This window comes from Bacillus sp. MUM 13, from assembly GCF_001866725.1.
Lineage (GTDB): Bacteria > Bacillota > Bacilli > Bacillales > DSM-1321 > Peribacillus.
The window spans coordinates 1-57671 of the sequence record NZ_MLYQ01000016.1 but is presented as its reverse complement, the minus strand read 5'-3'; the positions used below and the strand labels follow the sequence as shown (position 1 = coordinate 57671).

General features: G+C 40.2%; 43 protein-coding genes, 2 pseudogenes and 2 riboswitches (1 of these 47 running past the window's edge). Of the genes and pseudogenes, 37 read left to right on the top strand and 8 right to left on the bottom strand.

What is annotated here, in order from left to right; genetic code table 11:
• Together BIV59_RS05595 and BIV59_RS05590 are read left to right on the top strand one after the other, a co-directional pair.
• A protein-coding gene (locus BIV59_RS05595; RefSeq protein ID WP_071350474.1) for a PTS transporter subunit EIIC crosses the window boundary here: on the top strand, positions 1-946 show its 3' portion. It extends 482 nt beyond the left edge of the window; 946 of the gene's 1428 nt are visible here — the last part of the coding sequence; its start codon lies beyond the left edge, outside the window; it ends in the stop codon at positions 944-946.
• Positions 947-1182: 236 nt separating this feature from the next.
• Positions 1183-1923, top strand: a complete 741-nt coding sequence (locus tag BIV59_RS05590; RefSeq protein ID WP_071350473.1) for a UTRA domain-containing protein — start codon at positions 1183-1185, stop codon at positions 1921-1923.
• Positions 1924-2021: 98 nt separating this feature from the next.
• On the opposite strand, the pseudogene BIV59_RS24365 reads toward BIV59_RS05590, so the two are convergent.
• The 3 genes and pseudogenes from BIV59_RS24365 to BIV59_RS05575 all read right to left on the bottom strand — a co-directional run.
• Positions 2022-2237, bottom strand: a pseudogene (locus BIV59_RS24365) (site-specific integrase); the annotation flags it as partial.
• Positions 2238-2557: 320 nt separating this feature from the next.
• On the bottom strand, positions 2558-3304 hold the full coding sequence (locus BIV59_RS05580; RefSeq protein WP_071350472.1) for an SDR family oxidoreductase: 747 nt from the start codon (positions 3302-3304) through the stop codon (positions 2558-2560).
• A gap of 137 nt (positions 3305-3441) precedes the next feature.
• Complete coding sequence (locus BIV59_RS05575) at positions 3442-3828, bottom strand: MerR family transcriptional regulator (RefSeq protein WP_071350471.1); 387 nt, start codon at positions 3826-3828, stop codon at positions 3442-3444.
• 474 nt (positions 3829-4302) lie between these two features.
• On the opposite strand from BIV59_RS05575, the pseudogene BIV59_RS22695 reads away from it, so the two are divergent.
• The 16 genes and pseudogenes from BIV59_RS22695 to BIV59_RS05500 all read left to right on the top strand — a co-directional run.
• Positions 4303-4676 (top strand): annotated as a pseudogene (locus BIV59_RS22695) (IS110 family transposase); the annotation flags it as partial.
• Positions 4677-4849: 173 nt separating this feature from the next.
• The gene (locus BIV59_RS05570; RefSeq protein WP_071350470.1) at positions 4850-6715 is read left to right on the top strand and encodes a sigma-54-dependent Fis family transcriptional regulator; all 1866 of its coding nucleotides are present in this window, start codon (positions 4850-4852) and stop codon (positions 6713-6715) included.
• A 209-nt stretch (positions 6716-6924) separates the two neighbouring features.
• Positions 6925-7317, top strand: coding sequence for a hypothetical protein (locus tag BIV59_RS05565; RefSeq protein WP_071350469.1), 393 nt, complete (start codon positions 6925-6927; stop codon positions 7315-7317).
• A 15-nt stretch (positions 7318-7332) separates the two neighbouring features.
• Positions 7333-8202: an alpha/beta fold hydrolase gene (locus tag BIV59_RS05560; protein WP_071350468.1), complete on the top strand. Its 870-nt coding sequence runs from the start codon at positions 7333-7335 to the stop codon at positions 8200-8202.
• A gap of 417 nt (positions 8203-8619) precedes the next feature.
• Complete coding sequence (locus tag BIV59_RS05555) at positions 8620-9036, top strand: NUDIX hydrolase (RefSeq protein ID WP_071350467.1); 417 nt, start codon at positions 8620-8622, stop codon at positions 9034-9036.
• A 135-nt stretch (positions 9037-9171) separates the two neighbouring features.
• A complete protein-coding gene (locus BIV59_RS23170; protein ID WP_139194313.1) occupies positions 9172-9375 on the top strand; it encodes a hypothetical protein in 204 nt (67 codons plus the stop codon).
• Positions 9376-9618: 243 nt separating this feature from the next.
• Positions 9619-10737: a YecA family protein gene (locus BIV59_RS05545; protein ID WP_071350465.1), complete on the top strand. Its 1119-nt coding sequence runs from the start codon at positions 9619-9621 to the stop codon at positions 10735-10737.
• Positions 10738-10800: 63 nt separating this feature from the next.
• Complete coding sequence (locus BIV59_RS05540; RefSeq protein WP_071350464.1) at positions 10801-11106, top strand: hypothetical protein; 306 nt, start codon at positions 10801-10803, stop codon at positions 11104-11106.
• Positions 11107-11324: 218 nt separating this feature from the next.
• Complete coding sequence (locus BIV59_RS05535; RefSeq protein WP_139194312.1) at positions 11325-12167, top strand: DUF6398 domain-containing protein; 843 nt, start codon at positions 11325-11327, stop codon at positions 12165-12167.
• Positions 12168-12560: 393 nt separating this feature from the next.
• Complete coding sequence (locus BIV59_RS05530; protein ID WP_071350462.1) at positions 12561-13787, top strand: Bcr/CflA family multidrug efflux MFS transporter; 1227 nt, start codon at positions 12561-12563, stop codon at positions 13785-13787.
• 291 nt (positions 13788-14078) lie between these two features.
• The gene (locus BIV59_RS05525) at positions 14079-15731 is read left to right on the top strand and encodes a MutS-related protein (RefSeq protein ID WP_071350461.1); all 1653 of its coding nucleotides are present in this window, start codon (positions 14079-14081) and stop codon (positions 15729-15731) included.
• A 520-nt stretch (positions 15732-16251) separates the two neighbouring features.
• A complete protein-coding gene (locus tag BIV59_RS05520; protein ID WP_071350460.1) occupies positions 16252-18183 on the top strand; it encodes a BglG family transcription antiterminator in 1932 nt (643 codons plus the stop codon).
• 258 nt (positions 18184-18441) lie between these two features.
• Positions 18442-18750 (top strand): PTS sugar transporter subunit IIB, encoded by a 309-nt coding sequence (locus BIV59_RS05515; protein WP_071350459.1) that lies wholly within the window; start codon positions 18442-18444, stop codon positions 18748-18750.
• 18 nt (positions 18751-18768) lie between these two features.
• Entirely contained in the window at positions 18769-20103 is a 1335-nt protein-coding gene (gene celB, locus BIV59_RS05510) for a PTS cellobiose transporter subunit IIC (protein WP_071350458.1), read from the top strand.
• A gap of 110 nt (positions 20104-20213) precedes the next feature.
• Positions 20214-20534, top strand: coding sequence for a PTS sugar transporter subunit IIA (locus BIV59_RS05505; RefSeq protein ID WP_071350483.1), 321 nt, complete (start codon positions 20214-20216; stop codon positions 20532-20534).
• A 387-nt stretch (positions 20535-20921) separates the two neighbouring features.
• Entirely contained in the window at positions 20922-22415 is a 1494-nt protein-coding gene (locus tag BIV59_RS05500; RefSeq protein ID WP_071350457.1) for a family 1 glycosylhydrolase, read from the top strand.
• 278 nt (positions 22416-22693) lie between these two features.
• On the opposite strand, the gene BIV59_RS05495 is transcribed toward BIV59_RS05500, so the two are convergent.
• The 3 genes from BIV59_RS05495 to BIV59_RS05485 form a co-directional block, all read right to left on the bottom strand.
• Positions 22694-23224 (bottom strand): ECF transporter S component, encoded by a 531-nt coding sequence (locus tag BIV59_RS05495; protein WP_071350456.1) that lies wholly within the window; start codon positions 23222-23224, stop codon positions 22694-22696.
• Between the two features lie 250 nt (positions 23225-23474).
• Positions 23475-23885 carry a YolD-like family protein gene (locus BIV59_RS05490; RefSeq protein ID WP_071350455.1) on the bottom strand — a complete coding sequence of 137 codons (411 nt, stop codon included), beginning with the start codon at positions 23883-23885 and terminating at the stop codon, positions 23475-23477.
• Positions 23886-24403: 518 nt separating this feature from the next.
• Positions 24404-24958, bottom strand: coding sequence for a glutathione peroxidase (locus BIV59_RS05485; RefSeq protein ID WP_071350454.1), 555 nt, complete (start codon positions 24956-24958; stop codon positions 24404-24406).
• A 186-nt stretch (positions 24959-25144) separates the two neighbouring features.
• On the opposite strand from BIV59_RS05485, the gene BIV59_RS05480 reads away from it, so the two are divergent.
• From BIV59_RS05480 to essA, 7 genes are all read left to right on the top strand, one after another.
• Positions 25145-26500, top strand: a complete 1356-nt coding sequence (locus tag BIV59_RS05480; RefSeq protein WP_071350453.1) for a TrkH family potassium uptake protein — start codon at positions 25145-25147, stop codon at positions 26498-26500.
• A gap of 272 nt (positions 26501-26772) precedes the next feature.
• A complete protein-coding gene (locus BIV59_RS05475) occupies positions 26773-27069 on the top strand; it encodes a WXG100 family type VII secretion target (RefSeq protein WP_071350452.1) in 297 nt (98 codons plus the stop codon).
• A gap of 113 nt (positions 27070-27182) precedes the next feature.
• Entirely contained in the window at positions 27183-27422 is a 240-nt protein-coding gene (yukD, locus tag BIV59_RS05470; protein WP_071350482.1) for an ESX secretion system protein YukD, read from the top strand.
• Positions 27423-27477: 55 nt separating this feature from the next.
• Positions 27478-28806 carry a type VII secretion protein EssB gene (gene essB / locus BIV59_RS05465; protein ID WP_071350451.1) on the top strand — a complete coding sequence of 443 codons (1329 nt, stop codon included), beginning with the start codon at positions 27478-27480 and terminating at the stop codon, positions 28804-28806.
• A gap of 43 nt (positions 28807-28849) precedes the next feature.
• On the top strand, positions 28850-33310 hold the full coding sequence (gene essC, locus BIV59_RS05460; protein WP_071350450.1) for a type VII secretion protein EssC: 4461 nt from the start codon (positions 28850-28852) through the stop codon (positions 33308-33310).
• Between the two features lie 65 nt (positions 33311-33375).
• The gene (esaA, locus tag BIV59_RS05455; protein WP_071350449.1) at positions 33376-36195 is read left to right on the top strand and encodes a type VII secretion protein EsaA; all 2820 of its coding nucleotides are present in this window, start codon (positions 33376-33378) and stop codon (positions 36193-36195) included.
• The gene (gene essA / locus BIV59_RS05450; protein WP_071350448.1) at positions 36185-36682 is read left to right on the top strand and encodes a type VII secretion protein EssA; all 498 of its coding nucleotides are present in this window, start codon (positions 36185-36187) and stop codon (positions 36680-36682) included. Before esaA ends, essA begins: the two co-directional genes overlap by 11 nt.
• Before the next feature lie 330 nt (positions 36683-37012).
• Here essA and BIV59_RS05445 read toward each other — a convergent pair whose 3' ends face one another.
• On the bottom strand, positions 37013-37600 hold the full coding sequence (locus BIV59_RS05445; protein WP_071350447.1) for an SMI1/KNR4 family protein: 588 nt from the start codon (positions 37598-37600) through the stop codon (positions 37013-37015).
• A 352-nt stretch (positions 37601-37952) separates the two neighbouring features.
• Positions 37953-39086, bottom strand: a complete 1134-nt coding sequence (gene wecB / locus BIV59_RS05440) for a non-hydrolyzing UDP-N-acetylglucosamine 2-epimerase (protein ID WP_071350446.1) — start codon at positions 39084-39086, stop codon at positions 37953-37955.
• Positions 39087-39412: 326 nt separating this feature from the next.
• On the opposite strand from wecB, the gene BIV59_RS05435 reads away from it, so the two are divergent.
• From BIV59_RS05435 to ptsG, 12 genes are all read left to right on the top strand, one after another.
• Complete coding sequence (locus tag BIV59_RS05435) at positions 39413-40612, top strand: glycosyltransferase family 4 protein (RefSeq protein ID WP_071350445.1); 1200 nt, start codon at positions 39413-39415, stop codon at positions 40610-40612.
• A gap of 11 nt (positions 40613-40623) precedes the next feature.
• Positions 40624-41943 carry a glycosyltransferase gene (locus BIV59_RS05430; protein ID WP_139194314.1) on the top strand — a complete coding sequence of 440 codons (1320 nt, stop codon included), beginning with the start codon at positions 40624-40626 and terminating at the stop codon, positions 41941-41943.
• Between the two features lie 67 nt (positions 41944-42010).
• A complete protein-coding gene (locus tag BIV59_RS05425; protein ID WP_071350443.1) occupies positions 42011-43309 on the top strand; it encodes a nucleotide sugar dehydrogenase in 1299 nt (432 codons plus the stop codon).
• 103 nt (positions 43310-43412) lie between these two features.
• Complete coding sequence (locus BIV59_RS05420; RefSeq protein ID WP_071350442.1) at positions 43413-44336, top strand: LCP family glycopolymer transferase; 924 nt, start codon at positions 43413-43415, stop codon at positions 44334-44336.
• A 161-nt stretch (positions 44337-44497) separates the two neighbouring features.
• The gene (locus tag BIV59_RS05415; protein WP_071350441.1) at positions 44498-45451 is read left to right on the top strand and encodes an AAA family ATPase; all 954 of its coding nucleotides are present in this window, start codon (positions 44498-44500) and stop codon (positions 45449-45451) included.
• A 38-nt stretch (positions 45452-45489) separates the two neighbouring features.
• Complete coding sequence (locus BIV59_RS05410) at positions 45490-46659, top strand: DUF58 domain-containing protein (protein ID WP_170846089.1); 1170 nt, start codon at positions 45490-45492, stop codon at positions 46657-46659.
• Positions 46656-48827: a transglutaminase domain-containing protein gene (locus BIV59_RS05405; protein WP_071350439.1), complete on the top strand. Its 2172-nt coding sequence runs from the start codon at positions 46656-46658 to the stop codon at positions 48825-48827. The genes BIV59_RS05410 and BIV59_RS05405 overlap by 4 nt, the downstream gene beginning before the upstream one ends.
• Positions 48828-48884: 57 nt before the next feature.
• A riboswitch (purine riboswitch) is annotated at positions 48885-48986 on the top strand.
• A 163-nt stretch (positions 48987-49149) separates the two neighbouring features.
• The gene (guaA, locus tag BIV59_RS05400) at positions 49150-50670 is read left to right on the top strand and encodes a glutamine-hydrolyzing GMP synthase (protein WP_170846090.1); all 1521 of its coding nucleotides are present in this window, start codon (positions 49150-49152) and stop codon (positions 50668-50670) included.
• Between the two features lie 239 nt (positions 50671-50909).
• On the top strand, positions 50910-52466 hold the full coding sequence (locus BIV59_RS05395) for a hypothetical protein (RefSeq protein ID WP_240501856.1): 1557 nt from the start codon (positions 50910-50912) through the stop codon (positions 52464-52466).
• 143 nt (positions 52467-52609) lie between these two features.
• Positions 52610-52711, top strand: a riboswitch (purine riboswitch).
• 97 nt (positions 52712-52808) lie between these two features.
• Positions 52809-54143 (top strand): NCS2 family permease, encoded by a 1335-nt coding sequence (locus BIV59_RS05390; protein ID WP_071350437.1) that lies wholly within the window; start codon positions 52809-52811, stop codon positions 54141-54143.
• Between the two features lie 170 nt (positions 54144-54313).
• Positions 54314-55156, top strand: coding sequence for a glucose PTS transporter transcription antiterminator GlcT (gene glcT / locus BIV59_RS05385; RefSeq protein WP_071350436.1), 843 nt, complete (start codon positions 54314-54316; stop codon positions 55154-55156).
• Positions 55157-55349: 193 nt separating this feature from the next.
• Positions 55350-57419, top strand: a complete 2070-nt coding sequence (gene ptsG, locus BIV59_RS05380; protein ID WP_071350435.1) for a glucose-specific PTS transporter subunit IIBC — start codon at positions 55350-55352, stop codon at positions 57417-57419.
• The last annotated feature ends 252 nt before the right edge of the window (positions 57420-57671 follow it).

Genomic DNA, 57671 nt, shown 5'->3' with positions numbered 1-57671 from the left:
TGTCATCGCAAATACAGCGTTTACATTCTTGCCGGCTTTGATAGGCTGGTCTGCCGTAAAAAAATTTGGCGGCAACCCTGTTCTGGGGATCGTGTTAGGGCTGGTGCTGGTTCATCCTTCTTTGATGTCTGCCTATGAGTTTGCGGCCGATCCAAGTAAAGCGGAATATTGGCCCCTTTTTGGAATGCACATAGCGAAAGTTGGTTATCAGGGTCAGGTTATTCCAGTCATCTTTGCAGCATATATATTAGCTTTTTGTGAATTGAAATTAAAAAAAATCATACCTGAATCCATTCAGTTGATATTTGTTTCACCAATTGCTCTTTTGGTGACGGGATTTATTACTTTCGCAGTGATCGGTCCTATTACGATGGCAGGTGCCAACTTGATTACAAACAGCATTGTTTCCCTATTTCATACTGCACCTGTATTAGCGGGAGCTATCTATGGTTTTATTTCCCCGCCTTTAGTCATTACAGGAATGCATCATTTATTTTTGGGAGTCAACCTTCAAATGGCCGGTTCCCTTGGTTATGTAACACTTTGGCCGGTTGGGGAAACGGTAACAATGGCTCAAGGTGCAGCTGCATTAACTATGTTTTTCCTTCTTAAGAATAACAAGAAGTTAAGAGGAGTCGCGCTCACATCGACTGCATCCGCATGGATGGGAATCACTGAGCCGGCTATTTACGGAATTAACTTGAGATTCCGTTATCCATTCGTTGCCGTCATGATAGGAAGTGCGGTAGGGAGTGCTTTCCTTGCTTATCAAAATGTTAAGGCCACTTCTGTCGGAGTGGGAGGCGTCTTGTCTTTCCTTTCTGTATTCCCTGAGAATTGGGTTTCCTATTTTATAGGAGAGGGAATTTCGTTTGTGATGACCGTTGGTTTAACACTTATATTCTATCGCTTTAAAATCTTTCACTCGAATGACAATTTACAGTAGAAGGAATAATTGAACTGATAGGAGTCTATTATGAGTGATTTTTAGACAAGTACAATTATTTTAATCTACCCAAAACAATCGTTTGATTTTAATACTATGAATCCCTTACTCTTCCTAAAAATGAATAAGTAAATGTTGCACATGGATTTTTCATGTGCAATTTTTTTAAGTTTTTCTATTAAAATCATTTATGATAAAATGAAATGGATAAAGTTGAATACTTAGGTGCGTGAAGCATGACAAGAACAAAATACGATAAAATATATAGAGATCTGAAGGATAAAATTGAAAATGAAGTTTATGCTTATCAGGATTTATTGCCTTCAGAATACACCTTAATCAAACAATATGAATGCTCCCGGAATACAATCCGCAGAGCGATAGCAAACCTTGTTTCAGAGGGATATGTACAAAGCCTCCATGGCAAGGGTGTACGTGTGATTTATGAGCCATATCAGCAAGCTGAGTATATACTTGGAGGAGTAGAAACCTTCAAGGAATCCTCTATCAGGAACAAGAAAGTGTATGGAACAAAGGTCGTTTGTTTTCAAGAGTTAGTAGTAGATAAAGAAATAAATAAAATGACATCCATTCCTGAAGGAACAGAAATTTATTATATCCAGCGATTAAGGCTGCTTGACGAAAAAGTATTAATTATTGATCATAACTATTTTAGGAGAGATGTTGTAAAACATCTAACGGAAGAGATAGCAAAGGGCTCAATATATGAATATATAGAAAACGAACTCGGCGAAAACATCGTAACTACTAAACGGTTTATTACAGTTGAAAAAGCCAATGAAAATGATGAAAAATACCTTGGGCTGAACGGTTATAATTGTGTAGCGGTAATCAACAACTATACGTTTAATGCTAAGGGAGTCATGTTTGAATTCACTCAATCACGCCATAAACCGGATTCATTTGTTTTTTTTGATCAAGCGCAAAGGATTAAAAAACCTAATTACTTGTTGTGAATAAGCTGCATGATGTAATATAGCCGCTAAGCCCTTTAGTAATGGGGATTTAAAGCTAATAAAGTCAAAATGCTAACGTATTGTTAACAATGTTTATGTTATTGGAGGTTTCTCATTAATTCAGAGAATTTTTGAGAAGCCTCTTTATTCATGCCTTTCGTTACAGGAAGATATATTTTTCTGGTGGTACTGTCATCTGAATATCCAAGTCTATCCATAATTTCTTCTAGACCCACTTTTGCTTCCGCACATAATGATGTGTGAGTATGGCGGCGTAAAGAATGCGAAGTAAGTGATTCATTTAATTTTGCAATCAATATAAAAATAAAGGAATAGATTTAAGGATTTCCTAGCTATTAACTAAAGTCAATTCCCTAATACGGAATTCGGTTTTTTAAATTTTTCTAAACAAAAAAAGTTCCATAACTCATGAATTGTGAAATGTTTTTTTTTACTAAGAGGGCAGAATAGTTCAATGAGGATTAACGTAAATAAATGTGGGAATTTAGTGGAGAGATAAGAATTTATAAGGTGCAGTATAAAATTAATTTCATTTAATTAAAGAAAAAAACTGCCCCAAAAATAAATCTTGGGACAGCCGCTTATTATAAGCGAAATGATTTTCTTTTTAGAATTACCACTCTTGATGTGTAGGCCGAATAATCATCTCATTAATGGCTATACCAGATGGTTCTTCAATGGCAAAAGCAATGGCACGAGCAATGCTTTCTACTTCAATCGCACCTTTATAAAATTCATCGATTCCAGATTTTAAATCTTGATCTGTAATGGTTTCTTTTAAATCCGTCGCGATAGCTCCTGGAGATATATTTGTTGCACGAATGTTATTTCCGCCAGTAGACTCTTCTAAGCGAAGTCCTTCTGTGATAGCTTTAACTGCAAACTTAGTTGCACTATAAACAGCACTTCCAGGGGCAATAGCGTGTCCAGCTACTGAAGAAATATTAATGATATGTCCGTCTTTTCTTTCTCTCATTGAAGGAAGAACAGCGGAAATTCCATAAAGGACTCCTTTAATATTTACGTCAATCATTGTATTCCACTCATCAACTTTTTGATTGCGTAAAAGTGAAAGAGGCATTAGACCTGCATTGTTTACAAGCACATCAATTTGTCCAAATTGCGAAAGTGCATATTGTGCCAATTCTTCCATTTGTGTATGAGATGTTACATCAGTCACTTTGTAAATAGCTTGCCCGCCATTATTTTGAATGTCTTCTTGCAGTTTCTTTAAAAGATCTTCACGACGAGCTGCCAGTACTAACTTCGCACCTTTAGATGCAAGTTCTTTTGCTGTCGCCTCTCCAATCCCACTAGAAGCACCTGTAATAATAACAACTTTATCTTTCGTATTAGACATACTAATAACATCCCTTCTTGATGAAAAGTAATAAGAAGCTTAATCACGAAAAACCTGCAACTTACTCCCTTTTAGTGTTTAATTAGCATTACAAAAAAGAGTATACCCTTTAAACTTCACTTTAACGCAAGCCTTTTTTAAATTTTTATCTCTTTGTTCTTTAAATTTGCTTCTATCACGTCATACAGAGCTAATTTATAGTTGATTTGCTCTAAGTATGTGTACGTCTTCATCATTTCTTCTTCGACCTTTGTTTTATGCTGGATCATTATCTGTCTGCGTTCTTTAATGGTAGTGTCACCGTTTTTATACAATTCTACGTAACGTTTTATTTCAGCAATAGGCATCCCAGTTGAAAGCAGTGCTAAAATGAAATGAATCCATTCAATATTTTCATCACTATACAGGCGTTTCCCATTCTCATCACGCTTTACAAAAGGTAATATACCTTCCTTTTCATAATAACGTAAGGTCGATGCTGATAGCCCCGTTTTCTCAGTAATCTCTTTAATGCTATAAGTCAATTCATTTCACCCCTCGTTTGAACATGTGTTAAAGTTCACTTTAAGTAATTTTACTATTTCATTATAATTTCATCAACATATTTAGAAAAATGAATAAAAGAGGGTTTTAAATGAACCATTCCTCAGTAAAATAGGTTCTACTGTTCACGAGTTCTTTAAAGAAAATAACAAAAAAGAGCCAGGCCCAAGTTCAATTTTAATATCAGAGGATAAAATTTCATCTAATTTCTTTTAAAATAGCACCAGTGGATTTTGAATACTGCCTTCAAATATAATAATGTTAGAGAAACCTAGTAATGAATTTTTGGGGTACGATAAGTTCTTCCTTGAAAGCGTTATAAAAAGAACCTAAATCACTGTTTTCACTAAATTTAATTTCTTTTGTTGATGGATATGCAATTGAATCGAGCTACGTTTACTTAACGAAACCCTATTCTTACTCACTTCAATTGCTTTTAGATTTTGCTCTAGCTTATAAAAAAAAACTTCGTAGTCGGAATCGATATTGCAAAGCGGAAACACTTCGCCTGCTTTGTCGATGACCGTGGGCGTGTGCTCCAAAAATCTTTTTCGGTATTACAGTCCAGCGACGGTTTTGAGCGTTTTTACGAGCGTATTTTGGCGATCATGAAAGATTACGAGAAACGGAGGTCATTGTCGGGATTGAACCTACCGGCCATTACTGGCTTAATCTAGCCTCTTTCCTCGAGGAACGAGGCATTCCCCTGGTGATGACCAATCCTATGCACGTTAAGCGGTCAAAATAATTGGATGACAACTTGCCAGCCAAACATGACCGTAAAGATGCATTAGTTATCGCTCGCCTGATTAAAAATGGACGCTTCAGTTAACCTCATATCCTTAAGGAAGAGACAAGGGGGGGTACGTCATCATAAGCTACGCAGAGATCCATTGTGCATCGTATATTGAATGTCCACTACTTTACCATTATTAATCAGTAGCGCACCCACCAATGGGGCACCCCGTTGATATATCAATATTTATAGAGGGAGGAATATATATGATAATGGCAGATGAGAATTGGACACAGTTTGTTCTTGAGGGAAGTACTGATATCAACGTAAGAAAAGAAATTTTAGATTCGTGGAATAGGTGTAAGCAATTTGGCGTTTCCTATGAAAAGGAGGAAATTTTTTCACATATTATACAAAGTGATTTTGCAAGCAGACGACAAAAAAATTCCGACCTGATTAACGCCGCAGTGCCAGTTATGGAGGATTTTTGTAAACGCTTAAAAGGGGGAGGATACCTTCTTTTGCTTGCGGATGCAGATGGATATTTATTAGAAGTGATGTCCGATCATAAATCACAAAAATTAGCTGACCGGAGCGGAATATATCCGGGGGCACGATGGACAGAAGAAAATGTTGGTTCTACAGGATTATCAATTGCGCTTAGAACACGGACTGCTATGGCCACTTCAGGGAATGAGCATTACTGTTTAGCTCTTCGGGACTGGGATTGTTCTGCATGTCCTATTTTTGTTGATGGAGTTTATATAGGAGCCTTTGATGTTTGCCGCATAGGTCCCAAAAATGATTTGAAAGAGTTATTTACACTGGCAGGTGCCGGTGCCCGTGCTGTTACGGAAAGATACCGGTTTAATAAAACAAAAATCAAAGAACAGGTTTTATCAAGTGTATTAACCGACTACGTTCATAAGTTGAACGAAAAAACAGGTATTATTTCGTTTGATAAAAATGGTATAGAGTTATTCAAAAATAAGCCGGCTCAAGACTTTTTAATGTTGTTTGAAAAAAACAATTTTGATTTGAAATCAAAAGAAAAAAAAGTATTTAGTAGTTTTGATAATGGTTCGGTATTGAATGAAATGGAAGTGGATGGGAAGAAATTTGCTATCGATTCAGAAGTAATATTGAGTAAAGACAAACAGTTAGCTACCGTCCTATTTATACATCCCAAAACAAAGTTAATTTTGCCCAATACTATAGTAAGCCCCGATTATTTTGCCTTTAATACTAAAAATGCAGCTTTTGATAAGACCATACAAATGTCTGTAAAGGTTTCAAAAAGTGATGCAAGCATTCTTATTCAAGGGGAAAGTGGAGTAGGGAAAGATTATATGGCTCGTTTTATTCACAATCAAAGCAAAAGAAGGGACTATCCTTATACCGCAATTAATTGTGCAGCATTGCCGCGAGAACTAATTAGTACAGAGTTGTTTGGTTATGAAGGCGGGGCCTTTACAGGTGCTAAACTCAAAGGGAATCAAGGGATAGTTGAAGCGTCTAACAAAGGCACAATATTCTTAGATGAAATAGCAGATTTGCCATTAGATTTACAAGCTACTCTTCTTAGAACTTTGGAAGAGAAACAAGTCATAAGGGTTGGCGGTACTACACCAATTCCAGTTAATGTACGTTTTTTAGCTGCTACAAATAAAAATATGAAAGAATTAGTTGAAAAAGGGGAATTTCGAGAAGATCTTTACTATCGCTTAAACGTGTTTAATATAAAGATCCCTTCTTTAAGAGAGCGAAAGGAAGATTTAGAAAATATTTTTAATACCATGTTGTCCAAAGCTTGCGAAAAAGCGCAACGAAAAAAAATCTCTCTCACTGCAAAAGCAATTAGTTTATTTCAACAACATACATGGCCGGGGAATTTAAGGGAACTCAGAAATGTAATTGAACGAATTGTTTATCTGCACGATGAAGATACATTCGATTCATTTCATGCACATGAGTTTTTAAGAGCAGACCAATCAGCTGAAAAAACTAATGAGCGTGAATATATCACAGGCATTCTCCATAAAACGAATGGCAATCGTACTGAGGCTGCAAAGGAAATGGGTATATCTCGCAGTGCTTTATATCGGAAAATTCAAAAATATAGTATTGAGTAAATGGTATATATACTGTTCATTCGTCCGGACATAGACCGGTCAAATATACATGATTTGAAGTCGGAATCTTGTGATGAAAAATAAACAGGCCTGTTCTGATCTGGGTTTTCCCTCTATTTTGAATACTTTAATTAATTGGCATGGTAATTGCATTAATAATTAGTGTAGCCGCTTACAAGGTTAACGATTTCATAAGGGGGACAAACAATATGCATGTTGGAACAAAAGAATGGATGGCCCAGTTCCAGAAAACGGTAAACAATGACCAGGAACTCAATGTTATTGGAAAGTACTTCACTACAACGTTCCTTTGGCAGATTGGCCCAGAGAGTTACGTGATTGAGGTTTTGGAAGGGAAAATTAAGAATATTATTTCAAATCCGACTCCACTGGAACCTTGGAAATTTGCAATCCGTGGAACAGTAGACGCTTGGAGGAAGTTTACTCAGCCGACTCCACCTCCAATGTATCACGAATTATTTGCTGCCATGTTCCAAGGTAACTTACAGATAGATGGCGATATCAAGGAGTTAATGGCAAATTTACGGGCAATGACTCGCCTTCTGGATGTAACAAGAGAAGTTCAACTTACAGTAGCATAAAAAGGAGGATGAAAAATGAGTAAATTATCTACGGTTATAGGTCGTTATGTTTACGTAAATGTACAAGATGTTGAATACAAGGTTTACTTTGAGGAAAATGGTCAAGGTATCCCTCTTGTTTGTCAACATACGGCAGGTTCTGATAACCGCCAGTGGCGCGGACTTTTAGAGGATGGAAACATAACCAAAAACTTCAGGGTTATTGCTTATGATTTACCGCGTCATGGAAAATCAGATCCTCCACATACTGTTGAGTGGTGGAAGGAAGAATATAAACTTACTACCCAGTGGTTTCTTCAATTTGTTAGAAGTTTTTGTGAGGCGCTCGAACTTGAAAATCCTGTATTCATGGGAAGTTCATTTGGCGGAAATGCAGCCCTGCAACTCGCTCTTGAATATCCGGAATACTTTAGAGCAACCATTCCTGTCGAAGGGGCCGATTATACTCCAGGCTATTTCGTGGATTGGTGGAACCATCCTCATACGCATGGTGGAGAGGTTTGTGCATCTGGGACCTGGGGTCTTATGGCGCCACAAAGTCCTGAAAAAGATCGTCGTCTAACATGGTGGTATTATAGCCAAGGAGCACCAGGTGTTTTTAAGGGGGATCTTTATTTCTATAGTGTTGATCATGATCTTCGTGGAAAACTTCACCTGATTGATGCTGAAAAATGCCCTGTATATTTAATGACAGGTGAATATGATTACCTATCTACTCCTGCGGATTCAAAACGTACTGCCGATCAAATCTCTGGAGCGAAATTTGTGGAAATGAAGGGAATCGGGCATTTTCCAATGAGTGAGAATTATGAGGTATTTGTTAAATACTTAGAAGAAGTTCTTCAAGATATCTTAATGAAAGAAAAAGCATTAGTAATAAAATAGACCGTCAAGTTTTTTTTGACATCATACAGGAGAGGCGCTAAGACGTCTCTTCTGTTATTTTTTATCCTCTTATAACAGATGACAAGTATTTAAGTCAAAAGGAGATGAAGGTCTTAAAGGTGCCCGCCGTGCGCCTTATATCTCAAATCTTTAATTGTGGTGTTTCAAAGGCTTTCAACCGATTTGGTTGGGGGTCTTTTTTTATGACTTAACACTGTTTTTGACCAGCTAAACTTTGTCTTTCAATCAATCTAAGAATATTATTTAGGGACTGATTGTGTTTTTCTGTCGATACTGGCTTAAACAAATTCCCCTTACAGTTTTTATTTAGTCGACGCACAGGAACAATCATGTGAATATAAAAGATAGGGTCAATCTTTTAAAAGAATTTTAATAACAAACAGGACGGGATGTTAAATGACAAATAAAATCGTTGTTGCTGTTAAAGGTGTTATTGTGAATGAAGGGAAAGCTTTAATTGTTCGACGTCACATAGAAGATGAAATTGGCGGAGGAACTTGGGAATGTGTGGGCGGGAAAATTGAATTCGGAGAAGATTTAGAAACTGCACTTTTACGGGAAATTAAAGAAGAAGCCGGTTTATCTGTTAGGGTAGAGCGGATTTTATATGCAGCCACATTCAATACTAATCCAATGAGACAAGTTGTTATATTGACCTATTTATGTAGAAGTAAGAGAAAAGAAGTGATTCTGTCAAAGGAACACTCGGATTACAAGTGGGCAAATAAAAACCAGTTGAGGCAGCTGCTGCCTAAAGAAATAATAAGTGATTTCGATAAAAATAATGTTTTCTCCTTAGAAGTATTGAATTAAAATGCTCGTTCCACGTAAAATCTTGTGGAAATCTGCTTACAAGGCAATCATTTAAAGTCTTTATTAGCGGTGACATCTTTTAGTTTTTTATGGAATTTTCTTTCCGCAAGCTATTATTATTCATCTGAAATGCTCTTGGAATTTGTAATGCTTCCTTCGGATGTTTTAACAGGACTTATTGCTGCAATTTTCGGTTATCCTGGCTGTACATTTAGTATTGGCGGATATTCGGACAGGTGTAAATTTGCAATTAATAGATTAATAGATGAGAAAATAGAGGGAGAGGCGATTATAATGCTTAGTTACGGCTTTTTGGATTGGGCTTATAAGATTAAATGAAGTGCATGTATCTGACATACCACTATAATGGTCGATTTTTTTTGTTAGTTCATCTTTTTTTATGCTGGGGATTGTATGATCATGTGAAAAGTTTATATTGAATCTCAGTTTTTTAGAACAGCCAGTCCAGTTCATTTGTTTATATAAAGGGCATGCATGATAGAATGAAAACTATAAGATGGCTAGTAGAGCTGCTGTGAGGGTCGATGTTGTCAATAGCGTGCTCTCTGAAAGGAGTATTAAATGACAGTAGATAATGTTACAGGTATAGCTACATTAAAAGAAGGGCTATCTGCATTACGGGCCGCAGAACTTCATGACATCCGGAAAAAGCTGCAAATTAGAAATGTGAGCACAATGAAAAAGGCGGAGTTAATTGACTTCTTGTCAGAGGAAATTCCCTCTCTCCTCAGAATGATTATTCGCTATTTCGATGAGCGGCGAATACATATCCTAAAAAATATCATAGCCAGTGATGGAGTGATCAGTGGACACAAGGTAACATTAGAGGAATTGGAGTATTTCCCTAAAACCGGATTTATGTTTACTGGTATGCACAATGGCAAGTCAGCCGTCACGATTCCATTGGAATTATTGCCTGCTTTACGTGAAATCATTAGTGACAAAACGATACTTAAAGATGCTAAGAGAAATACGGAATGGATACGGATTACACGGGGGCTGCTCTATTATTACGGAACCGTGCCGCATAATAGGTTCATGGAATTAGTAGAGAAATATACAGCTGTTTCCGAAGACAATTCCGCCTTCTTTCGCGTTTTCTATGATGCGATGGAATGCTACCAGGAAATATATGCTGACAGGTACGGCTATTCTTACTGGGAAGTGATGAATCCTTTAGAAGTTTTAGAGGAGCAGGCATCCAGGAAGAATATTGACTATTACCCTTTTTCGAAGAAACAGCTTCTTGAAGCTGGAGTAACCGACTTTGTAGAGCGTCCAAAGGGTTATTCTCAGCTTTTATCTTTGCTTATGAAAGAGTATCAGATGAGCAATGAAGAGGCGAAGGAGATTGTTGAAACTTGTATTATACAGGTGAAATTAGGTGATCTTCCCAGTCAGCTTCTTGGATTTTTACAAACTCAACTTTCTTTTGAGAGCTTTGAAGCTGCGCAAAGACTTATGGATGCACTTGTTCTTCTTATGAATAATACGAGAGAATGGTTTTTGAAGGGATATACATCCATGGAGCTATTCCCGGAGGATAAGAAAGCGCTGCTGCCCCTGCCCGATAAAAAAGGGGAGGTCATTAGTCTCCAAACCCGTCAAAAGATTGGCAGAAACGATCCTTGTCCATGCGGGAGCGGAAAGAAATTCAAGAAATGCTGTGGAAATGAATAGTGAACCATGTACTGATAAGTACAGAAGTTCTTTCACATTATGTTTAAACAGGAGAGTATGTAAGTGGTAAAAAGGACTGCGGAAGCCTGGGCAGAGGCCAAAAAACGATGCCGTTTGAATGAGGCTGATATACAGATGGCGAAGGAGCTGGGGATGACAGCAAAGAGCTTACTTAAAAATATCCCCGCCCCTGATCAGAAATGGAAAGCATCTGTTAAAATTTGGATTCGCGATTTATATGAAGAGAAGTTCAATAAGGTACTGACAGGAAAGCATCCTTTCAGTGAAGAATCACATAGCATATCTAATAAACGAGAAAAAGAGATTGTACCTGATTACTGGGAAAATGATGAGGACTTGCCATTCTGATAATGATTTACTCAAGATGAAAAGCAGCTGAAGGCGGATGACGATTCTTGCCAAGTTTAGTTATATCGCTACAGCTGAAAAGGGAAAATAAAAACAATATAATAGTAGATGGCCAAAGCAAAATGACCCTGTTTTTAAACAGGTATGTTGTAAACTTTATTAATGGATCGGGTGTTTTACCAAACCATAAAGCTTAAATAGATCTGAGGTTGTGGATGATGACTAAACCGAAAGAAAAAATAGAGGAAAAAAAGAAAGAGTTACTGAAATTAACCAAAGAGTTTAGTAGCCAATTTTTAAATAAAGAGTATGAGGAGTTAATTGAGAAGTTAATAAACAAAATGGCCAGGAAGCGAGAGGTCCCATTTCTGTCAGGCCGTATTGAAATATGGGCTGCGGCAGTCATACATGCTTTGGGAACAATTAATTTCCTATTTGATAAATCTGCTCAGCCATTCGTACCTGTTACAGATATTTTAGAGTATTTCGGAACCAAGCAGAGTACGACTTCACAAAAATCGAAGAAGATTAGAGATATGTTTAATATGAACTACTTTGACAGTGATTTCTCGATAAAGTCAATTATTCAAGATAGTCCTTTTAATGATCTTTCAATACTAAATGGATTATACGTTTCTCAAGATATATTTGATGATCCGCAGGTTGAAATCGAAGAATGGGAAATTCAAGCTGCCCAAATATTAGGGATAAGCGGATTAGAGACAGGTAAAGAATATAAAGTAAGTTATATGGAAAAATTATTTATTGTTAAAGAGACAAGTTTAATGAGTTTTTATCAATATCTAATGGAACAGATGATATTCCCCTTTACTGCGATATATGAAGAGGAAGTTGGCCCTTCAGAAATCGCAGAAATTGAAGTCAACTGTATTCGTTTAGATCAAGAAATGAAAGTAGACGAAAATTATGGAGTTCTTGTTGAATGCAGCTTAGGCAGCGAAAAAATAATATTGCCATTAGCAAGCTTCAAATTGGATGAAGGACATAAGAATTTTAGATGGATTGATTTATATCAAGAATGGTTCTGGTCATATAGATAATGCCCGTTATTGTAATAATTACATAACTTGTAAAACGACAACACGCTATTTTTTGTCCACATGGCCGAAAAAACCAGGATAAAAAAGGCTATTTAATAGAGAAGGTCTTTCATCAGTTTTACAATGTCGAGTGGCCTTTTTGCCATTCATATGAGCATAGATATTCATGATTCTGATAAAAAGTTATATAATTGAGCGGCTGTGTTTCGCTCGCTGAATATTCTTCATTAAATATGGAATGAAAAGAAAAATATGACTCACTGCTGCAATTATTTAATTGTTTACCAACAGGCAGGTTTCCAGTTATAATAAAGAATGTTAAATTTCGGTTATCGAAACATTTGTGTTTGTGTTTGATGATGAAAAAATTTCATAAAGAAAGGCGAGAGCATCTTGGATAAATCTAGCGGAAAGAAACGGCTTCAGCTTGCTGTGCTTTTAGGATCATTAGGAATCTTGGGTCCTTTTACAATTGATACGTATTTGCCGTCCTTTCCTACAATCGTAAATGATTACCACACGACCCCTTCACTCGTTCAAATTAGTTTGACATCCTGTTTATTGGGTCTTGGTTTAGGGCAATTAGTCATTGGTCCATTAAGTGATGTGAATGGACGCCGGAAACCTTTGTTGTTTTTCCTTGGTTTATACATCCTGGCATCCCTTACATGCTCATTTTCACCTAATATCTATTTCCTTATTGGGAGCCGGTTTGTGCAGGGGTTCGCAGCGTCGGGCGGAATTGTCATATCACGGGCAATCGTAAGGGACCTTTATAGCGGGAAGGAACTGACAAAGTTCTTTTCATTAATCATGTTAGTTGGGAACCTCGGGCCCATCGTTGCTCCGATTGCCGGAGGAGCAATCCTTGCTTTTAAAGGCTGGACTTGGGTTTTTATTGTATTGGCATGTATCGGAATCATCTTGATCTTTACCGTGTCATTTAAGTTAAAAGAGACGCTGCCGGCTGAAAAGCGTGTACCGAGTAATTTGCCTTATGTATTGGGCAATTTTGGCACATTGTTTAAAAATAAAGAGTTCATGGGCTATGCATTAACACAGGGGTTTATCACTGCCGGCATTTTTGCCTACGTTTCTGGCATCCCGTTTGTCTATCAGAATGTTTACGGAGTATCCCCGCAGCAATTTAGTCTTTTGTTTGGGGTCAATGGGCTCGCTTTAATCATTGGAAGCCAGTCAGTAGGCCGCTTTAATGATAGCATTTCAGAAGGGACTTTCCTGAAAATAGGCCTGACCCTTGCGAATGTATCAGGTTTATGGTTATTGATTGCACTCTTACTGAAAGCACCGCTTATTGGTGTCGCTATCCCGGTTTTCTTCTTTTTATCATCCATAAGTATAATCGGGACGACATCTTTCACATTGGCCATTCAGTCACAAGGACATATGGCGGGCAGCGCTTCTGCTTTATTGGGGGTATTGCCTTTTGTTATGGGCTCCCTTTCTGCCCCGATTGTGGGGATTGGCGGAGCGTACACAGGAGTCCCGATGGCCGCCGTCATTTTTGGCGCCAGCGCCTTGGCTTTCCTTTGTTATTTCGTCCTGGTGAGAAAATCCAAAAACCAGGAGACACTTTCCGTGGCCAATCGGAAGGCTTGAAAAATATGATGCGTTTTTAAAAACTGCATAAAAAGTTCATGCATCCTGTTGAATCATCAGAGGCATGAACGCAAAAAGGATAGAAAAGAGCATTTTCATTGGTGCTCATCTATCCTTTTTATTTTGGCTCATTTCCGCTGCATACTTCGCCGAACTTCTAAGGCAAATTCATTGGACTTAATCAATTCATTTTGGGAAATTATATGGTGTTTTACATAAAATATGGAAAATTGTGCCGTGAAATAATAAGATTGTATTGAAGGTGGCAAGAATAGCTTTGGAGGAGGGGATATGTTGATATATATAATTGGAGCAGCCGCATTATTTTTAATCATTGTTTTCGCGGATATTTTGAAAAAAAGGCGAATTAAAAGAATTATAGAGGAAGAATGGCAAGGGAAAAAGAAATTCTCACTAGATGAACCAATGGATTCTGTTAGTGCATATTGGAAGAATAATTGTGATCAACAGAATGGTGTTGATTTTATTACCTGGCGCGATTTATCAATGGATGATGTATATCAGAAGATTAATTATACGCAAACCTCCGTTGGTTCTGAATACTTATATCATCAATTACACAATATTCATCTTACAAATCAAGACCGCGATGAATCATTTTATGAACTCATGCATAAGAACAAAATTTTACGAACGCTCTTATTATATAATCTAAAAATATTAGGCAAACGTAATCATACCAATTCTTCATCTTTTTTTAGTAGAGATTATAAAAATATAACAAATGTTTGGTTATATATTTTGTTTGGCATCTTACCGATTGCAAGTGTTGGAATTATCTTTTATTCACTGAAACTAGGAATCTTGATACTTATCTCATCAATCTGTCTAAACATAATTACTTACTATAAAGAAAATCGGAATCTCGACATTAGTTTGTATGAGATCTCGTATCTATCAAGTATTATCCGGACAGGAAAACGTCTGACAAAAATTAAAGATGATTCTTTTAAACCGTATGTTATAGAAATTAACAAATCAGTCCAGCCTATCAAAAAAATTCTGTTTCTAGAAAGAATTATTTCACTTGGAAAAGGTACAGGAGATTTTGAGGGATTATTCGAATACATACGCATTATTTTTTTGCTCGACTTCATCTCATATTTTTATATGATTCGTATGATACAGAAACATAGGGATAGATATGAAAGACTCTGGAAAGCAATAGGTAAAATTGATTCTGGTATTGCTGTTGCTTTCTATCGGCATTGCATCGATGACTATTGCACACCAGCTTTTATGAATCATGAAGAATTAATTTTTAAAGAGATGTTTCATCCGTTAATTAAAAATCCTGTAAAAAACTCTTCGCATCTGAATAAATTGACACTGATTACCGGTTCAAATGCCTCTGGAAAATCTACTTATATGAAGGCTGCAGCAATTAATGCAATCTTAGCTCAAACCATACATACAGTACATGCTGGCAGCTGGAGTATGAAGCCTGCCTATGTTCTTTCTTCAATGGCGATCCAGGATAATGTCATTGATGGAGATAGTTACTTCAAGGCAGAAATTAAGTCGTTGAAAAGAATTATTCAAACTGCTGAATCTGGTGTTCCCTGTCTGTCTTTTATTGATGAAATTCTTCGTGGAACTAATACCATAGAGCGCATTGCTTCATCTGCTTCCATTATGGAATGGCTCAGAAATCATCAGGGTATGACTATGGTTGCTTCACACGACATCGAATTAACAACGATGGCAGGCGGATTTACTAACTATCATTTCCGTGAAACAGTACAAGAAAAGAGTGTATACTTCGACTATAAAATTCATCCTGGACCTTCCACAACTAAAAATGCAATTAAGCTGCTTGAACAAATGGAATACCCGACTTCCGTTACAGAATTAGCTTATTCATTAGCTGACAGGTTTGAAGAAAAAGGGGAGTGGAATGTTCAATCAGTAACAAACAAGTAACCAAAATGTATAAGAATGAGGAGAATGAAGATGTCTATATTAGTTATTTCTAACGCAAATTGAGCATCTCATGTGATATTAAACACGGGCGGCATGTTGTAAAAGGGACTTTAAAATCTTTTATTTCTGTGTCTAAAATGATAATACGCTTTCCAATGGCCGCCGTAATTTTTGACGCAAGCGCCTTGGCTTTCCTTTGTTATTTCATCCTGGTAAGAAAACCTAAAGGACATGTGGCGCTATCCGTAGCCGATCGGAAAGGTTAAAAAATGCTTGCATCCCATTGAACTAGGAGAATGAACGCAGACTAAAAAGGATAGAAAAGAGCATTTTCATTGGTGCTCATCTATCCTTTTTGTTTTGGATTTGTTAAACTTGCCATGTTTCAAAATTTACCAGGGAGCGAAGGTTTAGCCATCTCGGAATCGTTAATATGGTAATGTTATGGTTAGTATCTAAATATAGAAATAGCAGCAGCATTCACATATTACTGAAACAAATTTTGAAAGGTGATAGATAAATGGTTTCGAAACGACAGAAAGACATCGTGATGTCTTTATTAAAGGAGAAAGAACCTATTACTGCCGAATGGATGGCAAAAGAACATGGTGTGAGTGACAGGACGATTCGCTCAGAGATCAAGGAGCTTCAATCACATTGCGTATCTTTAGGAATCAGTATTGAATCTGTCCGCGGAAAGGGATATCTGTTGAACATTATGGATTATGAAGTGTTTAATGTAGAGTTTAATCCTAACGGACATGATGCGGTCGAAGATAGTCATGCTGATTTTTCCGAACAGGAAAACCGGGTGATGTATATATTGAAACGATTTTTACTAGAAAAGAAACCGATAAAATTAGAAAGTCTTGAAGAGGAGATATTTGTTTCCAAGCCAAAGCTTCAAAATGATTTAAAAGCCGTCCGTGAAATATTGGAAAGCTATCATTTGAGATTAGTTTCAAGACCGCATTATGGCACACAAGCTGAGGGCAATGAATATATGAAAAGGCTATGTTTTTCTAATTACATTTTAAGCCGGAACAGCAGCTTAAACATTGACAGAAGTTCTTTTCAGCTTTTAGATGAAAGGGTATTCAAAAAGATAAAGGAAACAATTATAAAAAAAGTGAATGAATATAAAATTGAGATATCTGACATCGCGCTGGAAAATTTGGCAACCCACATCACGATAGGATGCAAGAGAATTGAAGAAGGATTTGTCATTGAAAACCTGGATCAGGATGTAAAAGGAAAATATCCTTTTGAAAAAATAGTGGCCAATGAAATTGTAAAAGAAGTAGAAGAGCATACAGGCTTGGTGTTTCCAAAGACTGAGATTGATTATATTATAGTCCATCTGCTCGGGACAAAGTTGATTCATAAAAATACGCTGAATGATTTTAGTAAATTTGATGAGCTGGGCACCATCATTCAATGTATGCTCGAAAGATTGAAAACCGAGTTAAATTGGAATTTTTATGATGATGGTGAGTTCATCCAAGCGCTGACTTTGCATATTCGTCCGGCAATGAACCGGCTGCGCTATAATATGAACATCCGAAATCCGCTATTAAACGAAATTAAAAGGAAATATCCCAGTGCCTTTGAGGGAGCTGCCGTTGCGAGCAGATGCATCAATGAATATTTGGATATTGAGGTAGGAGAACACGAAATAGCTTATATTGCATTACATATCGGCGTGGCATTAGAAAGAATGAAAACAAAGCAGAAAAAAGCAAAGAAGGTCATTGTCGTTTGTGCTTCTGGAGTCGGAAGTGCAAAATTATTGTTTTATCGTTTGCAGAATCAATTTAAAGATGAAATCGATATTGTGGCTACAACCAATTATTATCAATTAAAAGAGTTTGACTTATCTTCTATTGATTTTATTATTAGCACGATTCCTATACATGCAGAAGATATAGGCGTTCCAGTGCAGGTCGTCAATACCTTTTTAGGGGAAAAAGATATTGCAGATATCAGGGAAAGCTTATTCGCTGTAAAAGATGATGGAGAACAGAGCTATTTAGATGAGTCCAGGATTTTTATTCATAAGGAGTTTGATGATAAAGAAAGTATTATCCGTTTTATGTGCGGAGAGTTATACAAACAAAAACTTGTCTCCAAAGGATATGAAAATCTCGTACTAGAAAGGGAGGCTGTTGCTCCAACCAGCTTTGGGAATCTTGTTGCCGTCCCTCATCCGCTTATCCCGGAAACAGAAGAAACATTCTGGACCATTTGTACCTTGAAGAAGCCAATTGCATGGTCAGATAAAAATATGGTTCAATTTATCTGTTTGCTAAATATAAGAAAGGTTCCGAAAGGCGACTTGGAAAGGATGTATAAAAGGCTCTTTGCACTAATTGAAAATAGTGCAAAGGTCAAAAAGATCCTAAAGAGTGAGTCAGCCAAAGAGATTATCAAGATATTAAATGAAACTAACTGAACATATATGAGGTATTCCAAAGGGATACCTCTTTTTAGGCTGCAGACAAAAAGGTTTATATGCTAAAAGCTTCATTGTAGTATCTATCATTTTTCCGCTGCGCAACGGAAAAATCCTTTCTGTTAAATGAAGCGTTTTCAAAATAAACTATACATAGAAAGCAGTTAAAACTTTCTTAATTGCCGGATTAAACAGGTTGGAATAATTGGCTAATTGTTTTTAAAAATAATTTTAATGGATATTAGGAGGAAAAATTCAATGAATATTTTATTATGTTGTGCAGCAGGAATGAGTACGAGCCTGTTAGTGACCAAAATGGAAAAAGCAGCACAGGAGCAAAGCTTGGAAGGGAAAATCTGGGCAATTCCAGCTAACGAAGTCAATCAGCACATTGACAAGGCAGATGTCATTCTTTTAGGACCGCAAGTCAGATTCCTGCTTCCGAATATGAAGAAGCTTGGCCAAGAAAAAGGGATACCAGTAGAGGCTATTAATCCAATGCACTACGGTATGTGCGATGGAGCGGAAGTTCTAAAAACAGCTATAAATCTAGTGAATAATAAATAATGAAAAAGGAGAAAAAAAATGAGTAAATTCAACAGCATACTAGAAGAGAAAGTCATGCCTGTTGCAGCAAAGATTGGTGCGCAAAGACACTTATTGGCTCTTCGTGATGGTATCATTGCGACGATGCCGTTCATTGTCATTGGTTCATTATTCTTGATCCTGGCTAACTTGCCGATACCGGGGTATGCAGACTGGATGAAGTCGATATTTGGCCCAAACTGGGCTCTTAAATTAAGCTACCCAGTAGACGCAACCTTTAATATCATGTCACTTATCGCATCATTTGCTGTGGCCTACCGATTAGCAGAAAGCTATAAGGTGGACGCGATGAGTGCGGGGACTATCTCAGTTGCCGCGTTTATATTATCAACGCCATTCAGCTTCTTATATACTCCGGTTGGAGCTAAAACAGGAGTTATGGTAACCGGAGCTATTTCAAAAGCTTACTTCAGCAGTAAAGGTTTATTTGTTGCCTTGCTTATTGGAATATTAGCAACAGAAATTTACCGGTGGATTGTCAAAAAAGACATCATCATAAAAATGCCAAATGGGGTACCGCCAAGTGTCGGAAGATCATTTGCAGCTCTAATACCAGGATTTATTGTCCTGCTCGTGATTTGGGTCATACGGTTACTTGTTGAATTAACTCCATATGAAAGCATCAACAACTTGGTTATGACTATTTTAGGTGAACCGCTAAAATTGGTCGGTCTTACTCTTGGAGGAACTATTGTAGCGGAACTATTCGTGACAATACTATGGGCATGCGGATTACATGGTACAAATATCGTCAAAGGTGTTATGGAACCAATCTGGTATGGTGCTATGGGTGACAATATGACAGCCTATCAGGCCCATCAGCCTCTGCCGCATATTGTTACACAGCAATTCTTTGATAATTTCGTTCATATCGGCGGAACAGGCGTAACATTTGGCTTAGTTCTTTCTATGGTCCTGTTTGCTAAGTCTCAGCAAATGAAGAATCTCGGCCGGCTGGCATTTGCTCCAGGGATCTTTAATATTAACGAACCATTAATATTTGGTTTTCCAATCGTGTTGAATCCTATTATGATTATCCCTTTCGTACTTACTTCAATTGTTACTGTCATTGTAACTTTTCTTGCGATGGATATGGGATTGGTAGCGAAACCTGTTGGTATTGCCGTACCATGGACAATGCCGCCAATTATCTCAGGATATCTTGCTTCCGGTGGACATATTTCAGGGGCCATAATGAATGTAGTAAATATCATTATTTCATTCTTCATGTATCTCCCATTCTTTAAAATGTGGGATAAAGCCAAGAAGAAAGAAGAAGATGCACTGAACGCAGGTGAAACAAAAACCGCATAAGACGTTAAATAGGCATTAGTTTGGCTAGTGCCTATTTATTAAAAATTAAATTATTGGCAGGAGAGTGGAACATCCCTTTCCTAGTAAACCAAATGAAAGGCCTGTTAATCATGAACAAAGAAGAACTATACAACCATGCATTTCAATTAATCCTTCATGCAGGTAATGCAAAAAGCCTTGCAATGGAAGCGATACATGCAGCTAAAAAAGGGGACTTTGCTGAAGCTGAAGAAAAAATGGCTGAAGCGGATGCTGCCTTCAATGAAGCGCATCACGTTCAAACGGACTTAATCCATCAAGAAGCAGGAGGAGAGAAATTTGATCTTCCCCTTATTATGATTCATGCCCAGGACCATTTGATGACCTCATTGACCCTTAAAGATTTAGCCGGGGAAATCATTGATATGCATAAGCTTATCAAAAAGCCTTAAAACAAGGTCTCTGCAGCACGCATGGCAAAATAGTGAATTAGAGCTTCATGTCCCTATCTGCAATAAGAACAAATTTTTTTATGACCTCATTTCTCATTTGCCAAATACTATAAGAGAAGAATAGGAGTCTATCCTTCTTTTAATTGCCCAGCTGCTTTGGGCTTTTTTTGTTCAAATGATTGATCAAATTCATTTCCGCAGCGATATAATACGGAAAATTATTCCTTGCTTCTGAGGAGCCTCACCGCCTGCCCCGCGGAAATCAGCCACTTTGTTTCATCGCAGCGAAGTTTACGAAAACAGCCTTTTAATTTATTAGGACAAGTATAGAAACATTATTCAAGCCGGAAATCATTAATCATACATAAAGGAAGGAAATGATTTTTAATGAAGAAAACATTCCCGGAAAACTTTTTATGGGGCGGAGCTACAGCTGCCAACCAATATGAAGGCGGATTTTCTGAAGGCGGAAGAGGGCTTGCAACAAGTGACTTCATAACAAATGGCGCTGCAGACCGTCCAAGGAAAATAACAATCAAGTTAAAAGACGGTACGAAAACAATGGTAAACCGGCGGCCTGCTGGCGACCCCAAGGTTGATACTATACCAGAAGGAGCAACAGGCTATATCGAGGAGGAGGTTTATTATCCGAGTCATGATGCTGTTGACTTTTACCACCATTACAAAGAAGATATTGCCCTTTTAGGAGAAATGGGCTTTAAGTGTTTCCGGCTATCTCTCAGCTGGTCCCGTATTTTTCCAAAAGGCGGAATTGAAGGGGAACAGCCAAATGAGGAAGGGTTAAAATTCTACGAAGATGTTTTTAATGAGTGCAAAAAATACAATATCGAACCACTGGTCACTCTTTACCACTTTGAGACACCTGCGTACCTGGCTGAACAATATAATGGCTGGGGCGGCCGCGAGACGATTGATTGTTTTTTAAGAATGTGCAGAGTTGTTTTTACGAGATACAAAGACTTAGTTAAGAATTGGATTACCATTAATGAAATTAACGTTTTAAATGGGTACGCCTTTATGGGAACAAGGGAAGCTTCTGCACAGGTGCGCTATCAGGCAAAACATCATATGTTTGTGGCAAGTGCTCTTGCCAATAAGCTTTGTCATGAAACGATACCTGATGCAAAGATTGGCTGTATGGTTGCTTTAAGCTGCATTTATCCAAAGGATTGTAAGCCGGAAAATGTATTTGGAGCTTTGAATTATCGAAGAGGGGCTTTGATCTATTCGGATATCATGATGAGAGGATATTATCCATCTTACGCCGATCACTTTTTTGAAGAAATTGGGGTAACTATAAAAAAAGAACCAGGGGATGAAGAAATAATTATGGCGCATCCTTCTGATTTCTTATCATTTAGCTATTACCGAAGCAGTGTTTATCATACAGAAATCGTTCAAAATACCGATACAGGCGGACAAATGGGAGATGAGAATCCTTTCGTGAAAAAAACGGAGTGGGGTTGGGCTATTGATCCAGTTGGGCTTAGATATACCTTATCAGAACTTTATGACCGGTATCAAAAACCTCTCTTTATTGTCGAAAATGGAATGGGAACCATTGATAAACCTGATGAAAATGGGCAAATTGAAGACGATTATCGAATCGAATATTTCAGAGATCACATTGCAGAAATGAAAAAGGCGGTCACTTTGGATGGTGTAGACCTAATGGGCTATACTCCATGGGGATGCATTGATTTAGTTTCAGCAGGTACTGGAGAGATGAAAAAACGATATGGTTTTATTTATGTAGATATGGATGATGAAGGAAATGGAACATTAAAAAGAAAAAAGAAAAAATCGTTTGATTGGTACAAGAAAGTGATAGCGACTAATGGAGAAGATCTTAGTTTTTAATTAAATACTAACTAGCGTTGAAAATGAACTAGTCCAAGAAATCTCTGTGTACCTGCACAGAGATTTCTTGGTTTTTCTATATTATTTGATATGTGAGGTGCAGACTTAGATTTGAAATGAATAAAAGACTAATCCATTTTGATGAGTTATTATCTTCAAAAAAACCGGAAATTTATTAAGGCATTATACAAAAAAAGACCCCATGAAGTAGTGTCCAGCTTCATAGGGTTCATTTACAAGTCAACAGATTCTCGTTTCCCAAAAATTTAAGGAGCTGTTCAAATCTGTCCGGTTCTCTTCTTGAAGCGTCCTGCCAGCGGCACTACAATAATCCCGGCTAGTACAACTTGAATAATATTTCCCGGAATGGAATATAACGGCAGTATCCAGTTGCCGTAAAGGATCACTTCGGCAAAATAGTAGCCCACGATTTTTATTACCAGGGCAGCGGCTACTGCCAATGTGTTTACCAGCGCTCTTTTGCCTGGTGCCTTCTCAGATATGAGGCCTGCTATAAAGCCCATGGCACCTACGATGATAAAAGTAAATGGTGCCCATATTACATAGGGAGAGAAAAGGTCGGATAAGGCCATTCCGAAGGCGCCTGCTATGGCCCCTGTTTTTTTGCCGTAAACCATGGCTGCTATGAAAAGAGGCACGTTACCCAGATGGATGAGGCCCCCGTTGCCTATTGTGGGTAGCTTTATTTGGATGAACATGGTAGCTACAAGGGTTAATGCAATAAAAAGGGCGTTCATGACTAAGGCCCTTGTTTTAGTTGTTTGTGTTTGTGGATATGCTGAATTCACCGGATGACCTCTTTCTTTTTTTTACATATTATCATACTCCAAATCTGGCCGTTTATAAATACGTCAGAACTATTTATTTGTAACATGTACAGAGTTGATCACAACCATTAAAGCGAATAGTATTTATAAGAAGAGATAAGAATTAATTAGAAAAATGAAGTGAAAATCTTGATGAATGAGGTAAACCGGTGGAATCCGGATATGTGTAAGAACCCGCTCTGTGCCGGTTATAAGCAGGCTGGAGAGGCCATTAAACTCTTTCAATAGCTACTAAATGGTCTATCGGAATGGAAATGCTGCCGCTTAATAAATCTACGATTATCTCCCTATTTAGCATGTCTACATCTGCTACGATTCCTATTTTTGTATCAAACAGTCCATCCTTCCAGTATATAGTCCGGACAGGGATGGTCAGGTTCAGGGAATCCATTGCCGCTTGCCCAATCTGCTCCATATTCTTTCCGTCTAAAAAGGGCTTCTTTTCTAATTTATTTTCTTCTATTAACTGTCTTAGTAATCGAATATGCTCTGGAAGCATGAGAGAAGTCCATTTTATATTGTCTTTAATCATTTTCATCTGCTCCTTATCTTTTGTCTCTGTTAACTTGCCTGTTGATTTCCTTTCAGGGCATCCGGCTAGCTTTCTAACAGTAATGTTCATGATGGAATTTCCCTCCGGTCAAAACACCTTTTCTAAAAGTATATACGAACATTTGTTCCTTTTCAAATAAAAATAAAGACTCCTTTCTTAAAGATTGTTGTTTTTTGAAAATTTGTTATGTAGGCATTCCCATTGTCAAGCTAGGGTGGTTGGAGCGAGGTTCTTGAAGCGGAAATCAGCCACTTGCTTCATAACAGTAAAACTTGATTCGATGAGCGGTTTTTTTGGTATAGAAATCAAAAATAGAGAGGTTCCCTGAAAAATGGGATCCTCTCTACTTTTTAGGCTTTTTTCTTAAAGGTTGTTGTTTTTTTAATTTGTTATGTGAGGCGTTCCCATTGTCAAGTTAGGTTGATTGGAGCGTAAGGTGCGAGACTCCTGCGGGATGAGCAGAACAGGTGAGACCCCGCAGGCGCAGCCAAGGAGGCTCACCGCCTGCCCCGCGGAAAGCGAGCATCCTGAAGCGGAAATCAACCACCTTGTTTTATAGCAACAGAGTTTACGAAAACAGCTATTTTTTATGAATACTTCAAAAGCAATTCAATATCTTTTTCCATATCCATTGGGTCAGTGGTAGGTTCAAACCTTTTGACGACTGTTCCTTTTTTATCAATAAGGAACTTTGTGAAATTCCATTTTATCGAATCGCCGTATATATATTCAGGATGCTTTTCATGTAATAAAGGAATCAGCACCTTTGCCACTGGGTGGGATTCATCGAAGCCCTTAAATGGCTGGGAAGAGGCAAGGTAGTGAAAAAGCGGATGGGCGTTTTCGTCCCGGACATCGATTTTTTGGAACATCGGGAAGCTGACGCCGTATCGAAGGGTGCAAAAGAATTGAACCTTTTCATTATCATCCGGTTCCTGGCCGGCAAATTGATTGCAAGGGAAACCTAAGATCACAAAGTCCTTTTCTTTATAGCGGTCATAAAGACGCTGCAAATCTTCATATTGAAAGGTGAAGCCGCATTGTCCGGCTGTATTGACAATGAGTACCACCTTGCCTTTGAATTCTTCTAAACTTATATCCTGCCCGTTCATGGCTGTTGCTGAAAAATCATAAATGCTCATTTTTTTTCCTCCAAAATGTATGTAATTTCATATAGTTCTTAAGACTTGAGTCCATACTACTACTTACGCTCACACAATAAAACTAATTAACCTTTTCGAATGTGCTAAAGGATCTTCGGCTGTCCTGAACTTTTAATGTTCGGGAGGATTCGATATAATATGTAAAAAAACGAAATCAGGAGAAACATGAAAAGTCCAATTGAAAATCGATCAAAACAGATATCACCGGCACAGGTTATAGTCATTTATTACATTCTGGCAGTGGCGGTGTCGACCGTACTGCTATTGCTGCCTATCACTCTTAAGCCGCATGCCAAGCTTTCATTTATTGATGCGCTTTTTACGGCAATTAGTGCTGTGAGTGTAACAGGTTTATCCACGGTTAACTTGAGTGAAATCCTCAGTGTGCCTGGAACCTTCATCTTCGCTGTGATTCTTCAGTTTGGCGGAATCGGCATTATGGCGTTTGGAACGTTTATTTGGCTGATGCTTGGAAAAAAAATCGGCCTAAGAGAGCGGATGCTCATTATGACCGACCAGAATATTTCTTCCCTGGCAGGGATTGTCCAGCTGGTGAAGAGGCTGCTGATTTTGTTTACGCTCATTGAACTGGCAGGGGCAGCCGTGCTTGGAACTTATTATCTAAAATACTTTCCTACCTGGAAGGAATCATTCCTGCAGGGCTTTTTTGCAAGTGTGAGTGCTTTGACAAATGCAGGATTTGATATAACAGGAGAATCTTTAATACCATTTGCAAAGGACGGGTTTGTTCTTACAGTCACGATGTTTCTGTTAATAATCGGAGCCATTGGCTTTCCCGTACTGATGGAGGTGGTTCAGTTCTTTAAAGTGAAAAATCGCAAAAATTTCAGGTTTTCCCTGTTTACCAAGATCACGACGATCACTTTTTTTGGACTGATTATCATTGCAGCAATAATGATTTTTATATTTGAAAATCATCATTTTTATAAAGATATGCCGTGGGGGGAATCGCTCCTTTATTCTCTCTTCTACTCGGTTTCTTCCAGGAATGGGGGACTTAATACGATAGATATCCGGGAGTTTTCAGCACCTACGCATTTTCTGCTGAGCATCCTTATGTTCATTGGCGCATCGCCAAGCAGTGCCGGTGGGGGGATCAGGACGACAACGTTTGCCATTATGCTTTTGAGCATCTATTATTTTGCCAATGGAAACACGACAATCAAGGTATTTAGAAGAGAAGTGGTCATGGAGGATGTGATAAAGGCGTATATCGTGACGGTGACAGCGACGATATTGTGCAGCTGTGCGGTTATGCTTCTGATGGTCCTTGAGCCGCGCTTTTCTTTTATGGAGATCGTATTTGAAGTAGCCTCAGCCTTTGGAACGGTAGGTTTTTCGCTGGGCATCACTTCAGATTTGCATACCTTTGGCAAGATTATCATTATGGTATTAATGTTTATCGGAAGGATAGGAGTTTTCACCTTTTTATTCTTATTGGGCGGGAAACCGATCAAAAACCATTATAACTATCCAAAAGAAAGAATTATTATCGGTTAGATATTGAATTCTTAAGCCTGCAGAAGCAGGCTTTTTCTTATGCAATCATCCCGTTAAATTTGATCAAGACAGAAAATATGAAAAAAATGGATTTATTTTTAGAATATGGGTTTAGGTGATTTAGTACTGGGTAAAAAGTCTATTATAAAGAAACTAGAGATTTATACATTAGTAAAAATTAACCAATTTACAAAGAATATCACGGTATCAATGGCAAAATTTGTATGGGTAATTTACAATGTAACTAATTAAATTTTAAGGAGGAATTTGTAATGGGTGCAGGAAATATTCGCGTTACACCAGATGAGTTAATTGATGCTTCGAAGAAATACCAGACGGAAAGCCACGAAATTGATTTAATGATTGGCCGCTTGGATACATTGATTGGCCACCTGAACCAAATTTGGGAGGGTGCATCAAGCGACGCGTTTCATGATCAATATGAACAGTTAAAGCCATCCTTCAAGGATATGTCAAATTTGCTGGAAGATGTTCACCAGCAGTTGGATAAAGCTGCTAATATTATGCGTGATACTGATAATCAGATTGCCAGCCAAATTCGCGGATAATAGAAACATAGTGATTGTAGGAAAAGCGCTGCGAATCTATTAAGATTATAGCGCTTTTTCTCTGTTTAAACACAAAATTCATGAGCTTTAAACGCACTGCAGGGGTGATTTCAATTTATATCCAGCTTACCGTCGATCTGAAAAATTACAGCGGGGAAGTATTTGATCTTCAGCTATCGAATTATCTTTCTATCAAAAAGGTTATAGAAGTTGTCTGGCAGGTGAAAAACCTGTCCCGCCCTCCCCGGGAAGGCTATTGGATCAGGATTCAAAATAAAAAGTTCGTCTGTTCAGGAAACAGGACCTTGCTTGAGAGCGGCATCACAACAGGAGACAGGATTGAGATCCTGTAGCCGGAAGGCAGAGTCATAGTCTTAGAATCTCTGGAAAGAGGTAAAGGAGCAGGAAATGGAAGAGGTAAAATCATCTTATTTAGATAAAAGAATTGAAGCTGCGGTATTGAGGGATGATGGATATGTCTTTGTCTTTCAGAGGGCCAGGCTAAAAGTGAAAAATGAGCTCGAGCTCCAAGTGCTTAAGGATGCAGACGATGTGCTGCAAAAAGAGATAGAAGTGAATGACGAAGAAGTGAGGATTTCGGTACAAGTGCCGGAAACTTTTGTGGAATTTTCTGAAATCAAAAAGAAAAATGAACTATCCAGATGGCTGTTTTCTCATCAGCTGATCAAAAAAGTGCAGAGTGGACGCTCGCCAAGGCTGCATATGGTGATATGCCCGGAAAATATCGTGCTAGATTCAAGCTTGACACCATACTTCCTCCATTATGGAGTAAGAGAAAGCTTGCCTCCCTATGAAAAAAATCCAGAACTTTTACTGCAGGAGCTCAAGGCTGCTGTGGCGAAAAGCATAGATGGTCAATATACATTCGAACAATATCTTTCCTATCACCAAACCCTGAAGCTATCTTCTTCCGTGAAGGGAATCCTCTCGGCAGGCAGTCTGGATGACCTTGCCGGTTTCGTACAGTCACATATAACAGAGCTTGAGAAAAAGGAAAGAACGGTTATACATATCCCGCAGAAGAAATGGAAAAGGAACCGCTATTTCCTATTTGGCGGCCTGATTCTTCTTGTGCCTGCCCTTGTTTACACACTTTACTCCCTATTGTTTCTCCAGCCGAGGGAAGCGGCTTATGTGGATAGCGGGAAAGCTTTCCTCCAGGAGAAATACAGTGAGGTAATCGACACCTTAGAGAATGAAAACGCAGATAAAATGCCAGACGTCGTCCAGTATGAATTAGCTTATTCTTACTTTGTGAATGAGGATTTGTCAGATGATCAGCGAAAGGTGCTTGAAAACACACTTAATCTCCAATCGGATAAAAAGTACTTCCTCTATTGGATTTATCTTGGCAGAGGAGAGAATGAAAAGGCTATCGACATTGCCCGTTCGCTTCGTTATCAGGATTTAATCATGCTTGGCTTAATCCATTACCAGGCAGAAATCCAAAGTGATGACAGCCTGACAGGAAAGGAAAAGGAAGAGAAGCTTAAACCCATAACTGCAGAATTTGATGAATATAATCGGCAAAAAGAAGCTGAAAAAGCTGAAAAACAAAAAGAATTGGATAAAGAGCTCGAATTGCAAAAGCAGCAGGAAGAAGCAATGAAACAGCAGGCAGAGAAACAAAAGCGTGAGCAAGCTGCGGCACAGGCTGCTGCCCGGAAAAATAAAGCAGACAGCAAATCGAAAGAGGCGGCCAGAAGCACGAAGTAATGAATCGGAGAATTCAACAGCGTTTTGCAGGAGATGATTTTTAATGGAGCAGTTATGGATTTTTTATAGTGATGCCTACCAGCATTTTTCGATTGAAAGTAATCATCCTGACACCCTCACCATAGGGGATGAAGAAAGACATACTTGCACGGTCCGCTCATTTCCATTTAAAGAGGGTCCAATAGAGCTTCAAAGACTAGAGGGAAGCCGCGGTTACCGTGTTATCCAAAATTCAAGGCAGATTGGAGAGCTGAACCATGGCGGTGCCTTCTCCATTGAAGCCTCAGGTGAAACGATGACCATCTGCTATTCCGCCATGGATGAAGATGAGCATGTCTACTATATTGGCAATCTTGATGAATGGACGGTTTCCCCTAATGACGGGGCGGATATTCAAAAAGAAGCATCAAAGATCCATGAAGATAATGGATTTGAAGTGGTCAAGCTGAACGGACAATGGATGCTTGTGCCTGATCAAGCAGGTTTTGTGTATGTGAACGGACATAAAGCAGGAGAAGCAAGAACCCTTGAAATAGGTGATGTGGTTTTTTCCCCGTTTCTGGAATTCTCGCTTCTTGAAAGTGACCTGCTGAAGGTAAAAGGTGCTGCTTCCTTCCAGACAGAGCTGACGAGGACGCTTCCGCCAGTTTCCGAGATGCAGAAAAGTTACCCTCAATACAGGCGTACACCAAGAATGGTGTACGATCTGCCTGATGATAAAGTGGCCATCACGTTTCCTGCCCAAGAGGCAGATGATCATCAAAGAGGATTATGGCTGATGATACTGCCGCCTCTTTTAATGATGATTGTAATGGGGGTTGTTGCCTATATTCAGCCGAGGGGGATCTTTATTTTAATCTCGATAGTGATGTTTACAACGACAATTTTTACTTCAACAGTTCAATATATGAAAGACAGGAAAAGCCGCAAGAAAAGAGAAGCGAGGCGCCTAAGGGTATACACACGCTACCTGGAGCAAAAGCGCGAGGAGCTGCATGTGCTGTCAAAGAAACAGGAAGATGTCTTGCAGTACCACTTTCCTTCCTTTGAGAGAATGAAATATATGACTGGCAACATCAGCTCCCGTATCTGGGAAAGAACGGCAGAAAGCGGGGATTTTCTGCATTTTCGCATCGGGAAGGCAACTATTCCTTCCAGCTACGCAGTAACAGTAGGATCCAATGATATGTCCAACAGGGATATGGATGATTTGCTTGAAGAGGCACAAGAGCTTGTCAGCACCTATAAATACATAAGACATGTGCCCTTAGCCATTGATCTTTCACATGGGTCCATGGGGCTTGTCGGAAAGAGTTCGATTGTTAAACATGAATTGCAGCAATTGATCGGCCAGCTTGCCTTTTTCCATAGCTATCATGATGTAAGGTTTGTAGCCATTTTTAATGAAGAAGATTATAAGGAATGGGAGTGGATGAAATGGCTTCCGCACTTTCAGCTGCCGCATTCCTATGCCAAAGGATTTGTTTATAACGAACAAAGCAGGGACCAGCTTCTGTCTTCTCTATACCAAATGCTCCGGGAGCGCGACCTGGATGAAGAAAAAGAAAAGAAGCGTTTCTTCCCGCATTTTGTTTTTATTGTTACAGACCGCAATCTTGTGGCTGAGCATGTAATCATGGAATATCTGGAGGGAAAAGATGTCCAGGTAGGTCTTTCTGCCATATTTGCCACCGATGCAAAAGAAAGCCTGTCAGAAAACATCCATACGCTTGTCAGATACATTAATGAACGGGAAGGTGAAATCCTGATTGGCCAGGGAAGAGCCGTTCATACCCCGTTTGTCCTGGATATTCATAAAAAAGAGGGAAATGAAGATTATGCGAGGCTGCTTCGTTCCCTTAATCATCAAAAGGGGATGAACAACTCCATTCCGGAGATGGTTTCCTTCCTGGAGCTTCATAATGCAAAAGAAGTGAAGGATCTGCAAATCGGAGAAAATTGGCAAGTCAATCAATCCTCACAGTCGCTTGCTGTTCCAATCGGCTTAAAGGGACGAAAAGATGTTGTAGAACTGAATCTTCATGAAAAAGCGCATGGACCGCACGGATTGCTTGCTGGAACAACAGGTTCCGGGAAAAGTGAATTGCTTCAGACATATATTCTGGCTTTGTCTGTTCATTATCACCCGCACGAAGTAGCCTTTTTATTGATTGATTATAAAGGCGGGGGAATGGCACAGCCGTTTAAAAACATTCCGCATTTGCTTGGCACGATTACGAATATTGAGGGAAGCAAAAACTTCAGCGCACGTGCACTTGCTTCTATCAACAGTGAATTGAAGAAAAGACAGCGCCTCTTTGACCGCTATGAAGTGAATCATATTAATGATTACACGGATTTATACAAAGAAGGAATAGCAAGCGAGCCGCTTCCGCACCTGTTTTTAATCTCAGATGAGTTCGCTGAGCTTAAAAATGAGGAGCCGGATTTTATCAGGGAGCTTGTCAGTGCGGCCAGGATTGGGCGCAGCCTTGGGGTACATCTGATTTTAGCTACACAAAAACCTGGCGGAATCATTGATAACCAGATATGGAGCAATGCCCGTTTTAAGATTTCCCTAAAGGTGCAGGACGCGGGAGACAGTAAGGAAATTCTAAAAAATGCCGATGCGGCCAACATCACAGTAACAGGCCGGGGATATCTGCAGGTCGGCAATAACGAAGTATACGAGTTATTTCAGTCAGCATGGAGCGGGGCGCCGTATTTAGAGGACACCTATGGGGCAGAAGATGAAGTGAGCATCGTGACCGACCTTGGATTGATTCCAATCTCCAATGTCCCTGCTAAATCATTGGGAGGGGGCCAGGAGAAGAAAACGGAAATCGAGGCTGTTGTAAAAGAAATCCTGGCGGTTCAGCAGGAATTGAAAATCGAAAAGCTTTCAAGTCCTTGGCTGCCTCCTCTTGAGGAAAGAATTTTCAAGCCTGAAAACATTGATGAAAATGAGCGGCTCTTCCCGATCGGGCTGATGGATGAACCTGAAAAGCAGAGCCAGGCACCGTATGCCTATAATTGGATCGAGGATGGGAATATTGGGATTTTCGGTTCCTCAGGTTACGGGAAATCAAACACTGTACTTACTCTTCTAACTGGGTTTGCGGAAAAACAGACGCCGGAAATGCTTCAATATTATATTTTTGACTTCGGTAACGGGGCGCTCCTGCCGCTTCGGCAGCTGCCGCACACCGGTGATTATTTCCGGATTGACCAGGAGCGCAAAATCGAGAAATTCATGATGTTCATAAAGGCAGAGATGGAAAAGCGAAAGCAGCTGTTTACCGAGAAGGAGTTCAGCAGCATAACTTTATATAACTCCCAGGTAGAGAAAAAACTGCCGGTCATTTATGTAGTCTTGGATAATTTTGATCTGGTGAAGGATGAGCTGCCGGATCTTGAGATGCAGTTTACCCAGTTTGCGCGTGACGGGCAGTCACTCGGGATCTTCATGATTCTGACGGCAACAAGGATCAGTGCGATCAGGCAGCCTCTAATGAATAATTTAAAAACAAAAATTGTCCATTATTTAATGGATAGCTCGGAGCAGTATTCCATCCTTGGCAGAACGCCTTTTAATAATGAGCCGATTCCTGGAAGAGCCCTTGTCAAGAAGGATGATGTCCATCTTCTGCAGGTTTACCTGCCCGCAGAAGGCAGTGATGATCTGGAGGTCCTGGATGGTCTTAAACGGAATATTGCCAGGCTGAATAAGAAATATGAAAATTATACGAAACCAAAAGGAATTCCTATGCTTCCTTCGAGGCTGGATATCGGAAGCTTCAAATCCTTCTATTCACCAGCCAATAAGGCAGGGCTGATTCCTATAGGACTTGCGGAAGAAAGTGTTACACCGGTTTATGTGGATTTAATGTCCAATCCTCATCTGCTGATTGCCGGACAGTCCCGGAAAGGTAAAACAAATGTGCTGAAGCTGATCGTCGAGTCACTTCTAACACAAGAGGTTTCCAGTGTTGCAATCTTTGATGCTGCTGACAGGGGGCTTGCTCCTTATGCAGGCAGGGAGAATGTGTATTATTTAGAAACCAAAGATGCCATTTCTGATTGGCTGGACCAAATTATCGAAGCCTTTGAAGAAAGAGAGCGGGAGTATATCCAGGCGATTGAGCAAAGAACAATCGGCAGCCTGTCATTCGAACCAGTGCTTTTTGTTATTGACAGCATCACAAGGTTTCAGCAAACCATCGACAGTAAAGTCCAGGATAAGATGGCCCTCCTGATCAAGCAATACAGCCATCTTGGATTTAAGCTCATCGTTTCAGGCAATGCAAGCGACTTTACAAAAGGATATGATGCACTTACGAGTGAGCTGAAGCAAATCCGCCAATGTGTCTTGTTAATGAAAAAATCCGATCAAAGCCTCTTCACCCTGGCATATTCAAGGAAAGAAGAAGAAATTCAGCCAGGCTATGGCTACTTTGTCATGAATGGCAAGGAAAACAAAATACAGATTCCCCATATAAATTGAAGATGATTATAGTAACAAATGAGTATTGAAAGTATTGATAGTTTACAGGAAAGCAGGTGCATAGAGTGTCTGGAAAAATGAAGCCACTGATCCTAGTCGGAAAAATATTGGTGATTTTGATTCTTCCGGTTTTATTCTTTTCTTATGTTGGAGAAAATCCAATGAAAAATACGGAAAAGGCTTCACGCCAAATTGCTGTCGTTAATGAAGATGCAGGAGCAGAATTCAATAAAGAATCCCTGAATTTCGGAGATAAAGTATCCGGGGTTTTGAACAAGGATTCACAGTATAAGTGGGAAAGCGTGAACAGAAGCCTTGCAGAGGAAGGGTTGGAGAAAAAGAAATATGATGCTGTCATTTATATGCCTTCCGACTTTTCTAAAAACATTTTTACCTTTAATGAAAAAGATCCTGTAGAAGCAGGCGTCAATTATGAAATTCAATCTGACTTAAATGCAGAGAACATTGAAAAGGTTCAAAAGGAACTGGAAATGGCCAAGAATAAAATGAATACGAAAGTATCCACGTTATATTGGAGCTATGTTTCCCAGTCAGTTGAAGATGTGCGCAAAAAATTCAGCAAAATACTAGAAAAGGAGATTGCCTTCCAGCAGTCTATGTATAATTTTTATACACCGAACTCAAAAAAGCTGGCAGGGGAAATAGATCAGCAGAAGAAAATGCTTGAGGGTGTGTTCGCTTCTACAAAAGAAGCGGGCAAGTCCACAGGGCAAACTCTGAAAAATATTGATGATGCCAAAACGAAGGTCGCATCCTTTATCGAAGACGTTAATTTATATCAAGAGTATCAAAATCAGCAGGCGAATCTATTTCAGCAGACATCCGCTGAAAATCAGCAGCTGCTGCAGACAGGCATGAGCCAGTACAATACAGCACTGAATGATGAAACACAGAAGATCAGCGATGGGCAAAAGGATCCAAAGCCAAGCTTTGATAACAACGGTGAGGATATGGATCAGAATGTCACTGAAATTGAAGGGAAGATTTCAGACAGTACAGAACAGCTGAAAAAGATATCTGAGGACTTAGCGAATTCAAGCGGCGGGCAGCTGAATGATTTCATTAGTACGGTCATGAAGCAGTACAAACAAAAATCAGTAAATGCTTCATTGGATGAAATGGAGAAAAAACTTGGGCCATTGCATGAAAAAATACAAAATGCATCGCCGGGCACACCAGGAACACCTGACCCGCAGGTTCCTGTTCCAGATCCGCCCCCTGCTCCAGATCCGGCAAACCCCGGGGACATCACTCTTACGGGATTAAAGGATCAGATTGCCATTTTAAAGAAAAGTCTAGAAGCAGTTAAGCCCGAGGAGCAGCCGGAGAACTGGGCTGCCATTAACGAAACGATTAAAAATCTTGAGGCCAATTTGGAAAAGGTAGAGGGAGAGGTACATCAGCAGGCTGATGGCCAAAAGAAGCTGGAAGTGAATTATAAAGAGCTCCTTGCTTCTCTAAAAGCACAGGCTGAAGAAGAAGAAGGGGATCCGGTTCCGGTTCCTGCAGATGCCCAAGAACAAACCGTCAAAAACATCAAGACAAAGGAAAAAAATATACTCGAATCTTCTGTGCTGTCAGAGGATAGAAAAAATGTGCTCGCCGGAATTTTTCAAAATGAAATCAAAAGCACCAATATGGAAGATTTGTTGGCATACAGCGATATGCTTTCCGCCTATCAGGCAATCCAGGAGAAAGCCGGTAATTCGGACGATGCACTAATGAAGAGCATTGTGGAAAACCAGGAAGGTTTCAAGGATTCTCCTTATCTGGCAGCAATGAATAAATCATTAGAGGACGTCAAGAACAACTCAGCAAGCATAGAAGGAGTCGGCAAGGATTTTGGAAGCTTCTCTAAATCCCTGGATTCATTCATTTCACAATACGATCAAAATGTAAGTGATCAGCAGACTGCAATCCAAAATGAGCTTGGTGCAATCATAGAAAGCGCTGATCAGGTTTCGGCAAACCTTACGCAAAATACAAAAACCCTTGAAATGGAGTCCATTCCGGTGGGAAGCCTTAACGGGGAGTTTATGCTGACTGTTCAGGATTCAACCGCGAGTGAAGTCAGCACAATAACGGATTTGGTGAATTCCCTGGCTGATCGCCAAAATCAGGTGACAGACTATACCAATGAGCTTCAGACAAAGGTAGGCTCTGTTCAGAAGAAGGCTGATGAATTAAATAATAACTGGGCACTGAATGTAGGCTCTACGAAGAAAGTAAAAGGTGATGTTTATAATATTCTTGGCAATACCATGATTGATGACCAGCAAAATGGCTATGTCTATGATTACCTTGCAAATCCGGTCAAAGTCAGCGGTGAAGCGCAGGTTCAAAAAGCGTCATATGCTCCTCCGGTACTCATGCTTATCATTATATTGATAAGCGGGCTGTTAATAGGATTCTTCCTGCACCATTATTCAAGCCTGCCGGTTCTGGTTCATATCGCACTGTTTCTCATGCTGAATCTAATTGTCGGATTGGTCATCAGCATTTATGGATTGAAAATTTATCCGCTTCATGATGTACAGGCGCTTAAGTGGACAATCTTCACTATCCTGCTGCTGATGGCAGCGTCAGGCATTATCCGCCTTGCATTCTTTATCGGACCTTTCATCGGGTCCTTGCTTGCAGCAGCGCTTATTGTCTTCTTTGTCACTCCGGCACTTGATTTGATTATGCCTAATTTCTCGGTTAGCCATCCGGTTTCGAATGTTTACCTGTCCATCCAATATGGAGATCAGTCTTCCTTCCTTCCGGCAACTCTGATATTGGCGGCAGCGGTCATCATCGCGTCTGTCATTCCATATATCTTGAATCGGAGACAGGAAGACCAGGAACTGGCACATGAAGCGTAATATAACGGTCCTCATTTTCGCCTATTTGTTCATGTATCCGCTGCACGGATTCGCTGAAGTAGGGGATCCGGCAGTAAAGCCAAATGTGTACCATGAAAAAAAGATCGAGCTGAATACAAATTTTCAGGAAGATTCGACTAAAAAGTATGCTCTGCCGGAAGAACAAAAGGCACTGACATTTGAGAAGAAACCTGATGAGCAGGTTATCGAAATTAAATCGGAGCTTTTTAAAAAAGAACAGAAAGATAATAGTTCAATACAAGCAAAAGTAAAGCAATTGAAGCTTTTTGAAAAGAATGATGCAGCAATTGATACGGCTTCTATGCAGGAGGGACAGACGGAAAATGAGCAAAGTTTTTCCTTCAGCCTTACCCTTTTGCTGGGCATCATTCTTTTACTGGCTGTCATCATTTTGTTCTTCATCCTTGTTCCAAGAATGATGTCAGGACAGCAAACGGAAAGTAACAGGAAAAACAGTAAGCGTTAGTCTGGAATAATGATTTAGTTGCAGATATAAAAAAGTATCATAAGGGTTTTGTGTGAATTCATATGTGAATTCACTTTTTTTATTGAGTTAAAATCAATCCTTTTTGCAACTTTTTCTATGGCTGATTGGAGCAAAGGGTGCCTCATTCCACGCAGTAATCAATTCCTTGTTCTGGACAGCAAGATGGGGTGAGGTGTAAAACTAAGCAGTTCAGTTTTGAAGTAGAAAAAGTTAATTAGCGCCTAAAATCGGAAGACCATTTATAAGTGCAAATTGCAAAAAAAATGCAAGGTTTTAATCACCTTGCGTTTTTGTGTTGCTTTGTTGTTCTTAGTAGTCAATTTCTTCCCAAGTTTCTTTTAGATTTTCATTTGATTGTTTAAGAAGTTCTGTAAAGTTTTCTGCTACAAAATATACAAAGTCAGGGTCATGGATATAAGAAATAATCTGACCTTCTTTACCTTCTTTTGAAGGATCATAGTCAAGCATTAAGTATAAACTTCCACCAGCCAATGTTGCGAATGGTATCCACCTTTCATTTCTAAGATAGGGTTTAATTCTGTTATCCAAGTCTTCCAATTCTTCTTCATCATAGTGTTCACTCATTAACTCTTCTTCATCAAAGTAAGATTCTTTTTCATCTATTATTTCATCTGCCGAAAACAAATAAAAAGGTTCAATATTTTCATTTCCACAGTTTGGATAAAGAATGTGAAAATGATATCCACTTCCATTTTTGTGTTTATAAAAATCCCTAAAGTCCTGTGGCAGTTTTATCCCAAACTTTTCTTCGATGTTATCTAATTCTTGATCACTCGCACCTTTTATTTGCTTATAATTATTGAGTTCTTCTTCTCTATCTTCGCTTACTTTTTCATCCAATAGTTTCTCTAATATTTCGATTTGTTCTTTTAACATCTATTTTTTCACTCCTGCACATTTTTTTGATTTCACTAGTTTTTGGGAATCCTTATTATTAAATATATCTTCAACTATATACCATAATTTAGAAAAATCCATATACTTTAACTTTCAAAATTATTATTGCTATGTCTTTTGAATCATACGAAGAAAGATCAGTTGTGCTATAAGGATAATAGGTTCATTTTGAATGAAAATTAACATACCAACTCGACTATAAACCTTGATATCCAAGGGGAATTAAAAGTCCAATTCAAATGCGAATTGGACTAAAGATTGTTGTGCTATTTCAATTTTTCTACCTTAAAACTTGAACTACTATTGTAAAAACTCCACCCCTTTTTTTCTGTTAAAAAGTCAGAACACCAGCTTCTGGCCGTTTTAGTTCCTTCAGCAGAATTTCAGAAATCCTTCGGGAAGCGAAACCGTCTCCGTAGGGATTCGAGATTTTAGCCATTGCATCGTGTTTTTCTCTGTTTTGAAGCAATTCACTGGCAAGCGAGAAAATCTGGTTTTCCTCAGTCCCTGCCATCAGCAGTGTTCCTGCATCAATTCCTTCCGGGCGTTCAGTCGTATCGCGTAGAACCAGCACAGGAACGCCCAGTGACGGGGCTTCCTCTTGTATGCCCCCGGAATCTGTCATAATCAAATGCGCCCGTGCTGCAAAATTGTGAAAGTCAATGACTTCTAATGGTTCTATTAAATGAACCCTGTCCAATTTACCGAGAATATCAGCAGCAATCTTGCGTACAATCGGATTTTTATGTACAGGATAAACAACTTGAACATCGGGATAGGCTTCTGCGAGACGCTTTGCGGCGCGGAATATGTTTTCCATCGGTTTCCCTATATTTTCGCGGCGGTGCGCCGTCATAAGAAGGAGCCGGTCATTTCCCAGTCCTTCAAGGATCGGGTGCTTATAATTTTCCTGTACCGTGTATTTCAGTGCATCGATAGCGGTATTGCCAACAATGCGGATGCTTGCTTCCGGTTTATTTTCCGCTAGAAGATTATCGGCCGCACGCCGTGTTGGTGCAAAGTGGAAATCAGCCAGTATCCCTGTGAGCTGGCGGTTCATTTCCTCGGGATAAGGAGAAAGCTTATTTCCGGTGCGGAGTCCTGCCTCCACATGGCCAACAGGGATTTTGTGATAAAATGCAGCAAGACTTGCGATGAAGGTCGTCGCAGTGTCTCCGTGAACAAGGACAATATCCGGCTTTGCCTCTTCTAAAACTCCATTCAGCTTAGTTAGTCCCCGTGTTGTTATATCCATTAATGTTTGCTGGTTTTGCATAATATTTAAATCATAATCCGGAGAAATTCCGAAAAACTTCAAAACTCCGTCAAGCATGTCCCGGTGCTGGGCAGTAACCGTGACAATGGTTTCGATTTCCGGATACTTTTGCATTTCTAAAACTAAAGGAGCCATTTTTATTGCTTCTGGCCGTGTGCCGAATATAGTCATAACTTTTAGCTTTTTCATAGCTGAACCCTCTCTCTCATGATATGTATGTATTATCGTTACTGCCTTTTCGTAAATTCCCCGCAAACTGCCTCGAGACGAATACCAGAGGAAGCTTGGATTGGCTTCATTATATAAGAACAGGATGGCAGGATTAGCTCTTTGCACCAATCTACACACAAACTTTACGAGAACCCCGATATCTTAATTATCCGTTAATAACCCCAACAATCCGTTAACAACTCTAGTGAAATCTTTATTTTACATTCATATGCTCTCAATATTCTGATTTTATAATAAAAACCAGAACATGATTAATCCAAATGGAGATTGGGTGATTTGAGCAAATGAAAAGTGTGCTGATGATTGTCCAGAATTTTTACCCCGAAATAGGCAGTGCGGGCAATAGGCTGAAAAATGTCTATCTTAACCTGAAGCAGAATGGCTATGATGTGACCGTTTTGACCATGAAGCCGAGCTATCCGAATCAAAATCTATATCAGGATGAACAGTTTTGGGATGAAAAGGACATAGAAAAAGATATTGTAAGGCTTCAGCCGGGGAAGATCAAAAGCTACACGAGCAGCAAGTGGAATCGCCTTTTTCATTATATGGAAACCATGATTCTATTTATTTGGAAGGTTATGACCCTTAAGAAAAAGTATGATTACGTGTTTGTATCCACACCTCCCATCTTCCCGAGTGTGGCTGGAATGATCGCAAAGAAGAAAATGAAGGCTTCCCTCATCACAGATGTAAGAGATTTATGGCCGGAGTCGCTTATCGGAGTAGGCGTTTTTGCGAATAAGCGAATTTTAAAAATTGCCTATTTGTTCGAGAAGATGCTTTTTCAGCATAGCGACAAAATTATCATCAACAGTCCGGGATTCCGTGAATATATCGTGTCAAAGGGTGTAGGCGATGACAACATACAATTCATCCCGAACTCTTTAACAGCTGAAGAGATCGACATTAGAAAAACCCTTCCGCCCCTGTCAGAAAAAAGAATTAAGGTAATTTATACAGGTAACATCGGGCTTGCCCAGGATGTCAGCAAGCTGATAGAAGTGGCAGAAAAACTCAAGACACATATCTTTATAGAATTTACGATCATCGGATACGGATTCAGAAAGAAAGAGATTGAGGAAGCTATATTAAAAAAAGGTCTCCGGAATATCAAGCTGATTGATGCGAGAAATCGGAGGGTGACCCTTCAGGAAATATCCTCCTCTCATATCGCTTATGTAAGTCTTGTGGAGAAGGATGTGTTTCATAAAGTGCTTCCCGGCAAAATCATTGATTATATGTGCGTTGGGAAACCGATTGTGGGTGATGTGGCAGGGCGGGCACAGGAAATTATCGGAGAAGCGCAATGCGGGCTTGTTGCAGAGGAAAGAAATGTTGAACAAATTTGCCGGCATATCCTTACACTTGCGGAAAATAAGCAGCTCCGCAAGGCATATGGGGAGAATGGCTATCAATATGCCAAACAGCATTTTCAGTGGAATCAAAATATACAAGGCTTGCTGAATATCTTAGAAGCTTAACTTGGAGGAAAATCATGTCTAAAAAGGTATGTATGTTCGTTTGGAACCATTTCACGAATGATGCAAGGGTCCTGCGGTCATGCTCGGCATTGTCCGAATCAGGGTATGACGTGAGCCTCGTAGCCATTCATGACTGGAAAAATGAGGTGCTGCCGAAGCGTGAACAGCATAAAAACGGGTTTCGCGTCATTCGTGTCAATAACAGAAGCACAGCATTAAATAAGGTGCTCAGGGGTTTCCGCCAGCTGAAAAAAAGAAAGATTGAGTTGCTTGTACTCTTTCTGCTTATCCTGAATATCCTTGCAAGCCTCCGGGTCATAACGACTCTGCTTCAAGCGGCCTTATGCACAAGCGTGATTCTTATTGCGGCACTTGCAGCATTTATTATGACAAAAACCAAGCTTCCAACCATGATGGTACGAGCCCATATATTCACCCAGATGGTCAGGGAAGGAAGAAAACAGAAATTTGATTATTACCACAGCAATGATTTAAATACCCTGATGCAGGGTGTGCTGAGTGCCAAGCTGTTTCGCCGGAGAAAGCTGATTTATGATTCGCATGAAGTACAGACGAGCAGGACCGGCTATAACAGCAAAATGTATGGCATCATGGAAAAATTCCTGCTGGGCTTTGTGGATGAAATGATTGCGGAAAACCATACAAGGGCGAAATACAATGAAGAATTATATGGCATCTATCCGAATGTGGTGCATAACTACCCAATACCGCAGAAGCCGGAACAAAGTTCATCGGTAAACCTTCACGATATGCTGGGGCTGCCGAGGGAAGAACCCATTCTGTTATATCAGGGAGGCATTCAAACTGGCAGGGGGCTGGAAAAAATCATCGAGGCAGTTCCGCTGATGAAACGCGGCACCGTTGTTTTTATCGGAGATGGCAGAATCAAGCCGCTGCTTGAGAATATGGTTCATGAAAGAAATCTTGGAGACAGAGTGAAATTCATCCCGAAGGTTCCGGTGGATGAACTGCTTCACTACACAAGAAACGCCTACTTAGGTTTTCAGGTGCTGAATAATGTGTGCTTTAATCACTATTCTGCCTCATCCAATAAATTATTTGAGTATATGATGAGCGGAGTACCTGTCGTTGCATGCAGTTTTCCGGAGATTCAAAAAGTAGTAGAGCAGGAAAATATCGGAGTTTGTGTGGATTCTCATGAACCTGCCTCTATTGCAGAGGGAGTCAATTATCTCCTGGAGCACCCCATGGAAAGAGAGGCTATGAGCAGCAATTGTCTGGAAGCACGGCACAATTATAATTGGCTGAAGGAAAAAGAGATATTCATCGAAATTTACGAAACAGCATGAGCCTAAGCTGAACATTTTTAGAGAAAACAAGTTTTCTAAAATATAATTGAACAGGAGCTGTCAGATTATGAAATTATGTACAATGGGATTAGGATATATTGGTTTGCCTACATCAGTAATGTTTGCGAAACACGGTGCAGAGGTAGTAGGTGTTGATGTTTTTCCTGAAATCGTAAATAAACTGAATAACGGACATCTTCATATTGAAGAGCCTGGGCTTTATGAGCTTCTTCAGGAAGTGTCGGAAAACGGCAGGTTCCATGCCTCTCTTGAACCGGAAGCTGCGGATGTATTCTTAATTGCCGTCCCGACTCCTAATAAAAAGGACGAACATAAATCATGTGATCTGACCTATGTCCTTCAGGCAACAGAGCGAGTGCTGCCATATGTTAAAAAAGGAAATGTGATTATTATAGAATCCACGATTGCTCCCCGCAGCATGGATGACTATGTAAAACCGATTGTAGAAAAAGCCGGCTTTAAAGTGGGACAAGATGTATTCTTGGTTCATTGTCCTGAACGTGTTCTTCCGGGGCAAATCTTTCATGAGCTTGTCTACAATAACCGGATTGTGGGCGGCATGACGGAAGCCTGTGCAGAAGCAGGGGCCAAGGTTTACGAAACATTTGTGAAGGGCGAAATTATCCGTACAGATGCCAAAACAGCTGAAATGTCTAAATTAATGGAAAATACGTTCCGTGATGTGAATATTGCTCTTTCGAATGAATTAGCGAAAGTTTGCTTCGACCTTGATATTAATGTACTTGATGTTATTTCAATGGCCAACAAGCATCCGCGTGTGAATCTTCATCACCCTGGGCCTGGAGTAGGCGGACATTGTCTGGCTGTTGATCCTTATTTCATCGTTGCCAAATCACCTGAGCTTGCTAAGATCATTCAGCTTGCGCGTGAAACTAATGTCTCTATGCCGGACTATATTGTCGACCGGGTAAAAATGCTGCTTGGGGATATTCGATATCCAAAGGTTGCGGTATTCGGCCTTCCTTATAAAGCGGATGTGGATGATCTGAGAGAAAGTCCGGCTATAGAAGTTGTCAACAAATTGATGAGTGAGGGAAATATAGAAGTCTCTTTCCATGATCCGCATGTGCAGCCGAGTAAAATGCCTGTTGTGTCGGCAGAAAACGCAGTAAAGGATGCGCATCTTCTGCTGATTTTAACCGACCATAGCGAGTTTAAAGGCATGGACTATGACAAGCTTGCGGGAAGTATGGCACAAAAAGTGATCCTTGATACGAGGAATTGTATAAATGCTGCTGAGTTTGAAAAGATTCAAGTGGTGAATTTGGGAAATATGCACGAATATAAAACCTATCAGCAGAAAAGAATATCGCGCGCCATCTGAGTCCCTTCTGATTTCTGTTAATATGCCACGGAGGAACACTGTATCTGCAGTGTTCCTTCCTTCATGAGTGCAGCATCCATCACAGTAAAGGAAAAATAAAAATATGAGAAGAAAAAAGAAAAGCAAATTAAGAATAAAAAGAGTCTTTTTGTTCCTGGCGGCATGTATGGCAGCTGCCGCGTTATGCCTCGGAGTAAAGGTATATTCAGAAGTGGGCAGCACAACAAAAGCCATTCATAAGTCCATTAAACAAAGCGATAAGCGCAAGGGGAAAGTGGATGTTAATGAAAAGCATCCATTCTCTGTTCTTTTAGCCGGAGTGGATGAACGAAAAGGAGATACAGGGAGATCCGATTCTTTGCTAGTCATTACGGTAAATCCTGAAAAAAACACCACGAAAATGCTGAGTATTCCCAGAGATACACGAACGGAAATTATAGGGCATCATACGGTGGATAAAATTAACCATGCTTATGCTTTTGGAGGCATTCAGATGACCATAGATTCCGTGGAAAACCTGCTCGACATTCCAATCGATTACTATGTGCAGGTAAATATGCAGGGATTCAAGGATATTGTAGACTCCGTAGGCGGGGTCACGGTCAGCAATGATTTTGAATTTACGTACAAGGGCGTGCATTTTGCCAAAGGAACCATTTACTTATCAGGGTATGATGCCCTTATTTATACAAGAATGCGCCATGAGGACCCGCGCGGAGATTTTGGGCGTCAGCTTCGCCAAAGAAAAGTCATCAAAGCAATCGTTAGCGAAGGAACCAAGGTTCATACCCTTACACATTATGACGAAATCATGAATGCCATTAAAGGAAATATAAAAACAAACCTGACATTAAACGAAATGCTTGAGATTCAGAAAAACTATAAAGACGCGGCCCGTTCTATAGAAGAACTTCAATTGCACGGAGAAACACAAAAAATAGAAGGCCTGGATTATCAGATCGTCTCCCCTAGAGAAAGGGATGAGGTGTCTTCGGTATTGAGAGGGCACCTGCAGCTGAAGCATTAAGCACTAATGAAAAAATCTTCCTCTTAACAGGAAGATTTTTTTCGTCACATCGATTGAAATGCGAGCGGAATTAAAGGTAAAAAAAGGGATTTTGTGTTTTGGAGTCGAATAGGATAACAGTTTAGCATTTTAATTTCTATGGCTTCCACAGGAGGGAACGTATGGCATATACACAGTATCATTCTAAGCTTGAGAAGGTGCTCCGCAACATTGAAAAAGTAATTATCGGAAAAAGAGAAATTGCAGAGCTTAGCCTGGTTGCCCTGCTTGCTGACGGCCATGTTTTATTGGAGGATGTGCCTGGCGTGGGGAAAACGATGATGGTCCGGGCCCTTGCCCGTTCAATTTCGGCAAGCTTCAAACGAATCCAATTTACTCCTGACCTGCTTCCGTCCGATGTGACAGGAGTTTCGATATTCAACCCGAAAGAACAGGAATTCATTTTTCGTGCAGGCCCAATCATGGGAAATATCATTTTGGCAGATGAAATCAACCGGACTTCGCCTAAAACACAATCAGCCTTATTGGAAGCGATGGAAGAGGCCAGTGTGACAATAGACGGAGAAACAAGAAAGCTCGAGAAACCCTTTTTTGTCATGGCTACCCAAAACCCGATTGAGTACGAGGGTACATATCCGCTTCCTGAAGCCCAGCTGGATCGTTTTCTTTTAAAACTGAAAATGGGATATCCGAGCGCTGAGGATGAAGTCGAGGTCCTTAACCGCGTCCAATATGTGCCGCCCATTGAAGAGCTGGAGCCAGCCATTACGCTTGAAGAGCTGCGTGAGCTGCAGAATGAGGCAAAGGCAGTGCATATTGATGAAACAATCAAAAGATATATCGTAGAGCTGGCCGCAAAAACAAGGAGCCATCATAGTGTTTATCTTGGGGCAAGCCCGAGGGGTTCAATCGCATTGATGAAAGCTTCCCAGGCGTACGCCTTGCTTCAGGGCAGGGATTATGTCCTTCCGGATGATGTACAATATCTAGCCCCTAATGTATTTGCCCACCGCATTATCTTAAAACCGGAGGCGAGATATGAAGGGAAAAGCTCTGAAGGCATCATGAAAGAGATTGTCAGAATTGTTCCGGTGCCAGTAAAAAGGTTTGTGTAGCTTCCATGAGAAAAATACTGCGAAGATTGGGTTTTTATATGAAACTACCGAGTCTCATACTCATTGCTGCGGCATCCTTTGCTTTCGCTATGTTTCAGGGAGGCTTTGTCAGCTGGTTCCTTTTTTATACGTTTCTTCCGTTTGCGGTTTACCCGATTATCCTGTTTTTCTATCCTATGAAGGATTTCAAGGCGGAAAGACTCGTAAGCAGAGCAGAATGCATAGCCGGCGAAAATATAGAGATCAGCATCAAAATTACCCGCAGGAGCCGCTTTCCTTTATGTTATTTATTAGTAGAGGAGATGCTGCCGTGTAAGCTTTCTGCAGGCGGACAGAGCGCGAAAGCCATTGTTTTTCCTCTTTTCAAAAAGGAAATCACCCTTTATTATTCTTTTGAAAATATGATCAGGGGAGAGTATCATCTTCAGGAAATCCGGGTCCGGACCGGGGATATTTTCGGGTTTTTTGAAAAGGAGGAATCCTTCGAACTCCGCCAGAAGCTTCTTGCGCTGCCAGCCTATTACGATCTTCCGTACAGGCAGCTTGAAAACTTCTTTGACCAGGGTCTGGCAGGGACAACAAAAAAGCTCCAAAGGGAAAATTCGGTAGTAAGCGGAATCCGCGAATATCAGCAGGGTGACCAGCTTTCCTGGATTAACTGGAAAGCCACCGCAAGGACGAATAAAATTATGACAAAAGAATTTGAAGAGCAAAAAAATCATGATTTATTCATTATCCTGGATGAAGGGCCGTCCGATTTCTTTGAAGAATTAGTATCGTTTACAGCTTCTTTTGCCCATTCAGTCCTTAAAAAAGGCATCCAAATTGGTTTTCTTGGAACGAATGAAGAGATTATCTTGCCTGTCAGGGGAGGAGACATTCAGCGGCAGAAAATCCTCTATCAGCTGGCAAAGGCTGAAGGAGGCCAATCTGCTTCATCAGTCCGGGTTTTTGATATGAATAAAGCGATGCTGCCTCCGAATGCTGTTTTGGTTTATATCACGTCCGATCTTACGGATGCGTCCATTGAATTACTGGAATCCTATAAAAGGAACATGGCTGCAGCAGTCTTTTGCCTGAAGAAAGATCCTTTTATAACAGAATATGAAAATAGGCTTCGTCACGCTGCATTTAAAAGAGGTATCAAAGTAAGCTTTATGGAACACAGCCATTTGGAAGAAGGGTTATCCGGGGTGATTGCACAATGAGGCATAATAGCCGGCTCGAAAACTTTACGCATTTACTGTTATATGCTTTTGGCATCCTGCTTTTATGGGAATGGCTGAGGCCTGTCGATGAGCTTACGAATACCGACAATATTTCGATTTTCATTCTTTTCGCAGGGCTTTCTCTTTTGCTTCACTACTTCAAGACGCATATTCTTCTGAGGTTTACTATCCTGATTGCTTATATTGCTGCTGCTCTGCATTATTTTTATTCCAATGTCCCATTTTTTGATCCAAGCTGGGTTTTTGGGTATATCACAGAATTTTACAGAAGCCTCACAATTGTTTTTCAGGCAGACTGGCAGATGCTGAGTGACCCATTCAGGACATTTCTATTGTTCATTCTGCTTTGGCTGGTCACTTATTTAATTCATTATTGGGTTATGGCGAGAAATAGCATCTTTCTGTTTTTCTTTGTCACAATTGTCTTTTTGGCTGTAGCCGATACCTTTACTCCATATGATGCGAAAAATAGCATTGTACTCTTAATCATCATTGGCTTTGTCATGATCGGGCTGCTCAGGCTTGTCCGTCTGACAAGAGTAGAAAAACTAAGACTGTCACCGGCATCCGTCAAAAGGTGGACAGCCGCGATTGCGGCCATGGTTGCAATAAGCGCATACATGGGCTTTGCCCTTCCGAAATTCAAGCCCCAATGGCCGGATCCTGTGCCATTCATTGTTTCTCATTCCAATAAGGCAGGAGTGGACGGGTCAGGAGGGCCGCATAAAGTGGGATACGGAAAAAACGACTCCCGGCTTGGAGGAACGGTCAAAGAGGATGATTCAGTTGTTTTTTACAACGATGCTAAAAGCAGCCATTATTGGAAGGTTGAAAATAAATCATTTTATACAGGCAAGGGCTGGATAAATCAAAAAATACCTAGGCATGTTTCAATGTTCGCAAATAACAAGGTAATATCGTTTCCCGGCAATAAAGACAAAGTCGAGCGAGTCCGCTTATCGGTTAAAGAAACACACGAACATATCCTGATGCCGGAAGCCAGCCAATTATTAAAAGTGAACGCACCGGATGGAGTGTTATACCGCCATGATGATAGTGAAGACCGTGTGGAGGCCATAAATGAGAAGGGTGAAAAACTTTACCTGGATAATTACGATGTGGAATACGTTCCGCGTGAGTATGACATTAAAATGCTGAGAATGGCTGTAAATCCTGCAGAACTGTATACGGATGAATTGCAGCTTCCGGATAGCTTGCCGGAAAAAATCAGAGACCTGGCCATTTCGATTACCAAAGATAAAACAAATCTTTATGACAAGGTGAAAGCCATTGAGGACTATTTTGACGGCCCGGAGTTTACGTATGACAAGCAAAATATCCCGTACCCGTCTGAAAATCAGGATTATGCGGAACAATTCCTTTTTGAAACAAAGAGGGGATATTGTGATAATTTTTCCACAGCCATGGCCGTCATGGTGCGCTCGATCGGTATTGAAGCAAGATGGGTAAAAGGATATACGGAAGGAACGATGGTGCAATATAAAGGGAAATCTCAGTATAAGGTAACAAATGATAATGCTCATTCATGGGTGGAAGTATTTTTCCCCGGAAGCGGCTGGGTGCCTTTTGAACCGACCAAGGGCTTTTCCTCAAGCGCGTCTTTTTTTGACTCTGCTGTACTGAAAACCCAAAATGATAAGCAGGTGGTTACTCCTCAAACAAAAGCGAAGGCTGCACAAAAGACACCGCCGAAGCAGGATCTCCTGCGGGAGGATAGCCCTTCAAAGACTGCTGTTCAAAAAGAAAGCTGGCTGAAGAATAATAGCAAAATTGCATGGGCCGCTGCTGCAATTGTTTTGTTCTTTGCAGTGATTGCTGTGCTGACATGGAGGAAATGGCTGCCGCATCTTCTCATTTTTGTATACAGAAGGAAGGCAGGCGGCGAAACGTTTGCACAGGCGTATCATGTGCTGCTTAAGCAGCTGGACAGGTCAGGGATGAAGAGGCCGGCTGGACAAACATTGAGGGAATACGCCGCGTATGTTGATTTTGTATATGGTACAGAAGCCATGAAGATTATGACAGAAAGATATGAGAAGCTTGCCTACAGGGGTGACAGCGATGCCGGTGACTTTGAAGAATATCAAGAATTATGGGAAAAATTAATTAAAGAAACTGCCTCTTGACCAGCTTTTTGTTCCCTTGTTACAATGAACTCGTACAATTGTATTAAAATTATAGTAATAAAATTTAATAGTGTCCTTCGTATATCCTCGATAATATGGTTCGAAAGTTTCTACCAAATCACCGTAAATGATTTGACTATGAAGGCAGGATCTTTGATATATCATGACAGGATTCTGCCTTTGTATAATTTTACGAAGGCAGAATTCTGTTTTTTTATTTATTTCAGCACATTTTAAAGAAGAAAGACCTGTTTTTAAAATGTGAAATACATCAATTGAGGTGACGACTGTGCCGGGTAAAAAAGAATTGCAGCAGCAGGAAATGATCGTAGTATTAGATTTTGGCAGCCAGTACAATCAGTTAATTACACGCCGTATACGTGAAATGGGAGTATACAGCGAGTTGCATCCGCATACCATTACACTTGAGGAAATCAAAGAAATGAATCCGTCGGGGATTGTTTTCTCAGGAGGCCCGAACAGTGTATATGATGCTTCCGCTTTTGGGTGTGATGAGAGGATCTTTGATCTTGGCCTTCCCATCCTAGGAATATGCTATGGCATGCAGCTGATGACCAAGCACTTTGGCGGCAAGGTAGAACGTGCTAAAAACCGTGAATATGGAAAAGCCGTACTTAAACTCCAAAATCAGTCTGCTTTATACAAGGGTCTTCCTGAGGAACAAATTGTGTGGATGAGCCATGGAGATTTAGTTGTGGAAACTCCAGAAGGCTTTACGGTTGATGGAATCAATGCTTCCTGCCCGATTGCTGCAATGAGTGATGAAGCAAGAAAGCTATATGCTGTTCAGTTTCATCCTGAGGTCCGCCATTCTGTACATGGAAATGAAATTCTCAAAAATTTCGTTTTCGAAGTTTGCGGCTGTGAAGGCGTTTGGTCCATGGAAAACTTTATTGAAATTGAAACAGAAAAAATCCGCCAGGCGGTCGGAGATAAAAAGGTATTATGTGCATTGAGCGGCGGTGTGGATTCTTCGGTCGTTGCTGTACTAATCCACAAGGCAATCGGCGATCAATTAACGTGTATTTTTGTTGATCACGGCCTTCTCCGTAAAGGCGAAGCAGAAAGTGTAATGAAGACCTTCAGCGAAGGGTTCCATATGAATGTCATCAAAGTGGATGCGCGCGACCGTTTCATGAGCAAGCTTGAAGGTGTATCAGATCCTGAGAAGAAGCGTAAAATCATCGGCAATGAATTCATCTATGTATTCGACGATGAAGCAACAAAACTTGAGGGAATCGAGTTTCTTGCGCAGGGCACTCTTTATACGGATATCATCGAAAGCGGGACGGCAACAGCTCAAACCATCAAGTCCCACCATAATGTAGGCGGTCTGCCTGAGGATATGCAATTTAAGCTGATCGAGCCGCTGAACACCCTGTTTAAGGATGAGGTGCGCGCGCTGGGAACGGAGCTTGGCATATCTGATGAGGTAGTCTGGCGCCAGCCTTTCCCGGGTCCGGGACTTGGGATCCGCGTTCTTGGCGCAATTTCTGAGGACAAGCTTGAGATTGTGCGTGAATCAGACTTCATCCTTCGGGAAGAAGTTAAAAAGGCTGGACTTGAGCGGGAAATCTGGCAGTACTTTACCGTGCTTCCTGATATCCGCAGTGTCGGAGTAATGGGGGATGCCCGTACCTATGACTATACAATCGGCATCAGGGCTGTCACTTCCATTGACGGAATGACCTCTGACTGGGCAAGGATACCGTGGGACGTTCTTGAAATTATCTCAACTAGGATTGTCAATGAAGTTCCGCACGTAAACAGGGTTGTGTATGATATTACGAGCAAGCCGCCTGCGACGATTGAGTGGGAATAAGGTAAGCTTCCACAAAGCAGCTGCCTGCATTACCATTCAAGCAGAATCATCTTAAAAATGGAGCGCCCCAATAAATGGGGTGCTCCATTTTTAGTTTGAAACCGAGATAGAAACGATAAAAATAAAAGAATTATTTAATTGAATAACATCCCAAAAAGTATATGATAGAATCAGCAAATCTGCTGCTGGGAAGCCTAAGGCAGATCGGAAAAGTTAAAATGGAGGAGAGAAGACAGATTATGTTCGTCCAAAAACTGCATGAAATTCTTGATAAACAAAAAGCGGAAGGATATGTGCCTGCGATCCGGAGCAGCTTGTTTTTTGTTTATGCATGTAGCATTATGTTATTTTTCACCAAGACCTCTCCGCTTTTTTCCTTTAATCCCTGGGTGGACTCGAATGCTTTTTTTACAATGGGAAAAGGAATGGCCAATGGTTTAGTTCCATACAGAGATTTATTTGAGCAAAAAGGACCGCTGCTTTATTTTTATCACGAAATTGCGTACTTTATTTCAAATACAAGCTTTACTGGGGTGTATATGCTGGAGTGCATCTTTTTGTTTTTCAGCATGGTGCTTATGTTTAAACTTTCATCCTTGTATGCCGGCAAAAGAACCTCAGCTATCATTGCTGTGTTGTTCCCGGCACTCATCCTGAACGAGAATGCCTTCTTATCCGGTGACAGTGCTGAGGAATTCTGCATCCCCTTTTTATTATTGCTTCTCTACTCGGTGCTGAAGCATTTCAGGTTAAAACGAGAGACTTTTTCAACAGGCTTTTATCTGGTGAATGGATTATCAATTGGTGCTGTGCTGTGGACGAAATATACACTCCTTGGAGCATGGATCGGCTTTTATCTGGTGATTGCTGTCATCTGCATTTATAAAGGGAAGTGGAAAGAATTAATCCAGGCAGTTGTATATACAGCTTCCGGACTCGTCATTGCCTCGGTTCCATGGATTGGCTATTTTGGTATGCATCATGCCCTGCACTCGTTATTTTCCGTGTACTTTATTTTTAATATGGTGTCTTACCCTTCCGAATATGGCTTTTTAGGCAAACTGCTTCACTGTGCCATAAATATCGGCAAGGCATTTGGCAGAAACCCGGCAGCGCTGGTGCTTACTTTGGCGGGTTTTATTGATTTTATGTTCACGAAAAAGTATCTTAAACAACCTTCTGGCAAGCTGATGCTTTTTAGTATCATATTGTTTTTGCTGCTTGGCGTCTATTATGGAGGAAGAGATTATTATTATTACTTTTTGATCATTACGCCATTATCAGGATTAGGGCTAATTACGATTGCAGGCCTGCTGAAGAGGGTGTCCTTTTTTCAATCGTTAAATAAAGACTACATGTTTCTAACATATGTCTTTTTTACAGCTCTCGCGATTGCCGTCTGCTTTTCTGTGAATCACAACATCCTCGGATCCAAATTTTATGTGAAGGAACGCAGTCCGCAGGAAAATTTTGCGGAAATCATGAATTCCTCCTCTCATCCCACACTGCTGAATTATGGTTTTTTGGACGGAGGATTTTACCTAAAAGCGAATATTGTCCCAACTATCAAGTACTTTGAAAGGCAAAACATCAGCTATGATATCTTTCCTGAGAATATGAATGAACAAAATCGGTATCTGAGGGAGAAGAAAGTCCGCTTTGCAGTGGTGAGAACATTCCCTGGTGTTCCTGCAGAAAGGCTTAGAATCCCGTATATCCATCAAAATTACCGGGTGGTTGCAGAACAGCCGGATCATGAGCGGATTTTCAAATATGTTTTGTTTCAGGCAAAATGAAACGGGAGGGAAGGCTGTAACTTTAATTAATTTTTTTGGATAGAGGTCTTCAAGTCTGAATACGAATGATGGGAACTAAATTCGGTTTAACATTCGTTTTAGCAGTTGACGAAAAAAATTAGTTTTGTTATTATAAAGGTGAAATCATAATAATATATGTTCGTCGTATAATATTGGGGATATGGCCCAAAAGTTTCTACCGAGCTGCCGTTAACAGCTTGACTACGATGTGATTGAAAAGGCTGAAGTCTATGCCCTTTTCTATTTCCATTTACAGTCAAGCCCCGTTCGGTTATAGAATGGGGCTTTTTTATGCGACGTGCCAATCAGAGGAGATTAGGTATGAAAAAATATTTTCAATTTGAAGAGCTGGGAACCAGCTATCGCCGGGAGATCCTTGGAGGCTTAACTACCTTCTTATCCATGGCATATATTCTGGTTGTAAACCCGCTGACGCTTTCCTTGAACAGCGTAAAGGATTTCCCGTCCGACCTAAGAATGGATTACGGAGCAGTATTTGTGGCAACGGCCCTTGCTGCGGCAATCGGCACCATGCTGATGGGCCTCATAGCCAGATACCCGATAGCGCTGGCGCCGGGTATGGGACTGAATGCATTCTTTGCCTACACAGTGGTCCTGACGTACGGGATCCCTTGGCAGACTGCCTTAACCGGTGTTTTCATCTCTGGTGTCATATTCGTTCTTCTGACGATGTCGGGAATCCGGGAAAAAATCATTAATGCCATTCCGGCTGAGCTTAAATTTGCAGTCGGAGCCGGGATTGGGTTATTTATAACGTTTGTAGGATTTCAAAATGCTAAAATCATCGTTAATAACGATTCAGTACTTGTAGGATTAGGCGATTTAACAAACCCGCAGACGCTTTTAGCGGTATTTGGGATAATTTTAACGGTTATTTTGCTTGCTAGAGGCATTCACAGCGGTATATTTATTGGAATGGTCATCACCGCAATTGTTGGGATGATTTTCGGTTTAATTGACCTTCCGCATCAGGTGGTTGGAGCGGTGCCAAGCCTTAAGCCGACCTTTGGAGCAGCCTTCCAGGCATTTGGGGATCCGGCACATAAGTTATTTACCGTTCAGATCCTGGTTGTTATCCTTACTTTCTTGTTTGTTGCTTTCTTTGATACAGCAGGTACACTCGTAGCTGTTGCCCAGCAGGCAGGACTCATGAAAGGGAATGTGCTTCCAAGAGTAGGAAAAGGACTTTTTGCAGATTCTCTTTCCATCGTAATCGGTTCAATACTTGGCACAAGTACAACGACATCTTATGTGGAGTCTACAGCTGGTGTTGCAGCTGGAGCGCGTACGGGGTTTGCTTCAATCATTACAGGATTGCTATTCGTTTTATCCATATTCTTTTTCCCGCTGCTTTCAGTGGTTACATCGGCCGTTACTGCACCAGCGCTAATAATTGTGGGTGTCCTGATGGTAGCATCACTCAAGAAAATTGACTGGGAAAAATTCGAAGTTGCTGTTCCTGCATTTTTCACCGTCATTGCAATGCCGATGACATACAGCATCGCAACAGGAATTGCTGTAGGATTTGTCTTCTACCCAATCACCATGCTTGTGAAGGGAAGAATCAAAGAAGTCCATCCTATAATGTTTTTGTTATTCTGTATATTTATCCTCTACTTCATTTTTTTGGTATAATAATTGAATGGATCACATTGAAAAAGGAATCCTGCCGGGCAGGGTTCTTTTTTTTGCAAAAAAAGAAGAAACAGCTTTTAGAGCGAGCGCCTAATTTTAATAGTTGCTTTCCTTAAAGCAGATAGTCTAACATGTACTCATACTACAAGGGACAAAATGAGGGAACAAACATGCCGGAAATTATAATTAACAAGGTGCTGAATAATAATGTAGTCATTGCTTCCCATCCGGATCATGGGGAAGTTGTGATGATAGGGAAGGGTATAGGCTTCAATAGAAAGAAAAATGATGAAATCGAACTGAAGTCGGCGGAGAAAATGTTCGTTTTGAGAAATGAAAAAGAGCAGGAAAACTATAAAAAGCTGCTTCCAGAGATGAATGAAAATCTGCAGGCGGCCATTATTGAAGTGCTCGAATTGATCAGCAGCAAAGTTCGCGGCAACTTAAACGAACATATTCATGTCGGCTTGACGGATCATCTGCTTTTCGCCTTGACCCGTGTAAAAAATGGCATGGAAATTAAAAATCCGTTTCTAGTCGAAACCATCACCCTTTATCCTTTTGAATTTGAAATAGCCAAAGAAGTTATAGACTTAATCGAAGAGAAGACAGGAATTGGGCTGCCTGAAGGTGAAATCGGATTCATTACCTTGCATATACACAGTGCCATCACCAACAAAAATTTATCTGAAGTTAACCAGTATTCCCAGCTGGTTTCCCATCTGATTTCTGTTGTGGAGGACCAGTTCGGGTTTTTGATAAATAAAGAAAGCGTAGATTACATGAGGCTGGTCCGCCATTTGAGATTTACCATTGACAGGGTGCTTGCCGGTGAGATAGTAGAAGAGCCGGAAAAAATAACTTTACTCTTGAAAGAAGAATACCCTCTGTGTTATAATCTCTCGTGGAAGCTAATAAAAATCATGCAAAAGCAGTTAAAAAAGCCAGTCTTCGATGCCGAAGCGGTATATTTAACAATGCATCTACAACGTTTACAAAAGAAAATTAAATAAACGAACCGATAACTTTACGTGTTACTGATTCGATCAGGCATAAGTAAAGATTGCGATTGAATGTCAGGCGTTTGGGTATATTAAGACCCAGAGCCATACATCCATGCTTTCTTTGCTTATGCTTTTTTGTTTATTTTATTTTAATGTAACCGTTTTATTAGTTGATTAAAAAATTTAATAGGGGGTTTGCGTTTTGTTCAAGAAATTATTTGGAGTTCTGCAAAAGGTTGGTAAAGCACTAATGCTTCCAGTTGCAATCTTGCCTGCAGCCGGTATTCTTCTGGCGTTTGGTAATGCACTGCAAAATCCTACTTTGTTGGATATTGCTCCTTTCTTGCATAGCCATGGTGTTGAAATGGTTGCATCAGTCATGGAGAATGCGGGAAATATTATTTTCAGTAACCTTTCCTTGCTGTTCGCTGTAGGGGTAGCGATCGGCCTGGCAGGAGGAGACGGAGTTGCGGGATTAGCAGCAATCATCGGTTTCCTTATCATGAACGTAACAATGGGTACAGTTCTTGGAATTGAGCCCGGCGACATCAAAGGAAGCCAGGAATATGCAAGTGTGCTTGGAATTCCAACTTTATCCACAGGTGTATTCGGCGGTATTATCGTCGGTATTATTGCAGCCTTTATGTACAATAAATTCTTCCGTATCGAATTGCCGTCTTACTTAGGCTTCTTTGCAGGAAAACGTTTTGTTCCAATCGCTACAGCTGCCAGTGCGGTAATATTAGGATTGATCATGATCGTGATTTGGCCGCCTGTACAGCACGGCTTAAATTCATTTTCACAAAATATGCTTGGTGCGAACCTTACATTATCAGCATTCATTTTCGGTTTAATTGAAAGATCATTAATACCATTCGGCCTTCATCATATTTTCTATGCGCCTTTCTGGTTTGAATTTGGAACCTATACAAACCATGCCGGAGAAGTCGTTAAAGGTGATCAGGCTATCTTCATGAACGAAATTAAAGATGGTGTGCAAAACCTTACTGCAGGAACGTTCATGGCAGGTAAATTCCCATTCATGATGTTCGGATTGCCAGCGGCAGCGCTTGCGATCTATCATGAAGCACGCCCTGAAAGAAAGAAAATTGTCGGCGGTCTTATGGCCTCTGCGGCACTGACTTCTTTCCTTACTGGTATCACAGAACCGCTTGAATTTTCATTCTTATTCGTAGCTCCGGTTCTATTCGGAATTCACGCAGTATTTGCAGGTCTTTCATTTATGACTATGCACCTGCTTAATGTAAAAATCGGTATGACATTCTCCGGGGGATTAATTGACTATGTATTATTTGGTCTTCTTAACCCGCAGACAAACGCATGGCTTGTAATTCCGGTTGGTTTAGTATTTGCTCTTATCTACTACTTCGGTTTCCGTTTCGCAATCCGCAAGTTCAATCTTAAAACTCCAGGACGCGAAGATGCAACTGAAGAAGATGAAGGTGAAACAGCGCCTGCGGGCAAAAACGCTGGTACCCTTCCTGGAGACATCCTTCAGGCAATGGGCGGAAAAGAAAATATCGCTCACTTGGACGCATGTATCACACGTCTTCGTGTTTCTGTTAACGACGTGAAAGAAGTAGACAAAAATAGATTGAAAAAATTAGGGGCAGCTGGTGTCCTGGAAGTCGGCAACAACATCCAGGCAATCTTCGGACCTCGCTCTGAGACCATTAAAGGTCAAATGAAAGATATTATGGACGGAAAAACTCCTGTTGCAGTTGAAACAGTTCCTGAAAAAGAAGTAGAACACCAAATTGAAGATGTCGTTCCAGGCGCTCTTCAAACAGACGGAGAGGAAGAGGTTTTCGTTTCTCCGATCAAAGGCGAAATCAAACCGATTACTGAAGTTCCAGATCCGGTATTCGCTGAAAAAATGATGGGTGACGGATTCGCAATTCTTCCTTCTGAAGGCACGATCGTTTCACCGGTTGATGGAACAATTGTCAACCTATTCCCTACCAAGCATGCTCTTGGAATTGTATCTGATGGAGGACGCGAAGTACTGATTCACGTTGGTATCGATACAGTTAAATTAGAAGGAAAAGGATTCAACGGCCTTGTTTCCCAGGGAGATAAAGTCAAAAAAGGACAGCCGCTGCTAGAGGTTGATCTTGAGTACGTGAAAAACAATGCTCCTTCTATCATTACACCTATTGTCTTTACAAACCTGAAAGAAGGCCAGGCGGTGAAGATTGAGAAAACAGGTCAAGTAGATAGAGAAGAAAAAAATATTATTTCTATAAAATAAATTCTGCAAGGACGCCGGGTCTCTACTATAGAGGCCCGGCTTTTTCTTTGCTGTTTGTAGATTTATGTGAAAAAATGTAATAATTTTACATAATTTTATTGCGTAAATAACATTGACTTGAAGAGGCTAGGGTGATAATATCTAAAACATACCTCACAGACATAAAATATATTTTTATGAAAGTGTTGACACCGGAATGAATCTGGTGGTAAGATGTAAAAGTCGCTTACGGGATAAACGACAGATTGCTCT

Excerpts from the sequence above, each read along its gene's own strand:
- BIV59_RS05505 (WP_071350483.1), top strand. The coding sequence starts at position 20,214 with ATGAACAAAGAAGAACTATACAACCATGCATTTCAATTAATCCTTCAT.
- BIV59_RS05435 (WP_071350445.1), top strand. The coding sequence starts at position 39,413 with ATGAAAAGTGTGCTGATGATTGTCCAGAATTTTTACCCCGAAATAGGC.
- BIV59_RS05485 (WP_071350454.1), bottom strand. The coding sequence starts at position 24,958 with ATGAGCATTTATGATTTTTCAGCAACAGCCATGAACGGGCAGGATATA.
- BIV59_RS05395 (WP_240501856.1), top strand. The coding sequence starts at position 50,910 with ATGTTCGTCCAAAAACTGCATGAAATTCTTGATAAACAAAAAGCGGAA.
- celB (WP_071350458.1), top strand. The coding sequence starts at position 18,769 with ATGAGTAAATTCAACAGCATACTAGAAGAGAAAGTCATGCCTGTTGCA.
- guaA (WP_170846090.1), top strand. The coding sequence starts at position 49,150 with ATGATCGTAGTATTAGATTTTGGCAGCCAGTACAATCAGTTAATTACA.
- BIV59_RS05560 (WP_071350468.1), top strand. The coding sequence starts at position 7,333 with ATGAGTAAATTATCTACGGTTATAGGTCGTTATGTTTACGTAAATGTA.
- BIV59_RS05580 (WP_071350472.1), bottom strand. The coding sequence starts at position 3,304 with ATGTCTAATACGAAAGATAAAGTTGTTATTATTACAGGTGCTTCTAGT.
- BIV59_RS05525 (WP_071350461.1), top strand. The coding sequence starts at position 14,079 with ATGTTGATATATATAATTGGAGCAGCCGCATTATTTTTAATCATTGTT.
- wecB (WP_071350446.1), bottom strand. The coding sequence starts at position 39,086 with ATGAAAAAGCTAAAAGTTATGACTATATTCGGCACACGGCCAGAAGCA.
- BIV59_RS05390 (WP_071350437.1), top strand. The coding sequence starts at position 52,809 with ATGAAAAAATATTTTCAATTTGAAGAGCTGGGAACCAGCTATCGCCGG.
- BIV59_RS05520 (WP_071350460.1), top strand. The coding sequence starts at position 16,252 with ATGGTTTCGAAACGACAGAAAGACATCGTGATGTCTTTATTAAAGGAG.
- BIV59_RS05410 (WP_170846089.1), top strand. The coding sequence starts at position 45,490 with ATGAAACTACCGAGTCTCATACTCATTGCTGCGGCATCCTTTGCTTTC.
- BIV59_RS05570 (WP_071350470.1), top strand. The coding sequence starts at position 4,850 with ATGATAATGGCAGATGAGAATTGGACACAGTTTGTTCTTGAGGGAAGT.
- BIV59_RS05425 (WP_071350443.1), top strand. The coding sequence starts at position 42,011 with ATGAAATTATGTACAATGGGATTAGGATATATTGGTTTGCCTACATCA.
- BIV59_RS05480 (WP_071350453.1), top strand. The coding sequence starts at position 25,145 with ATGAAAAGTCCAATTGAAAATCGATCAAAACAGATATCACCGGCACAG.
- BIV59_RS05420 (WP_071350442.1), top strand. The coding sequence starts at position 43,413 with ATGAGAAGAAAAAAGAAAAGCAAATTAAGAATAAAAAGAGTCTTTTTG.
- essC (WP_071350450.1), top strand. The coding sequence starts at position 28,850 with ATGGAGCAGTTATGGATTTTTTATAGTGATGCCTACCAGCATTTTTCG.
- BIV59_RS05490 (WP_071350455.1), bottom strand. The coding sequence starts at position 23,885 with ATGAACATTACTGTTAGAAAGCTAGCCGGATGCCCTGAAAGGAAATCA.
- BIV59_RS05535 (WP_139194312.1), top strand. The coding sequence starts at position 11,325 with ATGACTAAACCGAAAGAAAAAATAGAGGAAAAAAAGAAAGAGTTACTG.
- BIV59_RS05445 (WP_071350447.1), bottom strand. The coding sequence starts at position 37,600 with ATGTTAAAAGAACAAATCGAAATATTAGAGAAACTATTGGATGAAAAA.
- BIV59_RS05555 (WP_071350467.1), top strand. The coding sequence starts at position 8,620 with ATGACAAATAAAATCGTTGTTGCTGTTAAAGGTGTTATTGTGAATGAA.
- BIV59_RS05545 (WP_071350465.1), top strand. The coding sequence starts at position 9,619 with ATGACAGTAGATAATGTTACAGGTATAGCTACATTAAAAGAAGGGCTA.
- BIV59_RS05565 (WP_071350469.1), top strand. The coding sequence starts at position 6,925 with ATGCATGTTGGAACAAAAGAATGGATGGCCCAGTTCCAGAAAACGGTA.
- BIV59_RS05405 (WP_071350439.1), top strand. The coding sequence starts at position 46,656 with ATGAGGCATAATAGCCGGCTCGAAAACTTTACGCATTTACTGTTATAT.
- BIV59_RS05500 (WP_071350457.1), top strand. The coding sequence starts at position 20,922 with ATGAAGAAAACATTCCCGGAAAACTTTTTATGGGGCGGAGCTACAGCT.
- essA (WP_071350448.1), top strand. The coding sequence starts at position 36,185 with ATGAAGCGTAATATAACGGTCCTCATTTTCGCCTATTTGTTCATGTAT.
- BIV59_RS05515 (WP_071350459.1), top strand. The coding sequence starts at position 18,442 with ATGAATATTTTATTATGTTGTGCAGCAGGAATGAGTACGAGCCTGTTA.
- essB (WP_071350451.1), top strand. The coding sequence starts at position 27,478 with ATGGAAGAGGTAAAATCATCTTATTTAGATAAAAGAATTGAAGCTGCG.
- BIV59_RS05475 (WP_071350452.1), top strand. The coding sequence starts at position 26,773 with ATGGGTGCAGGAAATATTCGCGTTACACCAGATGAGTTAATTGATGCT.
- BIV59_RS05415 (WP_071350441.1), top strand. The coding sequence starts at position 44,498 with ATGGCATATACACAGTATCATTCTAAGCTTGAGAAGGTGCTCCGCAAC.
- BIV59_RS05590 (WP_071350473.1), top strand. The coding sequence starts at position 1,183 with ATGACAAGAACAAAATACGATAAAATATATAGAGATCTGAAGGATAAA.
- glcT (WP_071350436.1), top strand. The coding sequence starts at position 54,314 with ATGCCGGAAATTATAATTAACAAGGTGCTGAATAATAATGTAGTCATT.